We start from the raw sequence: 57671 nt of genomic DNA, 5'->3' as shown, positions 1-57671 counted from the left end.
AATTTCCCAACAAGTTTTGGTTGATGCGGGCATCGCTCCCGCACAGATCGCAACCATTCCGCTCAGTATCGATCTCGAAACCTTTTCACCGCCCACAGATGCCCAGCGTAAGAGCGTGCGCGATCGCCTAGGCATTCCGCCATCGGCAATCTGCATCGGTTCCTTTCAGAAGGACGGCAAGGGCTGGGGGGAGGGACGCGAACCCAAACTCGAAAAGGGACCGGACGTTTTCCTCGATGCGATCGCTCGGCTGCACGAGCGCTATTCCAACCTTCACGTTTTGCTGACTGGTCCCGCACGCGGTTATGTCAAGCAAGGTTTAGAGGCGATCGGCGTCCCTTATACGCACTCGTATCTGCAGAATTACCTTGACATCGTCGATTACTACCGCGCTTTGGATCTGTACATCATCGCCTCGCGCGACGAGGGCGGTCCCAAAGCGCTATTGGAATGTTGGGCAACGGGGGTGCCGCTTGTGTCGACGCAAGTGGGAATGGCAGCCGACTTAATACAGCACCGTTGCAACGGCACGATCGTGCAAATCGAGGATGCGGCCGGATTGAGCGACTGTGCCGCCATGCTGATCGAAGATGTCGAGCTGCGGTCGGCGTGTCGAGATCGCGCGCTCAACGACATCAGCGCCTACGACTGGTCGCGCGTGAGCGAGCTGTACTACAAGACGTTATACGCACCGTATCTGCGCGGGAGTGCCACATGAGTTCGACTCAACTCGGTTACGCGAAACTGAACTTTTACGTGCGACGTGCCTACGAACGCGCAACGAGCTTTCGACTCAAGGGACTGTTTGCAACTGAGAAGTTCGTATACCTGCACATCCCTAAAACAGCCGGTACCGCTATCAAAAAACACGTCGAACGCGCCGGTTACCGCAACTATTTCGCGCTCAAGGGTCACAAGTACACCGTGTGGAGGTTGCCTGCGAGGGAGCAACAGTTTTTTACCTTTGCATCGATTCGCAATCCGTTGACCTGGTACGTATCTTTGTACAACTTCAAGGTGAAGTCGCAGTCGGCCGATCCAGCAGTCGATTACCCGCGCATGACCGACAACAGCTTCGCAGATTTCTTTCGCGATCTCGTGCTTTGCGAAAACGGGGTTGACGGCGTCATGCGCTGGAACAAGCCGTACCGTCCGCACGTTCGCGAGATGGTTGAGTCCTTGAACTCCCTGGCGCGACCTAGTGTCGGTTTTTTAACCCATAATTTCTTGTATTACTGTTACAGCAATTGGCGCGACTGTCTCGCCAGCGCCGACCCTAGTGCCGAGGCGATCGCTCGCTACCGCGAAGGCCCGGAAATCGATTATATGCTGCGCCTCGAGCACCTGCAGTCCGACTTTAACGCAATGGTTGCCAAGCTCGCCCCCACGGCTGGCATCTCAGTCGATCTGCAAGGGCGGATCAACCAAACTGCCCGCCGAGACTATCTCGATTACTATACAGACGACATGATGGCGAGCGTCCGGCAGCGCGATCGCGCAATTTTCGAGTTATTCGGCTATAACTGAACGACTGCTACTATCGCGCCATTCGCTAGGTAATAGCATTGTAGCGATCTTCGATGGACAAACACCATACGGACCAATCATGTTATTGGAATTCAAAACCGTATTGAACTCTGGATAGGAAACGAATATTGGTTCGGGGAGCGAATATCCCGACGTAAAAGACAGCCACTACGTGGGAGTAGAACGCTCTCGATCTCTCTGAATCACTTGGATGGAGCAGGGAAGCTAAGAAGAGCAAACACAAATAGGTTTTGCAGATATTTAAAGAGTTGTCAAACCCGAATGCAAAGACCATAGACTTCGATTGTGGAAAAGAGGCAATTGTTGAGGCCGGATTCGCAAGGGGCGCCGATACAGTTTCTCATGGCAGTGATGGAAGCAAAAATATAGCAGCAAAACAGTCGCAAGGGTTTTTCGGGGATAGAGTAAAGGAAATCGACTTCAAAAACTAGTGTTATTCCCTATCCAGGTTTATTTATATAGTCGAATCTAACCTAAAATTTGAGGACGTTGAAGACATCGGTCGCTCCTTAGTGGACTAAATAGAGTCATCGAGTTCGATGGCTTACTACTTGCGCTTTCCCCCTCTCAGGAACTGATTCCAGAAGTCCATTATAAAGTCCCATTTTTCCATTGACTGCCGTCACCGGCCTAGCTCAGATACCGGTTGCTGTTTTTGACCAGAGCTTTAGGATTAGGGGGCAAGAGAAGCATGGCTAATGCTCAATACGCGGCCCACTTTAGTGAATCCCTCGACCGCTCGGTCACCTATCGCAGTCTGGGAGACACCTAATCATAGCTTAGAGAAATTTTTTTCGGCCATCGAGCACATTGAAGAGAATCACCTGCCTTTTTCACTCGGAAAAACAAGTGCAGCCGCGAACACCCCACTTTGTCGATCGACGCCGGCAAACCAGGTGTTTCGTCTGTTGAGCTGAAAACTATAGAGACTCGTTTTATCGCAAGAAATGCCGAGAGTCATTTCTGACAACAGTTGCTGTCGCGACTCGCAAAATGCAGGCTTGCCCCTCAAGCGGACTCGAGTTGCAGACCGGCCCGGATAGTCTAAAATCGGTGGGGGCCGAAAGTGGTATCGATCCGAGAGGCGACAACTTTGCAATCGTCATCTTTACAACCCTTGGTGCCGCCCAAGCGCCGAGATCGCTTGCAGTCCAGTGCACCTATCCTGGCAATGTTCTTCACGCTTGGGGTATCGCTTGCAGATTGGTTCGAACAGGGAATTTTCGACCGAGAAAAGACTGTCTATGAAGCGCATTTGAAGACCGGTCAGTTTAGCCGCATTTATTGGCTGACCTACGGGGGTCCCGAAGATCGGAAACTCGCCGCTCGCTTGCAGCGCGATGGACGGCTGCATCCAGCAATTGAAGTTCTGGCCGTCCCAACAATCCTCAACACCAAGCCGGGCAAACTCATCCACAGCCTATTGGCCCCACTGTTGTACCGACGCCCCCTGCGCGCGTGCGATTATTTCAAAACCAACCAGATGATGGGCGCTTGGACGGCGCAGCTAGCGCACCAAATCTGGCGCAAACCCTTGCTCTTGCGAACTGGGTTTACGCTGACACGCTTCAACACGACGGCTGCCTCGCCATTGACTCGGAAGCTTTATGGTGCAATCGAGCGTATCGGTTATAGTGCGTTCTCCCATGCAACGGTTTCCAGCCAACACGATCGCGACTACGTCCTACAACGATACGGCTTGGATGGCGATCGCGTCAGCGTTATTCCTACCTACATCGATACGGATGCATTTGCCCCGCAAGCCGTTCCCAAACAGGAACGCAAACTAGTCTACGTTGGACGGTTTGTCCCGCAAAAAAATCTAGCTGCTGCGATTGAGGCAGTTGCCGAAACGTCCTTCGAGCTAGACCTATATGGTAGCGGCGAACTTGAAGGCGAGCTGCGCGAACGGGCACAACGGTGTGGCGCGCGGGTCAACTTTTGCGGTCGTATTCCTAATGCCAAGCTTCCGGACGTGCTCAACCGCTATCGCTTCTTCATCCTATCTTCGCATTTTGAAGGCATGCCCAAAGCTTTGCTAGAAGCTATGTCCTGCGGGCTCGTCTGTTTGGGGACAAGCGTATGCGGTATTATCGAGGTTCTCGTCGATGGAGTAAATGGCATCTCAATTGCCGACACCCGTGTAGAAGCCATTCGAGACTGCCTGCAGGCGATCGAGTGCAGCTACGATACTGACACTTTGGACCGCATCAGCCGCCAAGCACGTCAAACCATCACCGATCGATTTTCCTTGCAAGCCTACATCAAGCACGAGTACTCGCTTTTTAAACAGAACGTTATCTCACAATCGTGATCAAGTTACTCCTAATCATTGCGATCGCTATTTCCCTTGGGCTTAACTATGCCTTGGTTGGGTATCGTTTCTTAGGGATTATCACCTACGATCGCCTATTCCAGCTCGCAGTTTTAGCGTTGTTGTGGCCGAGGTTTTCTCGCGATCTTAGAAACAACAGGGCTCTCAGGTTGTTCGTCGCCACTTTGACAACGCTCTATTTGTTCCAGCTCCTATTTTGGATGAGAGCTGTCATGATCGATGCTCCACTTTTAGAGGGAGGCAAAGTTTCTGTTAAAGATATCTTTTTACTTGGGGGTGACTACGTAGCAACAATCGCGTTTACTTACCTGGGCTTCTACGTTCTAAGCAAATATTGGAGATGGTTTTCTATAGTCCTAGTTGTACAAGTTCTACTCTTCTCACTAGCGTTCTTTCAGCACCCATTGACACCTCTAACGAGTACGGCTCAAGATATGCGTGCAAGAGTCGCTTATGCAAATATCGAGGTCGCCAAGGGAGAGGAAGCGGCGACTGAAGCCCTTGAGCGAGAGGTCAAGTTAAAGGAACAGATTTCTGACAGGTTTCGCGTAAGCGGCCCATATATAACAGTAATTCGTTTGAGTTATGCACTAACAGCTTCTTCGATTATAGCAATGTATTTCTATGCTCGATCCTCCAAATACTCTCAGCTTTATTTATATGCAATTGTGTTTAACTTTTTAGTTTCAATCCTGTCGCAGACGAGATCGGTTATCGCCGCTCATATTATTCTCCTATCTTATGCCTTGCTCAAATATATTGGCAGCCGAAAACGCATAACCAATCCATCGATCTATTTTTTGGCCCTCGCCGTGCTAGGAATCATCGCAGTCTATGCCCCCAACGATCTACTCTATCGCCTTGGAGGGTTCGATCGAATCCATTCTGTTAGCGATAGTGGACTTCGCATCTGGCTTTGGATACTCGGTCTGGTGTCGATCGCGATCAGTCCGCTCGGCGTTACAACTGATGCTCATCGGGAGGCTCAACAAATAGTTTTCAGCTGGTCTGGAATCGAAACCATATTTGAATACACGTCACACAATGGAATTATAAACATCGGCGTCCTCTTTACAGTCTTCGGACTCTTCGTTTTCTTCAGCTTCATTTATCTGGCAATGCGTTTAAATCGCAGGCTCGCTCCAGAGGTTCGAAACTTTTTTGTAGTTGCAGCCGCTGCTTATTTAATGCAAATCATGACACACAACGACTTTATTTTTATCAAAGACTATCACATCCTATCGTTGGTTTCAATTTGGTGCTACGAGTGTCGGAATATTGGAGTAGAGCAAGGAACTGACACGATGTTAATGAGTATGGAAGCAACGTCACTCGATCTAGAACGCGAGCGGATCGGTCGGTCATGACAGTGATTCGTTCTCCGCTCATTTCAGTGGTTATGAGCGTGTATCGGCAACCACACGAGTGGTTGAGTGCTGCGATTGCCAGTATCCTCAACCAAACGCTGGAGGATTTCGAGTTCATCGTTCTGCTCGACGCGCCAGACGATGCAGAAACAGCTGAATTAGTACAAAAGTTTTCCGACCGCGATCGTCGCATTCGGTTGTCGAGGAACCAGTGCAATCTTGGACTGGCACTTTCACTAAATCGCGGCTTCGCTATGGCTCGGGGCAAGTATTTTGCTCGCATGGACAGCGACGACATTTCCGAGCGCGAGCGCTTGCAGGTTCAGTACGAGTATCTCGAAGCCCATCCAAAAATCGACTTAGTTGGATCCCAGGCTCTTTACATCGACAGCGAAGCACAGCCGCTCGGTCTCTTTTCAATGCCGACCGATCCGAGGCTCGCACGGCAACTCGTCCGCTTCCGAAGCATTGCTATTCATCCAACGTGGTTTTTTCGTTCACATGTCTGGCACGAACTTAACGGATACCGCAAATTCCCAACATCGCAGGATTATGACTTTCTCTATCGAGCGATCGATGCTGGACTGACAGTCGCTAATCTCGATCGCCCGCTACTGCACTATCGCTTGAATCCATCAAGTATCACTTCGCGTAAAGCCTATATTCAGCTTGGTCTAAACATTTACATTCGTGAACTGCATCAGCGGCGGATGCGAAACCGCTGTCACGACGACAGTACTTGTTACGATGGGTTTTCTGAAGAGGAGTTGGCATGTAGGATTGAAAAGATCGAGCGCCAAGCCAATCGACTTGCGCTCGGCGAGAAGTACTTTCGGCTAGCAGCCCTGCATGCTAGCCGAAAACGTTTTCCATTGGTGCCTTACTATGTACTGCTGAGTATGCTCGTATCGCAACTTCATGCCCGGCGCATATTCGGTATTGTGGCAGTCAAAATTTACGTTTTTCTATGGAAGACGATCTCGCACTTTTATCCTCCCAATCAGTACAAAGAAGCTGAATCCAGATAAGTCACGTCTGCACGGTATCTAATGCTTTGCCTGCGAACCAACACGTCGTTCAGCGTTCGATCGCCAGTCATGTTAAGGGTCCAACCTCTCTTGCACGGATACTAGTATTCGGTGGTTGGCATATACTTTCACGGATAACGATCTGAAATTTCATCCTTTCGACTGGACCTGGCTTCAAAATTTTCATGCCAACTGCCACTATTCGTATCACTCACGTTACAACGGGTCTAGAAGTAGGCGGTGCTGAGATTATGCTCTATCGCCTGCTAGCCAACTCCGATTCCCGTTACTTTCGGCATAGCGTCATCTCATTGACCGCAGGAGGGACATTGCGACCGCAAATTGAATCTGTGGGCGTGCCGGTATTCGACCTCGGTATGCAGCGCGGTTTCCCGACGCCTGGATCCGCTCTTCGACTGCTTCGGTTGCTCGGTCGGCTCGCTCCGGACATATTGCAAGGTTGGATGTATCACGGCAACCTTGCCGCATGGTTTGGCAGCATCACGACGCGTCAGCAACCGCCCGTCATTTGGGGTATCCATCATTCGATCTATGACCTCGAGCGCGAAAAGCGCCTCACTGCTGCCGCCATAAAACTCGGCGCGAGGGTATCCGGGGCATGCTATCGCCTAATCTATGTCTCCCATGTCAGCCGAGAGCAGCACGAGCGCATTGGTTACCGAAGCGATCGCGGCTGCATTATCCCCAATGGCTTTGAGACCGAGCGCTTCCAACCCTCGCCGACCTCTCGCGCTGAAGTGCGCGACGAATTCGGGATTGCAACGGATGCACCGCTCATTGGCTTGGTCTGCCGTTACCACCCAATGAAGGATCATGCAAACTTCTTGCGGGCAGCAGCACAGTTATTGCCGAGTCACCCGAATGCTCGCTTTCTCCTAATTGGAACGGATGTCACACCCGAAAATCCCGACTTGCAAGCGCTCGTCACGCAGTTGGGACTGGGAGATCGTGCGCTGTTCTTGGGGCAGCGAGATGACATGCCGCGATTGATGGCTGCCCTCGATATCGGCGGACTGTCATCGGCAACGGGCGAGGCATTTCCTCTGGTTGTGGGGGAGGCAATGGCTTGTGGTGTTCCCTGTACCGTTACGGATGTGGGCGACGCAGGCGTTATGGTGGCAGATACCGGGCGCGTCGTTCCGCCGAAGAACCCAAACGCACTGGCAGCAGCGTGGTCCGAGCTCATTGAATTGGGTGCAGACGGTCGTGCGCTCCTGGGAGCAAGAGCGCGGGCGCGCGTTCAGGAACACTTCGCACTCCCTGCTGTGACGGCTCAGTACGAGCAGATTTACACCCAGGCAATGGCGTCTTCAACTTGCATCCGGGACAAATGATGCGATCGGGTAAGATATGGAAGCTTCTCAGCCAAACACTTCACGATTCGACGGATTGCTTGAAGGTGGACCAATGAGAATCTTGTTTGCCATCACCCGCTCCGATACGGTTGGAGGCGCTCAGCTTCACGTCCACAACGTAGCGAGTGCACTGTCTGAGAGCGGTCATGCAGTGTTGGTTGTCACAGGCACATACGGTCCCTACAACGACTTTCTTGAGAAATCCGGGATCCAGTCACGCGTCTGTCCCACTCTCAAAAACAATATCAATCCTCTGCAAGACCTGCAGACGCTGGCATTTTTGCGCGGAGCCATTCGCGATTTTCAGCCCAATCTCGTCTCGACCCACTCGAGTAAAACCGGTATCCTCGGCAGGCTGGCGGCCAAGCAAACCGGCACGCCGGTCATTTTTACCGCCCACGGTTGGTCGTTTGCTGATGGCGTTCCCGAACCCAAACGCACTATTTATAAGTGGCTGGAGCAATGGGCAATTGGTTTTACGGATCGCTTGATTTGCGTATCGGAATGGGATCGACAGCTCGGCATGCGCACGGCTGGGATGCCGCCAGGCAAGCTTATCAAAATCCACCGCAGCGTACAGGACGTTCCGAAGTCGTGGCGTGCCGAACCTGGCAGCGGCAACCCAGTGAAAGTTGTCATGGTCGCGCGCTTCGAGCTACAGAAGGACCACATCACGATACTCAAAGCTATTAAAGACCTCGAAGGCGTGCAGCTCGATTTCATCGGCGACGGCCCCACTAAGGATGGGGTGCGCTTACGGGCCCATGCGCTGGGCATCGCTCATAAGGTCAATTTTCTCGGTTTCTGCACCGACGTGTCGGAGCGTCTGAAGGACTACCACATCTTCGCGCTGATCACCAACTGGGAGGGCTTCCCAACGTCCACTCTTGAGGCCATGCGAGCGGGATTGCCGGTTGTCGTTTCAGACGTTTGCGGAGCATCAGAGGCGATCGTGGAGGGCGAGACTGGTTTCAGTATTCCGCACGGCGATGCCGATACCCTACGCAAACGCTTGCGCGAGCTAATCGAGAATCGCGATCGCCGTGTGGCGATGGGCAAGGCGGCGCGCTCGCGCTACGAGTGCGAATACACTTTCTCCATGATGATGGAGCGCACGCTTGCTGCTTATCGCGAAGCGTTGGTGCACGCCGGGAGCGTGGCTAAGGCATAGCCGCCATCGGTCACAGGGGCTGGCGCTTGCCTACTGGCGCTCGACTTCAACCTTCTTCGCAGTCCGTTCCTACGAGTTGAGGAGCATGAGAACGCTAATCACCGGAGCCACCGGTCTGACCGGTGGATGGTTTCTCCAACGTCTGGCTGTCGCTGCCCCGCAAGCTGAGGTGGTTTGCCTCGTGCGACCGACAGGCGATCGCGCGGCCTTAGAGGAGCTCGACCTCAAGCTGAAGTTCGCCGTCGGCGACAGCTCCGAAGCTACCAGCTGGAAGCAGGCGATCGCCCAATGGGAACCCGACACAATCGTGCATTTGGCCCAGTTGCGTCACGTCCCGCCGCTGCTGGCAAGTCTGCGCCAGCTAGACCGCCAACCGCGCGCGATCGTTATTGGGACCACCGGCGTGTTCTCGCGCTACAACGAATACTCCCGCGCCTACAAAGCTGCCGAAGCCGAGCTCGAACAATACCCCGGCAGTACTTGTTTGCTCCGCCCGACAATGATCTACGGCTCCCCGCGCGATAAGAACATCCACAAATTGGTTCGGTTCTGCGATCGATACGGACTCTTTCCAGTCTTCGGTCCCGGCAACAATCTATTGCAGCCCGTCCACGCCGACGATTTAGCCCAAGCTCTGCTTAGCGTGTGGCAGTGTCCGGATATTGAAGGTGCGTACGATCTGTCTGGTGGTACAGTGGTCAGCTTCCGCGAACTCCTGCAGCTGGTCGGTTCCTGCTTGGGCAAGCCTGTACGGCTGGTTTCGCTCCCCTATCAGATAGGGGTGTGGGCGGCAACAACAGCAGAGTTCTTACTGGGAGACCGTTCTCCCGTCCGCCGGGAGCAAATTTTGCGCCTCCAAGAAGACAAGGCGTTTTCCCACGCTGCCGCCCAACAAGACTTTGGGTTCGCGCCGCGATCTCTGCCTGAAGGGTTGGAGCAAGAAATAGAATTAATGCGGCAAGCGGGATTGACTGCCAAGATCTAAGAGGCTATTTGAAAAGGGTCTAGTCGGGTACCAAAGTACCCTGAGCGATCCGTAGAAAAGCCCCAAAATCCTATTCCCTCGTCGCGAGACATGTGCTCGATTTCGAGCAACCCGACTTTTCAAATGGGGGGTGTCAAGTTTTTTGGGTGAGCAAGGAGACCACAGTCGGTGAAGCACTCGGCATGCTCGATGGCCAATCGCGCTAGCGCCGCCTTCCCAGTTCGCCAGTGGCATCGTCCAATTCTCGGCAATCTTCTCCAGCGCTAGTTAGAGCAACTTGAAGACCGCGGCCTCTGACGGAACCGATCCCTTGGCCTTCAATACCTTCCGCAACGAGTCGTTCGGCGCTTCAATCGCGTTGGTCGTGTCAATCGCTCGCCGGATTCCCGGCGGGTAATAGAAGAACGGGATGACTGGCTCCCAGTGCCGCAACCACATCGCGCTGATGGTCGGGTCGGTGGCGTCCCACTTCTCGGCGAACTCCGCTAGCCTGGATTAGAGGGCGGGCGTGAATTCGCTGCGACGGTCCCGCGGAATCTGCAGCTCGAGGCTGCCTTGGTTGCATTGGACGGTTTGGCGCGAGTCGCCGTTGCGACTATTGGGCAGCGCTTCGGGGTCGGCAGCCTGCTCCTGGAGGGGGGTGGGTAGATTTGCCTGGGAGGGCGTGTTCGACCAAACGGGGGGTGAGCTGTTCGAGCAGCCCATTCTCGCCGAGGATTTGCTCGGGACCGGAGTAATGCTGCCGGAGTTGGTTGAGGAGCTGGTCGGTTTCGGAGGGTTATGACTTGCGTCTGGGCATAGGTTGCGGTCTCCTATTGGGTTATCTCTTGGACCGCTTACACAAAAAACTTTACAGGCTCTATGCCGAGGAAATCAGTCAGATAGCGCGGCAGCTATGTGGAGCAAGCGCAACCGCGCAATGAGAGGTGAGTCCGCCAAGGGAGACGTATACTTCCCAGAGAAAATGATCTGCAATCGCCGCCCGAATGAGGCAGTCGAAAGCAGATTAAGGCAGAAATAGACCGACGAGAAGGCTTGCCAGCCCAGGTTACCTCTGATATTCCCGAAGCTCTGCCCATTTCAGCCTGCTCATGAATAATCCAGGCAAGATCGAGGGAAGGTCACAAGCTGTCCAGGATTATTCACGAAGATTTTGCCGAAGCCTCAAACCCTTGCTCTGAGTAGGCTCCAATCTACTTGTATAGAAACGCACCGTCATTGAGCGAAAAAGTCTGCAAGCCTTGCTCGGCAATAGATTAAAGGTCTCCGCATAAGAGTTCATCAATAATCCTGACTAACGGCGATAAAGTTGGCGGGATTCGACAGTAATGAACCCGGCTGCGTTGAAAACCGTCGGAGGGATCCATCTTGAATTTGGATTGATTTTTTGGCATGCCGTTGATTTGACAAGGAGTGCATGGTTAATGGGCGAGCAAAACAGGAAAACAAGCTCGATTGACGGACTGAGCCTGGACCTGGCAGGAAACGCTAACTATCCCACACTTAACTGAGTCAGAACCCGGAACCCGCAACCTCAAGAACTTTAACTTAACTTCAGGATCGCCCCCAAGTTTTATAGACCAAGACTTATTGCTCGATCTATCGAACCACATTGTTAGATGATTACGTAAAGCTTTGTTGCGGATATTCTGAGACCAATCTGAAGAATGTCTAAAGCAACCGAGGCGCTCGATAGTCCTGGTTACAGTGGGTTGTAAGGGCGAGCTGATAGCTGCGGTACGGCAAACCAACCCAGTTTTCAGCTTAGTCCCAAGGTTAGCGATCGCTCGCTTAACAGCGAATTTGTACGAAGAAGTTGCAACAGTTATGACCGAATCTTTCCTGCAACCCCCACGCTTTCTCGATGCGCCGTCCACGCCCGTGCCTGCCCAAGTGCGCGGTCTGGTGTGGAAAATTGCCGTCGCCACACTCATTTTGATGGCAATTGGGAGTGCAACGCGGGTAGCGAATGCCGGACTGGCCTGCCCGGACTGGCCGCTCTGCTATGGGCAACTCGTCCCCAGCCAGCAGATGAACCTGCAGGTTTTTCTAGAGTGGTTCCACCGTCTCGACGCCGGTTTTATCGGTCTCAGTACCCTGGGATTGTTGGCTTGGACTGTGTGGGAGCGCCATCGCTTGCCTGGCTGGCTGCCTTGGGCATCAGCAGGCGCGGTGCTGCTCGTAATGATGCAAGCGTTGTTGGGTGCGCTAACGGTGACCGAGATGCTCCGCTTCGACATCGTGACGATGCACCTGGGTACGGCACTGTTATTTTTTGCCGCGTTGCTCTCAATTGCGGTCGCACTGACTCCGTTCCAGGGGTCGGGGGCGACGGGGCGCTGGTTAGCGATCGCGGCCCCAACTGCAACCGGGTTGGTGTATGTACAAAGTCTGCTCGGCGGGCTGGTAGCGTCGCGCTGGGCAGTGCACCAATGTTTGGGCGGCGCCGCGATGTGCGCGATCGTCCACAGTCACCTGCTCGGCGTTATTCCTGCCACGGTGGCCACGGGGGTAGCAGTTGGACTGGCATGGAATACCCCCGGACTTCATCCTTGGTTGCGACGATTGGCAACGGCAGCCGCCGGGCTAGTCGTATTGCAAATCCTGCTCGGCCTCGCGACGATGCATTTACACCTCCAAGTGGAGTCGCTGACAGTAGCCCACCAGACGATTGGGGCGCTATTGTTGGGCGTCTTGCTCGTTCTGAGCTTGCTGGTGCGCCAAGATCGCGCGCTTGCTGCTGGCTGATGCCAACGGCTGGTTTGCAAGAGCGGTCGTACCGTCTCGACTGCCATCGGTTGCTGCCCGGACTCTCTGCCTGCCTATCTATGCAACGAGGTTTTCAATCATGACCACGACCGGAACGTGCATCCCACGTCGGAACGAGAATATCCGACAGGTGCTTCAGAGCTACGTGCAGCTCACCAAGCCCCGGATTATTCCATTGCTGTTGATTACTACAGCAGCAGCAATGTGGATTGCATCCGAGGGAAGTGTCGAACCACTGCTGTTAGCGGTGACGCTGCTGGGCGGAACGCTGGCTGCCGCCAGCGCGCAAACGCTCAACTGCATCTACGATCGCGACATCGACTACGACATGCAGCGCACGCGCAAGCGCCCGATTCCATCTGGGCGGGTACAGCCACAACACGCGCTGATCTTCGCGATCGCCTTGGGGGTGGTGTCGTTCGTTTTGTTGGCAGTTTGGGCGAATCTGCTGAGCGCGTTGCTAGCAATGGCGGGGATTGCGATCTACATGTTGGTGTATACCCACTGGCTGAAGCGCAACAGCCCGCAGAACATCGTCATTGGCGGTGCGGCTGGGGCGATTCCGCCGTTGGTCGGTTGGGCAGCAGTGACGGGCGACTTGGGTTGGATGCCTTGGTTGCTGTTCGCGATTATTTTCGTGTGGACGCCGCCGCATTTTTGGTCGTTGGCGTTGATGATCCGCGATGACTACGCGGCAGTGAACGTGCCGATGTTGCCGGTCGTTGCCGGTGAGAAAGAAACAGCACGGCAGATTTGGCTCTACACGCTAATCGTCGTGCCGATGACGGCGCTGCCGATCGTTCCGTGGGGTCCTTTGGGTGCGACATACGCGGCGATCGCGGGCGTGCTGGGCGCGCTGTTTCTTCAAAAAGCCTCTCAGCTCAAGCAAGCACCCTCGGACAAGCAACTAGCGCGATCGTTGTTCAAGTTTTCGATCTTGTACATGATGCTGCTGTGTACCGGCATGGTGGTGGACAGCTTGCCCGTGACGCATCAGGTGACAGTTGCGATCGTGCAAGGACTACAGCAACTCGCACAGTCCCTAGCGCTGTCGTTTGGATAAGTTAGTCAGCTAACAGAAAGCAATAGCTTTGCACTGCTTGGCTAGACGCCGGGCAGTGCTTTTTTAAGGAGTGCGATTGACTGGACGAGGCGATCGCTATCGGAAAATTTCTTGCAAAAGTGCTCGGTTCATTGAGAGCTGAAGCTAGGGACCGAGGCTTGCATTTAGTATCGGCGGTTGAATGTGGACTACGAGTATCTGCCGGACTCATCGGAGGCGATAATTCAGATTGCGACGTTCCGCCTGATAGTCACACGGCTGGCGTAATTTGAAACCGCCCCGAACTTTTCAAACGGCCTCTGATGAAGTTGGGTTTAGCCGAGCGAACGTTACTATCCCTGAGATGCTGATGAAACTTGGCTTGGCTTTCATCTCCCCTTAGGCGATCGGTGCCGATTTGGCTAAAGCCCGATGGATTTCCCACAATTCCTACTAATGTTCGCGCTAATGTTCGCGCCACTCTTATCAGCATCTGTCTGGCGCTTGGCGCTCCTGCTCGCTAAGGCGCTGTCCTTGCCCTGGCAACCGCAGCGGCACCTCCGATCTGCGCGTGCTCGGCCACTCGCACACCAAGCAATTTTTGCGATATAACTGAGTGCGGATTGACTAAGAGTTTTATTGGTGGGGAAGTTTTCTGTATGAGACAGTCATCTGTTTTGATATTGGCAACCGCTGTAGCCCTGTCTGGCTCTCTCTGCCTTCCGGCAAATGCTGTTGAATGGCGTTCAGAGTCGGGGAAAACAATCATTCCCGAACTTGGTAGGATCTGCTCCAGCGATCGCCGTAACCTCAGTGGCGTGCAAACTGTTTTCGGCGGCAGTCCTTATGTTGGCTCTATCTTCATCAGCGAGGTAGGCGCGTGCGACCCTGGGGGTACTTGGCGTGGGAGATTTTCTTTGTCGACGGGATCGAGTGAATGCAATGGCTTTGTGACTATCGTTTGGCAGAACATGGCAGCTGCTCGGATTCAATGGGATATCACCAATATCGGAGCCGTTCCGAACTGCCCTGTTAGCAGCTCTCGCTGGGAAATTGACACATTTCCTGTTTCTCTTCCCACTGCAAGTTCAGCACTAGTTTACGATCCTCCCTCTAATGTGCGGCTTTCACCGAATGGCGAACTACTTTGCACTATTCAGCGAGTTTCAAGTGTGAATATATACGGTTCCTCCGGTGATTGGTTTCAAACAGATGCATGCAATTTGCCAGGCTACATTCATAGGAGTCAATTACAGTTCTAATATCTCGATCGAATACCAAGATCTGAGTTCAAGAGACTCCTAAACCAGACCTTGGGAAACCTTGAAAATTTCTCGAATTCTGGCGTATTGGCGGCTGAAACGCCCCGTGCTGCCGCGCCAACTTTCGGTCTTAAGCGAAATAATCGAGGTCTCCCTTGGTCCAAACGTGTTGCTGCTATTGCCGATCGCTTCGACGTTGAGTGGCTGCGCGATCGCGCGCGGTATTCGGAGCTTGTTAGGATCGTTCGCTAGAGCTTGGATGGTAGGGTACTCCACGCTCGGTTCGCCTGAAGCTTACCGGGGATTGCACAACAGATTCCTTGGTAATTGTCCGGTTGCTGGTGTAACGCTTAACTTTTTTGTCTCCGGTGCATAGAAGAGTAAAAGAGAGAAAAGGTTACGTTCTCGGGGCGGTGCACGCCACCCGGAAACCGACGTCGTCGAGGCGATCGCCGGCAAAGCTGTTGTAGCGGTAAGCAGAGCGGCATTGCTTGGAATACGAGCTCCAGGCGCCGCCGCGTATCATGCGATCTGCGTCCTGAATTTCTTGGTCCCCCCAAGCATCTCCATCGCTCGGAACGACCACCGCTTCGTACCTCTCGCGATATTTGTCATGGCACCACTCAAAGACATTTCCGTGCATATCGCTTAATCCGAAGCCGTTGGCATTTCCGAAGTGTCCTACCGGCGACGTCCCCTCGCGTTCTTCCCCTTTCGGTCCACCGCCGTCTATGTATGCGCTGTTGTAGTTTGCTAGCTCAGGTGAAATGGTCTTGCCAAAGTAGAACGGTGTCTTCGTTCCTGCACGGCAGGCATACTCCCACTCCGCTTCACAGGGCAGACGGTACCGGCGTCCCGTGTGGGCAGCCAGGCGATCGCAAAACTCCACTGCCTCGTACCAGTTGACTTGTTCGACCGGGCGATCGCTTCCCTTGAACTTCGCAGGATCGGGGTCGAGTTCGCGATTTACCTCGGGCAGTTCCGTTGCCACGAATTGCCATTGGGCTTGCGTTACGGGATAGCGCCCTATAAAGAATTGCGGTACATTTACCTCGTGCTGAGGACCTTCGTGAGGATCTCGCTCGGGCTCGGTCTCAGGCGACCCTATTAAGAAGCTCCCGCCTGGCACCTCAATCATGTCCAGGTTCAACCCGGCACGGAGCCGCTCGGGAAAGTAGTGTGTCTTCCGGTGCGTTCCGGGAATGTTTAGCTCGGCCATGACGACTCTGTATGCAGGTGGACCGCAAGACCCTTCGGTTTCCCTTCCAAGCTGTCCGGTCCGGTTTTATTTTTAGATGCTTTCGCATCGCCGGAACATATCTGGACTCTCCCTGACACTCCCGACAGATTTCCATCTGCCAGCTCTGGAACAGGAGAGTGCTCGGCGGCGCACCTAACACGGAAACCGATATTGTTATTGCGGTACGTGGAGCGGCACTTCCTCGAATTGTCGTTCCAGGAGCCGCCGCGATCGCGACTTGTCTCGCTCGCAGCATAACGCGAACCGACCTGCTGAGCGATCGCCGGCTGGATACCTTCAAATCTGGCAGGACAAGGCTTCCGGTCCGTCGTCGATGCAGCCTACCCAAGACTGGGGCAGGTCGAGGGCATATTGATGTCGGGCGATCGCACCGACTGCTGCGCGATCGCTGTCCTGCCGCAGCTTTACTACCAGCAGGTCGCGTTCCGCCTCGGACTGCTTGCGGACGAGCTGAGCGATCGCGTTGACCAGCTTGGCATTCATGCGGCGATCCACTCCCGGTTGTATTGGGTAGGTTCTAGGCGATCGCGTGTGCTGAGTAATCGATGCCATTGCCCTTTGACGCGCGCGCTATGCTTTGAGTACTCGTGCGACGGCAGTCAGTAACCTGATGGTAAACGAGATGACCACCAAAGAAGAACTGCTGCAAGCACTAGAGCAGATTCCGGAGTCCGACCCGGAGAAAGTGCTGTCATTCGTGCGATCGCTCCAGCCATCCTCCGATCGCTCCGATGCCGATTTGTTCTGGCAAGCCTACCTACACTCCAGGCAGGAGCGCGCTGAGGTGTATCGTCGCCTTGCCAATTCCTAAGTTCCTCACTCGCGAGGTTGTCTTGCAGATTCATGCGGACCAAATCGCGACCCTAGGCGGTACACCCGGACTGCGGGATGCAGGGTTGCTCGACTCCGCGCTCGCTCAACCCCGAGCCACATTTGCTGGTGCGTTGTTGCATCCTACGATTCCCGAGCAGGCAGCAGCCTATCTGCTTTAATATCTCTACTATCACGCTTCGAACCATCCCTTTGTTGATGGCAATAAGCGCACCGCGTTTGCTGCTATTCGCGAGTGATGAGTGGGGGGGGAGAGGAGCGACCCGCGCGCGACGGTCCAACGGCGACCTCCTCCGACGAATGAGCAATAGGTGTGACGCGATCGCTCGGGGTTCGTCCCAACCGCAAGGCGATCGCACGCGCTCCTGGTTTCCCCAAAGAAAACTCGGGGGGGGGGGGGCGATCGCGGGTGGAACACTGCCTAATATCGCCCTAAGGCAACGAGCACTGCGTCCTGGATCTGCGACAGATAGTCGGCACCAATCGTCCCGCCGTAGGGTCCGCGGTCAAACAGGGTCTTTTCCAGCGTCGTGATGCGATCGCACATGGCAACCGAATCCACGTCCAACCCGCCTTCTCCCTTCGGTATCCGGACCCGCGTTGGCGGGATGTTGGTGTTATTGGAGGTGAATGGAACCGCCAACACCATGCTGCTGTAATGGTTGCGGACGTTCTCAGAGACGATGACCCACGGACGTTTCTTGCTGTCGCCCCTACTGGAGACAGCCTTGAAGAGATACACCTCTCCCTGCCGAACTGACTCAGTCATCGGCGAGCGCGGCAGCGGCGTTCATTTCGGCCACGTCTGCAGCGTATTGCTCGTCTGCGGTCTCGGGGTGTTGCGAGTAAAATTGCTCGAGCTGTTGCTGGGTCAAAAAGCGCTGGTAGTGCCGCAGGGCTTTCTCCAGGAGTTGCGATCGCCCTTCTCCCGTTTGCTTCTCCAAACTGGACAACAGCTCGGCGTCCACGGTTGCCGATATTTTGGTCTTCATCGCTATCACCTCCTGCTTGTAGTAGGATAACTTATCCTGCCGAAAGCAAGAAAGTGGCGATCGCCACGACCAACTGCCCCCGCCACGCTACTTCCTGCTGGTACACCGGGACGAGGTCGCTGTCGCTGGGATCGAATTACGATGCCTTATTGTGCGTGCGCGATCGCCCCTACTTCCCCAACCGTATCCCTACGAGTCGCGTGCCTCGATGCCCAGGGGTTGATCGGTTTCGGGGGCATCGATGCCGCAGTAGCGACTCTTCAGTTCTTTGGAGCCGATGACTACCCGCATGGTGTCGCCGTCGAAGATACTGCCGGGCTTGACCTAACAGGTCTGCGTTTGTTTGACGGGCGCGATCGCCAGGGGTTTGGTGCTGCCGAGCGGGGTGGGGTGACGGGTTGAGGGTTCTGCCACCAGAAGGCTGCGGCAATCGCGAGCGGGCTGGCGATCGCGATGAGGGCAGTGGCGCTCATAGCTTGGGGTTGCTCCTTGGCTGGATCGAACCGATCGTGGTTGAGGGCTGCGGTTGATATTTTAGGCTTGCTGCTTTGGTTGATGGCCTGTGCTGGCGTTGTTCATTGCCGGATCGCTCTGTAGTGGAGTGGCTCCGCGATCGCCCGCGGTATTGAATTTGTTGGGGTCGGTTGTTTGAGTTTGGATGGAGTGGCGCACTGCATTCCTTGTCCGCCTGCTGCCCATCCGGATTTGCAATACATACTTGCTGACAGTCATCCAGTCCATGTTACAAAACTTAACTGGCTTGGTTTTGGCGCGCGGAAAAGGGAAAGAGTGAAAAAGAGGAAAGGGCTACGTCCTCGGCGCGGCGCACGCTACACGGAGACCGAGGTCGCTGTCACGGACGCCGGGATTGAAGTAGAAGCGGTACGCGGAGCGGCACCCCCTCGGATCATCGAGCCAGGAGCCGCCGCGTATTATGCGTTCTGCGCCCTCTCCCCGGTCCTCCCAGGCGCTTCCATCGAGCGGAACAACCCCCTCTTCATATCTGTCGTGCCAGTGGTCCTGGCACCACTCATAGACGTTTCCGTGCATGTCGCTTAACCCGAATCCATTGGCGATTCCGAAGTGTCCTACCGGCGTCGTCTCCTGGCGATATTCCCCTTCCGGTCCGTTGTGATAGGTGTAGTTGCCGTCGTAGTTCGCCAGCTCAGTTGATATCGTCTTGCCGAAGTAGAACGGTGTCTTCGTTCTAGCACGACAGGCATACTCCCACTCCGCTTCGCTCGGTAGTCGGTACGGGCGTCCCGTGCGGGCGGCTAGGCGGTCGCAGAACTCCACTGCCTCGTACCAAGTGACTTGCTCGACGGGGCGATCGCTTCCCTTAAACTCAGACGGGTCGGGGTCGAGCTCGATCTTCACTTGTGGCAATTCCGTCGCCACGAACTGCCACTGGGCTTGCGTTACCGGATAGCGCCCCAGAAAGAATGGCGGTACCTTTACCTCGTGCTGCGGTCCTTCGTCAGACTCCCGCTCTGGCTCGTTCTCGGGCGACCCCATCACGAACGTACCGCCTGGCACCTCGATCATGTCCAGGTTTAGCCCGTCACGGAGCTGCTCGGGGAAGTAGTATGCCGTCCGGCTCTCTTTGCGAATGACTAGCTCGGCCATTACCACTCTGAATGCAGGTGGACCGGACGACTCTTCGGTTTCCCTACCAAGCTGTCCGGTCCGGTTTTATTTTTGGATGCTTTCGCATCGCCGGAACCGGTCTGGACTCTCCCTGACACTCCCGACAGATTCCCATCTGCCAGCTCTGGTACAGGAGAGTGCTCGGCGCGGCGCACGCTACACGGAGACCGATGTTGTTGTTACGGTCGCCGGGGTTGTAGTTGTTGCGGTACGCGGAGCGGCAGTTCCTCGGATTGTCGTTCCAGGAGCCGCCGCGTTCGCGGCCTGTCCCGCTCGCAGCATAACGCGAACCGACCTGCCGCGCGATCGCCGGCTGGATACCGTCAAATCTGGCAGGACAAGTCTTCCGGTCCGTCGTCGAGGCAGCCTACCCACGGCCGCGCTAGGTCGAGGGCAGATTGAGGTCGCGCGATCGCACCGACTGCCGCGAGATCGCGTTCCTGCTGCAGTTTGGCTTCCAGAAGGTCGCGTTCCTCATCGGACAGCGTCCGCACAAGTTGGGCGATCGCCTCGACAAGCTTGGCCTTCATGCGTTGACCCTCTCCCGGATGCACTCGGTTGGTTCTAGACGATCGCGATCGCCGAGCAGCTCGAATCTTAGGTTGGCGAAGATGCACTGCCGCAACCGGTAGGTGTCTCCGTGTCGCAGGTGCGCGTCCCAACTTTGCAGCCGCTGCGCTATCTTTTCTGGCGCGATCGCCCCGACACCATACTCCCGCTGCAGTTTCCGCAGTCGCCGCCGCGATCGCTGCAGGTTGTCGTTGCGGACCCGTACGCGATCGCCCAGCACCCTGAAGCCCACGAAGTTAGCGCCGTGCCGCGTCTCGAACAGTTGCGTTTTGATGGGGTGGAGCTGCAGGCGCAAGGTTTCCAGATACACTGCGATCGCCTCCCGTGCCGCCACGAGTTGGGCGCGATCGTTGCTGAAGAGGGCGAAGTCGTCCGCGTAGCGCAGGTAGTGGGGGACGCGCAGTTGCTCGTTGACGAAGTGGTCCAGCCCGTTAAGGTAGAGGTTGGCAAAGAACTGGCTGGTGAGGTTGCCGATGGGCAGTCCGCGACGGCGTTCGAGTGGGGTCAGCAGCTCGTCCCCGGGGAAGTGGCGTGCGTCTGCGGCAGACAAGTCGCCGTGCCGAACGCTAGCGTCGATAATCGTGTCGGCCAGCCAGAGCGTTTGCGGACACTTGAGTTTGCGGCGCAGTAGGGTTTTGAGGATTTCGCGATCGATGCTGGGGAAATACTTGCGGATGTCGCACTGCAGCACGTAGCGGTGGCTGCGAGCGAAGGTGGTGAAGCGCTTCAGGGCGCGGTGGGTGCCGTAGCCGAGGCGGTTGGCGTAGCTGTCGTGGATGAAGCTGCGCTCGATGCGCCACTGGATGACGTTGCAGAGGGCGTGATGCACCACGCGATCGCGGTAAGGTGCAGCGGAAATTAGACGCGGTTTGGGGTCGCGGATTTCGAAGGTGTGGTAGCCACCGGGGACGTACCGCTGCTCGTTAAGTTCGGTTTGCAGGCGAGTGAGTTCGCTGGCGAGGTTGGCATTGAATGCCAGGACGTTATCGCGATAACGTTTGCCCCGTTGGGCGTTACGGGCAGCGAGCAATAGGTTGTCGAAGTCGATGATTTCGGGCCAGAGGTTACCGTAACGTTTCATGCAGCTTCGACCGGGCGGAACGTTTGTTGCCGCTTAATCCAACCGCCGAGCTCGCTACCAATTGCGTCGAGGTGCTGGTTGGCGAATTGGAAGCGTTTGCTGGAAATCAGCTCGAAGTCCAACAGCAAACGGGTTTGGTGGCGCAACACCGAAAGCTGGGCATTGAGGGACTGGAGAAGATCGAGCTTGTCGCGACTGTAGCGAGCGCGGACCAACCCTTCCAGTAAGTCGTACAGCGCGGAAACGATCCGGTCGCCTAGCATGAATTTATGGTCGCGGGGCAGTTTGTTGAGAATCGGCACGTACCACTTGATGAGGTCGTGGGTGCGCTGGATTATCGGTAGCTCGCTCAAGGTCGTTTCGGTAAGGAATTTGCAGGACTTTGAATCTACCAGCTCGGCTGCCCGAAGAGGAGGGATAAAGGATTGTTTAATTTGTTCGCAAAGAGAAAAATCTTGCGCGGAAAAGGGAAAGAGTGAAAAAGTGAAAAGGGTTACGTCCTCGGCGCGGCGCACGCTACACGGAAACCGAAATAGTTGCCGCGGACGCCGGGATCGAAGCGGAAGCGGTACGCAGAGCAGCACCCCCTCGGATTGACGTACCAGGAGCCGCCGCGTAATATGCGTGTTTCGCCCTCTTCCCGGTTCTCCCAGGCACTTCCATCACATGGAACGACACCCTCGTCGTACCTCTCGTGATATTGGTCCTGACACCATTCATAGACGTTTCCGTGTATGTCGCACAGACCAAATTCGTTGGCGATCGCAAACTGACCCACCGGTGTTGTCCCTTCGCGATACTCACCATGTGGACCCTCCCCGTAGGCACCGCTGTAGGTTTGACCATCAAATTCCAAATCCGTGCCGCGATAGTTCGCCAGCTCGGTTGTTATCGTTTCGCCAAAGTGAAACGGAGTTGTCGTTCCCGCGCGGCAAGCATATTCCCACTCCGCTTCGCTCGGCAGTCGGTAGGGTCGTTCTGTGTAGGCAGCTAGGCGATCGCAGAATTCCACCGCCTCGTACCAGTTGACTTGCTCGACGGGGCGATCGCTTCCCTTGAAGTGCGATGGGTCGGGGTTGAGTTTGCGATTCACCTGAGGAAAAGTCGCTGCCACGATCCGCCACTGCGTCTGGGTAACGGGATATTTGCCCATAAAGAATGGTGGCACGCTGACCTCGTGTTGGGGTCCTTCACGATCGAGTCTCTCCAGCTCGGACTCCGGCGATCCCATCAAGAACGTGCCGCCGGGAATCGACATCATCTTGATGTGGACGTTCTCATCGAGCTGTTCCCGGAAGAACTGCACCTCAACTTGTTGGCGATCGTAAGTGATGCGCGGCTGGCGATCGGCTTTGACCATACTTCAACCTAAATGCAATATTCCCGCAACAAAACCTTACTTTGTGCGCTGGTGACGCGGAGAAGGGAAAGAGTGAAAAAGAGAAAAGCGATTATCTTGGTTGTCAAGTAGCAGCCTGTCATTGTGTTGCCGCTCTGCTCTCACGCCGCGCTCGGTGCCCGCCACCGTTCTCCCTTTTTGACCATCACATTCAACACGGTCAACAGTTTGTGCATGCAGGCTGTTAAAGCCACCTTCGTTGCTTTCCCGCCCTGTTTTAAACGCTCGTAGAAGTCCTTGAGTGCTGGGTTAAACCGCTTCCCGACTAAGGCTCCCATGTACAGTGCCGCCCGCACTGCCGCTCGCCCTCCCCAGATTGTCCGTTTGCCCCGCACTTTGCCGCTGTCTCGGTTGTGCGGCGCCACTCCCACCAAGCTCGCAATTTGCTTGTGGTTGAGACGCCCTAGCTCCGGTAACTCCACGATCGGCGTCATCGCGATGACGGGTCCGACACCCGGCACGCTCTCCAGCAGGTCTGCTTTCTCCGACCACTCCACATGCTGACGCTTGACTGCTTCGATTTCCCGGTCGAGCCGACCCAGGCGCTCTTGCATCCAGTCAATGTGGGCTTGAATATCGGCTTTCGCAGCTCCCGTTGTCCCGGACAAACGGCTCTTTTCCGCGCCAATCATCTCCACGATTTGGCGGCGTCGCGTCACCAGTTCCTTCAAGTGCCGCGCTTCCGTGCTGGGCAAGGGTCGGACCGGCGGTCGGAGGGCTTCTCCCAGATGCGCCAGCACGGTGGCATCGATGCGGTCTGTTTTGGCGAGCCGACCGATGGCGCGGGCGAAATCTCGCCCTTGTCGGGGGTTGATGACCGCAACAGCCAAACCGGCTGACTGGAGTGCGACGGCGGCTGCCCGTTCCATCCCACCCGTTGCCTCAAGTACAGTGCGCTCTGGCTGCAGGGGACGCAGCTGGGCGACTAGGGCGGCGATGCCGCCGTCGGTGTTCGGGAACTGGAGCATCTGGTCGTGAGGGCGAATGGCAACATCAAGGTGTTGCTTGCATACGTCAATCCCGACCCAACAGATAGTGTTATCCATGGCGGCTAACCTTAATAACGGTGCGGTTACCCCTGCAGCGACTCGACCTTGCACGATGCGGGCTTGGTGTCCCAGGCGATTTTCCGAGTTCTAACGAGGGGATGTGGCGACCCAAGCTTTTCTACGGTCTACTTTGGACCAAGGGATAGACGGTCTGCCACACTTCCCAAGATACAAGGGCTACGTCCTCGGCGCGGCGCACGCAACCCGGAAACCGATAGCGTAGTTGCGGGCGCCGGGATTGAAGTGGTAGCGGTACGCAGAGCGGCACCACCTCGGAAAGCCGAACCAGGCGCCGCCGCGTAATATGCGTTCTGCGCTCTTTCCCCGGTCCTCCCAGGCACTACCGTCGCACGGAAAGACCCCCTCCGCGTACTTCTCGTGGTACTGGTCCTGGCACCATTCAAGGACGTTTCCGTGCATGTCGTACAAACCAAAATCGTTGGCGGGGAAACTTCCAACCGGTGTTGACTTCTGGCGATATTTGCCCTTCGGACCATTGCTGTAAGTACTAGTACTGTTGTAGTTTGCCAACGCTGGGGAGATGGTTTCACCGAAGTGGAATGGCGTCGTCGTTCCCGCACGACAGGCATACTCCCACTCCGCTTCCGAGGGCAGTCGGCACGGGCGTCCCGTGCAGGCGGCTAGGCGATCGCAGAACTCCACCGCCTCGTACCAGCTGATTTGCTCAACGGGGCGATCGCTCCCCTTGAAGTTCGAAGGGAGGGGAGGGAGTTCGCACTTGACTTGCGGCAATTCCGCCACCACAAATTTCCACTGTGCCTGTGTCACCGGGTATTTGCTTATGAACAATGGTGGGATCGTCACTTCGTGCTGCGGCCCTTCGTCGTTTTCCCGCTCCGATTCGTCCTTCGGAGACCCCATCAGGAACGTCCCACCTGGTATTGCCACCATTTCCAGTTGAACGCCCTCAATTAATTGCTCTATAAACTGGTGACCATGTCTGCGCGTTTTGCGGATTGCCCACCGTTTCCGCGTGCGTGCAATCCGCGCGCTTTCAAATTCAAAGGCCTCCAACTCCGCTTCTGGGCTCTCTTCAGTGGCAGGTTCCAGCGCGATCGTTACCACCGTGACAGACTCTGTCTCTAAGGGAGGAACCCAATCTGTAGCAGAAAGCGCCTCCTCATCCGGATCGACTAATTGCGCCGTTTCGAACTCCAACACTTGCCGCTTGGGACCCCCCTCTAAAATCGGCTTTGATAAAATCTCTGACGCATCCGGCTTGAGAGCTAACGTGGGTAACAGTGACTCGGGAATTTCTAGCTCCACGTCTGCTGTAATGCGGTACGAGGAGCGCAACGAATGCGGCAAGACCTCTCTCGGAGCTCTCAGCAATTGCGCGATTGTTGCGGCGTACTCCACTAACGCCGGATATTCCCGAAGCTGGGGCGCCAACTCACGAGTGATCCTCGCCAACCGAGCCATCTCCTGTTGACTTACAAGCAATGACTCTCCTGCTAATGGCTCAGCAGCCAACGTTGCGTGTAAAAACTTACCAGCGATCTCGCGCACCACCGTCTCTCGCCGTGCCTCCAAATACACCATTGCCGCCCACTGCTGCGCTTCCAGCTCGCGCTCGTCTAGCTGCGGACTGTTCTGCATTAAATACCGCAAGTAGCTAATGAGCAGCCGCGCCACCGCCTCCATCTGCGATTGTCCCAGCACGCATTCCATATCCTCCAATAGATACGCTCTCACTGCTGTATCCACCACATACAGCTCGTAGCCTACTGGACGACACAAATCCGATAGCAACAGGTCGGCCTCTGCCACCCACGGCACCCCACGATCGCGCAGAAACTCGTTCCGCAGATAGTGCAGCAAGTCCGGTGTCAGCACCAGCGGCAGCGCCGCATAGTAAGCCAGCACGCGATACGGCTCGCCAAACCGCCCCACGAAGCGATCGACCGCTGCTCGTGCTCGCTCTCTCTGCATCTGCGGCGTCAAAGTTGTCATGCCGGCACTTGACCTCGTGCCACATCAATTGCCTGACTGAACCCGTCCTCATTCATTGGAAACATAGGTACTAAACCCGCGACGAGTTCTGCCGAACTGCCTTTCCAGCGCAATCTCGGCATCGGATTCAGCCACGCGATCGCGCTCGCTCGCTGCTGCAGCGCCAGCACAAACGCTGTCGTCGCCCGCAACCGCGCGAGCTTGCGGTAGCCCCGCGCTGCCCCCGCATCGCTAACAATCAGCATGCTCGTATCGCGATCGCATTGCTCCAGTACTCGCTCCAGTGCGACTGGCTGCATCAGATTGCGATCCGCGTACACGTAATCGCCTGGGACATTCTGAAAATAGAACGCCGCCACCTGCTCCGAGTGCAGTACACCTCCATTTTTCGCTGTATCGACCAGATCGCGCGTATATCGATGAAACGGCATCATCGAGCCATTTTGATCGACGAACAATATTAGACCTGCTTCATTGCGATCGCGCTGATGGTATACGGGAGCCAGAAAGAAACCCTCTCGTGCTGTCCGCTCTACCGTTGCGGACACATCTAGCACATCAACCGGCCCGCCTGGAACCATCCGACGCAGGTAGCGCCACGCATACAGCATGTCCCGATGGGAAATCGGCCAATAGGTCTGCAACTCAACCAACTCTTCGACTTCCGCTGGCACAAATGGCGGGCGCACGGGCAGCGGCGCAGCACTAATGCCATCTGGCTCTGGCTCCTCTGAGACTTCGGTAACCGGTGGTGGTGTGGCCTGGGATAATGAAGGCGCCACCTCTGCCTGCGTCGAGTTGAACTCGTGCCCCTCAATCTCCTGTACGGGTGGTGGTAGTTCGGACTCCAGTTGCCGAATGACCATTTCCCAGAGCAGATCGAACTGACTCTGCTGAGAGCGCGACGTACACCACATCAGCTTTAGTGTCCGCTGCAGTACGGGCCGCGATCGTCCGTAGCCACCCTCCACAGCTTCCAGCGCCGCAAAATACTCACCGACCCCCAGATCGAAGCCACTCTTTCGCAGCCGTAGAAAGAGAAGAGCTACCAGCTTTTGTGCGTCAAGAAAGTCGCTCATAACGCGATGGCGAAATTACGCCAATCTGCGCGCAGCTTGAATAGTAGCTCGGGATAGGGAACAGACCCTCCATCCTGCAAACCCTCTGTAGGGAAGGGTTCACCTCGGAAACTAGCTAAAGCCCGTAACCAATCGAGAAACTCACTTGTCCCAGGTTTCTTGTACAGCCCTTCACGCTCCCGGAGCTGTAGAAACCTTGAAATCGCAGATTTGGCCAAGTCGGGCGATGGTGGCTTTTCTTCTCGAATGAGGTAGTGAACTTCAACAATCTCCTGTAACGCTTCCTCCGTATCTGGGAACTTAATAAAGTGATAGAGACAGCGCCGCAAGAACGGGGCGGGGAGGTTCCCTTTCTCTTTATTGCTGGTTATTATGACGATGGGAACGTGGTGGGCTCGAATGGGATCGCCGCCCGTTTCGCGAATCCGAAATTCCCACGGCTCGTCCAGAACAGCAAGCAGATCGTTAGGAAAATCTAGCTCTGCCTTGTCAATCTCGTCAATAAGGACTACAGCCGGACGATCAGTTACAGTAAATGCTTTACCAAGAGGACCGTACTCGATGTAATTATCTGCATAGGCTGGATCTCTCGGCAACTCTCCTGCTTGGCGCGCATGAACGTCATGCAATCGCAGCACGGCATCATACTCGTAGAGCCCTTCTTGATACTTAGTTGTTGATCGAATATTCCAGCGATATAGTGGGAGCCCCAGTTCATAGGCTAACGCGATTGCCAATCGAGTTTTACCACAACCCGCTTCTCCTTCCAGCAATAAAGGTCGCTGTAGGAAAATAGCAAGATTAACCGCATCAACTAACAGCTTCGATGCAATATAAGGCTCGGGGTGCTGGGGTGAATCTGAATGAGGAGTGTTAGTTTGTCGCTTCTGGATACCCTTAAAATCTAACGTGTTTTTCATCTTATTTTCGTTTGTTTCAGTTGTGGTTCTTTCCTCAGCGCCTCGCAAATGAGGCATGGCATTCCACCCAGGCTTGCGCGGTATATGCGTCTTGCAATGGCGTCGATAGTATCAGCAGGTAGATCGGAAAAGCTACCCAACCAATCTGCTATATCGCTTTCGAGCCACTGCTCTAAGGGCAACTCGAATAAATTCTTCATATCAAATTTATCGACATCATTACAAAAAGCAACCGATTGAGTACAACCTTCAGCAATCATCCCGTCAACAACAATCGTGCCAACGATTCTGATCTTTCGCCACTTGTTAGCAGTATCCCTCAATCGCCTTTCCAGATAGTGCCAAAAATCCTGGATCAACCAAGCCAGCAACTCTGGTTGAGCCGTCGATGGAACGTTATCCCATTGGCTAAATTCAAAAAAAATCGTGCTACCAGTCCGCAAAGATCCGCAGATCTTCTCGACTATTGATTCAACGTATTTCTTCTTACATTCCACACGTTCTGAGACCCCCACGCCAAGCTGATCGGCTATTCGATGGAGAAAAGTTAGTTGATCGAGTCCACTGCCAGGCGAAAAGCTGACAGGGTATACTCTGAAGTCACGAGTAGATTTGGATAAGCAATCCTTGATCTCCTTGACTAGCAGATCTCCCATAAAGGGTAAACTATTCTGTACTAGAAATAGGGCGGCACCCCCTTCAGGAGGGAATCCCTTGAAAATTCCTTGCACTCTTTGAATCGCAGCTTTAAAATCTATTTTGGGCAGGTTTTCGTCTAGAATTAATTGACATCGATTGCTGTCTTGGCTGGCACTATCTAATTCCTCTAGCTCGGACTCTACCGCCATCATTTGTTGTTCGATATTCTGTAACTGACAGTTCAGGCGGGAACGAGCAACATTATTATCTGAACATTGAAGCTGACGATTACAATTGACATATTCGCGTGCCAGCGTGTTAAGACGCTCGGTCTTTGCTATGCGCACAGTCTCCCTAACCGTGTTGCTACCACCCGAAACTATCACATGCACCGCCTCTGAATAAAACAGATGTACCTTCCTCGCGGATAAATATCAACTTAAACTATCTTCAATATCTCTTATCTCTTGAAGAATTTGGCTTGCCTGATACTCTAGTCGCATTTTCTCTACGTCATTGAAACATCTTCCAATTTGCTGGTTGCAAGCCGTATATTCCTTCTCTAGCCGAACCAGACGCTCTTGCATTGCACGCCTTTTGACTCTACTAGTCAAGCTTTCTTTCTCTGCAGATGCTTTTGTCTCGTTATTTCTTGACATCGGATTCATGGCAGAGTGCCATTTCTTATCCTGGGCGTGGAATACATCATTGTCTTCTCGTACACGCGGAAATTGATAGAGAATTCTGTGAATGGGAATTGCATATCCTCCAAATCCTCTGAAGATATTATTCACAACCTGAATGGAGCGATTGCTCTTGATGGCACCACAAACCTTCAATGTTCTCTCGTTGAGTAAGGGAGCCCCACTAAACCCAGGACGTATATTCTCATCTTTAAGAACTAGAAACTTCTCTTCTTCGGTTAGACCTACACATTCCGGTCCTAGTGGTTGACCCCCATGCTTGTTTTCGGGGTAGCCAAAACTGTGTAGGCGATCGCGTGGAAGTACATCAACATCCAACTCAACACAGGGATGCTCGGTAATCGCAACATGCAAAACTGCGATATCGAGATTGCCTTCGTTACCGGACTCCTGCCATTGAGAGTCAACTCTCGTAGGAATCAATTCCTTTTGACGCCAATATGTTTGAACTTGGTCGGGATTTGCACAGCCAATGACATGAGCGCAAGTCATTATCCGACCTGGGGAAACGAAGAAGCCCGTTCCCTGTCCACTGCCTGATCTAACACGAACCACACAGTCATAAAATAAAGTATATATTTCCTTGCCTAGAGTCGCAGCCAACTTACTTCTTCCCCTTCTCCCACTCCAATGCAATCTTCAGGTTCGCCTTCTGGCTTCCCTGCACGATTAGGGCAGTTAATTGCCCGGACTCAAAGCCAAATTCCAAACTGAATTCTACTCTTGCTTTCGTAGGACTGACTTTATCCAAACCCACTTTAACCGTTTGAGCAACTCCCTCAATTGCCTCGGCAATGCCCTCGACCGTGGGAAATTTGAGAGCTACATCACTCTCGACTTCATCGCCAACTTGCATACTCTCTTCGTCTGCATCATCCGCAGTCGCCTGGATGTATACCTTTATACCGTTGGTGAGTTGAACGGGGATTGACTTCGTTGAGGATTTCACAATGTTTAGCAAAACTAAAAGATTCTATTCTTACAGGAATTATGAGCTGGCTTGCAACCCAAGTCGTATGACACTCGATATTATGCGCCCTACCAGACGGAGCTGTAAATGATCCGCTCGCCCCCTAGCTTAAGTCGAATTTCTGCAAAAAGGGATGGGTTACCTGTTGCCTTCTAGGCTCCTTCAGCCTAGCCCTGTCCTCGGTCGATTCGTACTCTCCAAGTTCGGTCGCGCCATCGCGGTGACAAAACACCGAGACACTTGTGCACTGTCCCGTAATCTGCCGGATATTAGCATTTACCTGACAAGTCCACCGAGTCGAACGATAGCGATCTTGCTGTCTCGTTGCCGACCAGTTAAAGAAGTTCGACGACTTCCTGCCGTTGCTGCCCTTATAGTTCGGCGATCGCCGCCTCCAACTCCTCAGCCAGCTGCCAGCAAACAGTTTCTGCATCGAGCTGCCGTCGCCGTGCGGCAGTCCAACTCGACCAGACGCGTTTCCCGTTGATGAGTCCCCACGCGATCGCACACCAACTCCGATCGCCACACCGCCAGTTCGTAGCTCAGCACCAGCGCGTTAACCTTTTACGGCAGGCGATCGCGCACCGCTTCCTCGTGCCTGGCTAAATTTGCACTATTTAGTTCCAGCTCCCCAATCTGCAGGCGCAACGCTCACAACATCCGGTCACGAGCTGAAATCAAGGGATAGCTGGGACATTAGTCGATTTTGCGGAATTAAGGGGTCTTGTAGAGTGCAATCTCGAACAGATCGCGGGCTCCAGTCATTCCCTGAGCCAGGAACAGCAGAAATGCCACCGAGTTCAAAAAGGCGTGAGCGCGCCGCCAGGCTAGCGAGCGATCGCGATAAATATCTTCCACCGTCGCTAGCGACAGCACCATTAGCAGCGCAACGACGATCCCGAAATAGTAGTGGGAGACGTACCACTCATAAGTGCGCCGGAAGATTGCCTCATTGCAGCCCAACACGACCAATCCCATGCCCGTCAGCGTCGCGAACACGCCGCGCCACAGCGGCTGCCGCGCGAGATAGAGCAATGCCAGCGACGCGGCCGTTGCCGGAAACATTAGCAACAGAAACGTTGCTTCAAAAGGCGCTTCGGCAAACAGATTGCCCTCGATGATGCCCTTGAGCAGGATCGGCTGCAGCAGACCTAGTAAAGACACGCTTACGACTGCTGCCGCCAGCCACTTACCCAAACGCAAGTGTTCGCGTCCGACTGTAGCCGGCACCTTACTCTTCTCACCGGCCGCAGCCTCTAAGCGACGCTGACGCGTCTGCAGGGCAAAGTGTGTCACGGCACCGATCAGCGGAAACACGAATATGACCGCGATCGCGGGGTGGATGATGTAGGAAAAGTCTTCGGGAGTCATGATTCAACGGGGAACAACCCTGGGATGTTAGGTCGGTCGTCGGGCAAGCAACTCGGTCCGGATTGAGGCACCCGACTTACCCCCATATCCTGAAGCGAACGTTATGCGTGTTGCAAGGTCAAAATACTTAGTGCGTCGTCACGCTTAAATCGTCTGATCCCGACCGCCGCAGAATCCTTGAAGGGTTTCGGCCTGAAAGTTACTACCCGCAAGCGTTTGGCATACCAGAGCACTCATGCTTTGTGCCCGCTTCGGTGCGAAGGGCAGCAGCTTGCCGCTTTCGGCAATCGACCCTGCGGGTTCGATCGCTGTGCAAGGCGGCGCGATCGCCGACCATAGCAGCGGGCATACCGTCCAACCCCGCCGGTCTCGCGCGCCCGGGCGGGTGCATGCAGCTACAATCCTGACAACCTAATCTCGAGGAAGCATGAGGACATGCCGATCGGTGCAACAGCGAATTCTCAGGGCGATCTCAGAATGTCATGGTGGGCTAAAGACTGCTAGCTCAAGATGGACAATAGGTCCAGAGATTTTAAGGTAAATTCAAAACTTTAGTTTCCGCTTGGAAGGCGTCGAGTGACGGATCGTCGAGTTGTTAGCTGAACCCCAGCAGTTGGACAAAGGGAGTCGCGTCGGTCATGACAGTTTCCGAATTCTTTAGCCAGCGCATGCGCCATCGCCTGCAGTCCCGCGTTCTGCGACTGCGTAGCGCGACCTTCATCGCGATCGCGATCGTGGTTTTGGGAGCCGGCGTTGCGATCGCCTGGTTTGCCGGAGAAGGCATTGTCAGCGAACTCTTCGCCCACCTAGCAGAGTTTCAAGCGAATCCCCCGCAGTGGTTGCAACCGCCGATGTCGTTACGGGAACGGCATTTCCTGCTGCTGGCATTGATGCTCTGGGGCGTTGTTATCTCGGTCACCAAGATCTCGCCGCAACCCAAGGGCTGGGCACGTTACGTCGTCGTCGGCGTGTTGATGGTGCTGACAATGCGCTACATCATGTGGCGGGCCCTATCGACACTCAACCTCCGCGACCCGCTCAACGGCACGTTTAGTTTGCTGCTGTTTTTCCTGGAGATGTTGATGCTCTCCAGCGGCACGATCCAGCTTTTCTTGATGCTGAACGTTCGCGATCGCTCCCCCCAGGCCAACCGCCTGCAACCGGCCGTGATCGCCGGGAGCTATCGACCGTCGGTAGATATCTTAGTCCCGTCCTATAACGAGCCGGAATTTATCTTGCGGCGCACGCTGATCGGCTGTCAGGCGATCGCCTACGAGCCAAAAACCATTTATTTGCTGGACGACACGCGGCGACAGCACATTCGCAAACTAGCCGAAGAACTGGGTTGCCAGTACATTACGCGTTCGGACAACGAGCACGCGAAGGCTGGCAACCTCAACCACGCGCTCCCTCTCACCCACGGCGAACTCATCGCCGTATTCGACGCCGACTTCATTCCGACGCGCAACTTCCTGCAACGCACGGTCGGCTTCTTTCAACGCGACAGCGTCGCCCTCGTGCAGACACCCCAGAGCTTTTACAATCCCGACCCAATTGCTCACAACCTCGGTCTCGAAGACGTTCTGACGCCAGAAGAGGAAGTATTTTACCGACAAATTCAGCCGATCAAAGACGGTGCAGGGAGTGTCGTCTGCTCCGGAACGGCATTTGTAGTGCGGCGAGCAGCATTGGAAGCCGCTGGCGGCTTCGTCACCGATTCGCTGAGCGAAGATTACTTCACCGGAATTCGCCTATCAGCACGAGGCTATCACTTGGTGTATCTCGATGAGAAACTCAGTGCCGGTTTGGCTGCCGAGAACATTGCTACCCATATCACACAGCGCATTCGGTGGGCACGCGGGACGCTGCAGGCGTTTTTCATTACCTCGAACCCCTTGACGATTCCGGGATTGAATCCGATCCAACGCCTAGCCCATTTTGAAGGATTGCTGCACTGGTTTACGAGCTTCACGCGCATTTACTTCTTGCTCATGCCCCTAGCCTATTCGTTCTTAGGAGTCATACCGCTCGAGACAACAATACCCGAGTTTTTATACTTCTTCGTACCGTACTACCTCGTTCAGCTGGCAGTATTTTCCTGGTTGAATTGCCAAAGCCGCTCCGCATTGCTCTCGGACATTTACGCGATCGTGTCGGCATTCCCACTGGCACTAACCGTGATCGAGGTGATGTTGCGGCCGTTTTCAAAAGGGTTCAAGGTGACGCCAAAAGGAACCTCAAGCAAGCGCGTTCGCTTCAATTGGGTGTTGGGTGCGCCGCTACTCGTGCTGTTCGCCGCCACGGCAGTGAGCTTGTGGCGCAATCTGGGCGTATCGATGATGTATGAAGTCGAGGGCTTGAGTATCGGCTGGGTGTGGAGTGCTTACAACTTGATGATGCTCTGGGTATCGCTGCTGGTGTTGCTGGACTTCCCGCAGCCGGATTCGTATCAGTGGTATCGACTGCGACGAGTCGTGCGCCTGGATATCGAAGGGATCGAAGGTTGGGGCTATACGACACGCATTTCCGAACTGGGCATCGAGATCGCGCTGACCCAGTCCCATCCGGTGTTGGACCGGCCGCACGGGCAATCGGTTGCTCTAGAACTTGCCGAAGAAAAGCTGGAGCTGCAAGGTCGGTTCGTTCGCAGCGATCTGACCCAAGAACTGCCGCGCGTGCAAATTGAGTTCGAGGGACTAACTCTCGACCAACAGCGCCGCGCGATCGCGCTGATTTACTGCCGTCCCGGGCAGTGGCTCAGCCGCAAGTCACCAGGCGAGCTGCAGTCATTGCTATTGCTATTTCGCATTCTGGTCAGGCCGCGCGTGTTGGTCGACCGCAAGCGCGAGCCGCGGGCGATCGCCGTCGGGCAGCTTTGAGGCTCGATGCCTCTTCAGTTTCTTTTAGGGGAGCATAAGATGTGTTCCTAAAGAGATCCGAGCCGACTCGAACCTAGATCTCTTGTTTCGGCTATTTGTTGCTTAAGGAATTCAAGAGCGATGAAATTGCCCGAACCCCGAGCATTGATTAGATTAACCGCAGCCACTTGCAGGAAGCTGTGACGATGCGGCGGGAGACACAAACCGCGAGCAAGACTATCGTGCGCTCATCAACTGGCGCGATCGCTGAAGCCGCTTGGTAAGGTCAAGACTGCGATTCAGCACTCCTAAAAAAAGCTTGCGACACGATTTTGACAGAGGAAGATATGGAGCCAGCCGAGATCGACCACAACCTGGCGGGCAACGCGCAGTAAGTGCCAGTGGAGCAAGCCCTCAACCTCTATCACCACTCCCTCGACCATAAAGAACACATCGGGGACGTCCGAGGCTGGGTTGCGACCGCGACGTATTAGGCAGACCGAGCTTCCCCATCAGTTAAGGAGCAGACCGAGGCTGCCAGCGTTACTCATAACCATAGCAAGTCCAACCCCAAACAGAAATGGGGTGTCGTCATCGCCCCCCGCTAAATTGATGAATCCCTACCAGGGACTGCCGATCGCCGTGAAGCTCGCCCAATAGAACGGGTGCGACAAATCTTCTTCGATAGCCGCCGCGGCTTCGGGGAGTGCATAGGTGCCGGAGGGTCCGACGACATCCCCATCGACTTTGCTGACACCCCCTTCAATGAGGGCAACTTGAGCCAGCTGCAGGGCTTCTGCTTTTATCGGTGCCGTGTTGAGCTGGTTGTAAAACTCCGTCATCAAGCCGAGCGTCCCCGTGTCGCCCACGTACCAAAGACTTGCGACTACCGTCTTGACCCCCGCTTGCACCGCTAGCCCTGCGAAGCCCAACTCGTAGCTCTCGTTGCCGACTGCGGTCCGGCAAGCACTCAGTACCATCAGTTCCACGGGTGGATCGTTGAGATTGAGTTCGCGAATTCGATCCAGACGCAGGCGGTCGTCGTAGAACTGGATATAAATATCGTTAGGACTGTCGAAACGGAAGTCGGCATGGGTTGCGAGGTGGATGATACCGGTGGGGTTGCTGCGCCGTTCGGCTTGGAAGTTTTCAATCGTGAAGTCTTCGTTCAAGACCGAGTCGCCGCGCCAGAGACGAGAGGCGATCGCGGGGACTTCGACGCTAACGGCGGGCAATGGCACCTGCTCTTGTTCGCCGGGAAACTCGGAGGCTCCTACTGCATAGACGCGCAAGTCTTTGACATCGCGGTAGAGGTTGTCGTTGAGGCTCAAGCTCGGCGCGAGACCGGCACTATAACGCTGGGCGACGAACTGCTCGCCGTCGTGGAGGGCGGCAACGGGGAGCAGGCGCAAACCTCTGGGCATCACGAAGACGAGGTTGTCGATCTCGTTGGCAACGAGGTCGGATACAAGCGGTGCCAACAACCAGTTATAAAGCTGCTGTGAGGGTTCGAGGTAATCGTCCGTACCGATAAAGCGCGGATCGGAGACGAATCCGTACATAGTCTGAGCGAGCTCGAGCACCTCTGCACGGGTAGCCTCGGGAACGACGAGACGCTTGGGCGGGCTATCCGCCGTGACCAACAGGATTTCTAGGCGATCGCCGTCGCGGTAGGGGGTGGTGAGGGTCGGGCTGGCTTTCTCTTCGGGCAGCGACAGAAAGTCCTCGAACTCGTTGGTAAACTGTGCTTCGATGCGCTGGAAGTCGCCGGCAAGCGCGCTTGCAGCACCATCGGCGGCTTGGACGCTTAGCTCGGGTGAGGTAGTGAGATCGTCAGGGGGAGCACCAATGCTTCCGTAAGCTTTATCGGTTGGAAGTGCGGGCGCAGCCGCGACGGATCCGTTCGTTGGGATTGCAGGCGCGCGCGACGCCGTCTCGCCCGCGATCGCGGCAGGGGCGAAGTTGACGTAGAGCAGTGCGGACTTGATGCCGGTAGCCCGCTCAATTTCCTGCAAGATCTCGCGCGCGTTCTGGATAGTCAGGATGTCGTCGTCGAGGTCCGGACGGAAGGCAAGATTTTGTGTAACGGGTCGTTGTTCTTGCCTTACGGGGTTGGCTTCAGTGTTCGCCGGTAACAGTGGAGTTTCAGGATCCTCGATATCAGGATCCTCGATATCAGGATCCTCGGGTTCGGGGATATCGGGTTCGGGGATATCCGGATCAGGGATATCCGGGTCGGGGATATCGGGGGCAGGGCTGATTGCAACTGCGCCCGGTCCTTCTTGGTTGCCTTGGACCTCCGTGAATAGGTAGGAGCCGGGCGCGATCGTGAAGTCACCGCTGGTGGGGACGCCCTCAGAGCCGTTGAGCTCGGAGTCACCCACGATGAAAGGAATCTCGCCGTTGCCGCCGTGAAAGATAGTAATCGCGCCGCTGTTGCCATTACTAGAGCTAGTGGAAATGCTGACGGGATCGCCATTCGGATCGGAGTTGGGCAGCGTGTCGGTGACGCGCACGAATCCGCCAAGGGTATAGATAACGACCGTGCCGCCGCCACTGCCCCCGCTAGCGTCAATGGAGCCAGTGAGAATGTTGCCACCGCCGCCGAGCGAAAGCAGAAATACGTTCCCGCCGCTACCTTCTCCCCCACTCGCATTGAGACTCAGGGTGTCAATGTTACCGGTGCCGCTCCCGACTGTGATAGCTCCACCAGTGCCGCCAGAGCTGCTCGTCGCGATTGAGCCTGTTGCGATCGCTCCGCCAGCCAGCAGGTCAACTGCCCCGCTATCTCCCGGCAATAACGACGTCGTTTCGATATTCTGCGTCGTGATATTACTAGAAGCTGCGACAATTTGGACATCTCCTCCCCCTGTAGAGATATTCTGCGTCGTGATATTGTTCGTTGCCGTCAGCACCACATCTCCACCCTGTGTAGAGATATCGGTGTTAAGGATGATGTCGTTCCCCGCACTAAAGCTAATGCTTTCCCCGGTGATCTGACCTAGATCCAGGACGGCTGCTGCCTCAGCCGAGATGTTGTTCTGTGCTTCGAGCACGACATTGCCCATTAGCGAGGTGAGGGCAACGTCAGAGATCGTGAAATCGGTGGTCGGACCGCCATCTGCAAAGAGAATTTGATTGTCCGACAGTTCGCCGTTATCGGGTGCGTCCGCTTCCGCAACGATGAAGATGTTGCGCGGGTCGAGCAAGATCGTCCCGTCACTGCCCGCTGGCGCACTGGCATCGATGCGACCATCTACGAACAGTGCCTCGCGACCGGATACCTCTACAAATCCTCCTGCGTTGCCGGCCCCGGCACCGCGAGCGCTAATCTCGCCGGAGAAGCCCGCGACTCCATCCGCCCAGATGACGACCTTGCCCCCTTCCCCATTGACCAGGGCATCGGCTGCGATCGTACTCCCGGCGTCTACAAATACCCGCTCGGCAGTGGGCAGGGGACCGACCCCGCGCGTGTCGCCGCCAATGAGGACTACCCCGCCACCCCAGTTGCCCGACGCGTCAATGTCTGCCCCGACGACGGCAACGGTATCGCCGAATACCTGCACCTCTGCCGCCTCAATCGTGCCCGAGGCGATCGCGCTGCCCGGTCCCCCCGGCACCAGCTGCCCGGTAGCATCCACTGCTACGGTCTGCCCAACTGCGCTCAAGCCGGTGGCAACGTCACTTCCGCTCCCGGTCAACAGCTCGGGCAAATGGTTGGCGGTGACTATCTGGTCCGGCTGGACCTCGATTTCTAAGCTCAGCAGGTGCCCCGGCAAGGAAACTCGCACGCGATTGGTTCCCTCCACCGCCGCGAGCGTGACGCGTCCGTCGTCCGCACTCAAGGTGCCCGTGTTTGCCACCGAACTGCCTAGCAGTAACAGCCCGTGTCCGTCTGCAACGCTCAACTCGCCGGCATTAACAATCGCTCCGGACTCCGCATCGAAGGCAAACACGTTCGGGTCGCCAACTAAGTTGGTGTAATCGTTTGCACCGCTCGCGGTAAACCACCCCCCGTCCTCAAAGCCGATACCAGTGGCAGTTGCGGCCGTGAAGTCGCCCGGGACGTTGAGCCGTGCTTCGGGACCGAAAATGATGCCCGCCGGGTTGATCAAGAACAGATTCGAGGTGCCGCCACTGACTTCGATCAGTCCGCGAATCACCGAAGCGTTCCCGCCCGTGACCCGCGACAAAATATTGCGAATGTTGGGATTGGATAGGAAGGTAGCAATTTCGTGAGGTTTGAGCCCGAACTCGCGAAAGCTGTGGAAGAGGTTGGAGCCGTCCCCAGAGAGCGTACCGCCCGAAATCGTGTAGCGATTGCCATCGGGCATCACCACCGTCGCCGTGCCATCAGCTGCCTCGACGATGCTAGGCGTGCCATTCTGTGCGCCGGCCGGGGCGGCGATCGCCAACGCGGGGACGAGCGCAAGCAGCCAAGCGAGGGATTTCTTCGCGATCGAGTTCACGCCACCTCCTGACGAACAGCCGCTTCAATGCCCGGGCTGTTCGGCTTACGAGGATTACATTAACATCAACATCTAACATCAACATCTCTTTTTCAGTCCCGACCCTATCGCGGACTGCCAATTTGCTGTTTGACTACTTGCCCAACCAATCGGGATGGTGCGCGGCTCCATCGAGATTCTGGCTGCGCGCGTTCGGTTGACGGAGCTTTAATATTAAGCTTTGTTGCCCCGTTACCAATCAAGTTTGTTGTCTGAAGCACACCGTTAAGTTGACAATGCCCTACCAGGGACTGCCAATTGCCGTGAAACTCGCCCAATAGAACGGGTGCGACAAATCTTCTTCGATAGCCGCCGCAGCTTCGGGGAGTGCATAGGTGCCGGAGGGTCCGACGACATCCCCATCGACTTTGCTGACAGCCCCTTCGATGAGGGCAACTTGAGCCAGCTGCAGGGCTTCTGCTTTAATCGGCGCCGTGTTGAGCTGGTTGTAAAACTCTGTCATCAAGCCGAGCGTCCCCGTGTCGCCCACGTACCAAAGACTTGCTACCACCGTCTTGACACCCGCTTGCACTGCTAACCCGGCGAAGCCCAACTCGTAGCTCTCGTTGCCGACCGCCGTCCGGCAGGCACTCAGTACCATCAATTCCACGGGTGGTTCGTTGAGACTGAGATCCCGAATTCGGTCCAAGCGCAGGCGCTCGTCGTAGAACTGGATGTAAATATCGTTGGGGTCGTCGAAACGGAAGTCGGCGTGGGTTGCGAGGTGGATGATGCCGGTGGGGTTGCTGCGCCGTTCGGCTTGGAAGTTTTCAATCGTGAAGTCTTCGTTCAAGACCGAGTCGCCGCGCCAGAGACGAGTGGCGATCGCGGGGACTTCGACGCTAACGGCGGGCAATGGCACCTGCTCTTGTTCGCCGGGAAACTCGGAGGCTCCTACTGCATAGACGCGCAAGTCTTTGACATCGCGGTAGAGGTTGTCGTTGAGGCTCAAGCTCGGCGCGAGACCGGCACTATAACGCTGGGCGACAAACTGCTCGCCATCGTGGAGGGCGGCAACGGGGAGCAGGCGCAAACCTCTGGGCATTATGAAGAGGAGGTTGTCGATCTCGTTGGCAACCAGGTCGGCTGCAAGCGGTGCCAGCATCCAGTTATAGAGCTGCTGTGAGGGTTCGAGGTAATCGTCCGTACCGATAAAGCGCGGGTCGGAGACGAACCCGTACATAGTCTGAGCGAGCTCGAGCACCTCTGCACGGGTCGCGTCGGGAACGACAAGGCGCTTGGGCGGGCTGTCGGGCGTGACCAACAAGATTTCTAAGCGATCGTCGTCGCGGTAGGGAGGGGTGAGGGTCGGGCTGGCTTTCTCTTCGGGAAGCGACAGAAAGTTCTCGAAGTCGTTGGTAAACTGTGCTTCGATGCGCTGGAAGTCGCCAGCAAGTTTGCGGTCAGCAATATCGGTGACTTGAGCGTGCAGCTCGGGAGAGGGTGTGGGATCGTCTGGGGTGGTGCCAGTGCTTTCGGAAGTTGGATCGGTCGGGAGTGCGGCCGTTAAGGTTCTTTGTGTTGAGATTGCAGGCGCGCGCGATGCCGTTTCGCCCGCGATCGCGGCAGGGGCGAAGTTGACGTAGAGCAGTGCGGACTTGATGCCGGTCGCTCGCTCGATTACTTGCAAGATCTCGCGCGCGTCCTCGATCGTAAGGATCTCGTCTTGGAGGTCCGAACGGAAGGCAAGATTTTGCGTAACGGGGCGCTGCTCTTGCCGCAAAGGGTTGGCTTCGGTATTCGCCGGTAGGAGTGGAGTCTCGGGATCCCCGCTGTCGGTAATATCGGGGTCGACGTCATCGACGGAGATGATAGCAACGTTGCCCTGGACTTCCGTGAATAGGTAGGAACCGGGCTCGATCGTGAAGTCACCGCTGGTGGGGACGCCCTCAGAGCCGTTGAGTTCGGAGTCACCCACGATGAAAGGAATCTCGCCGTTGCCGCCGTGACGGATAGTAATCGCACCGCCATCGCCATCGCTAGAGCTAGTGGAAATGCTGACGGGGTCGGCGTTCGGGTCGGCGTTCGGGAGTGTGTCGGTGATGCGCACGAATCCGGGCGTCTCGATATCGACCGTGCCGCCACCACTGCCCCCGCTAGCGTCAATGGAGCCGACGACAATGTTGCCATCGCTGCTGCTCGAGAACAGGGACACGTTGCCGCCACTACCTTCACCCCCACTGGCGTTAAGTCTGAGAGTGTTAATATCCCCCTCGGCTGTAGAAATCGAGATCGTGCCCCCAGAGAGACCGACATCGCTAGAGGTGTCAATTTCCCCGCTCGCACTGAAACCGGTGGCACTGGTGCTGACAATCGTGCCGCCGGCGTTGAAGCGGCTCCTCGACACGATCGCGCCCGTGTCGGTCCGACCGCCAGCGCTGAGCGCGATCGTGCCACCGCTTCCCTCATCCGCACTAGCATCAAGGGTTCCGGAACTGGTGTCGATGTTGCCGCTGCTGCTGGCGATCGTGATGTTGCCGGGTAGGCTGTCGGCAATGGTGCCGCGCGCGTCGAGGTTGCCCGTAACGATCTCGGTCTCGGCAGTGAGGGCGATGTCCCCAGCATCGGGAAAACCGATTTCGCTGACAGGAGTAGGAGTCGTATCGATCGTCCCACCCGTCGTATCGATACTACCGTTGCTGGCGATGCTAACGTCACCGCCGCCGGTTGCGATCGCGCCAGATCGAACCTCAAGACCGCCCTCGAGAGCAACGTCACCGCCGGGCAAGGAAGGGCTGGTGGTGTCGATGGCGGCGCCAGAAAAGTCGATAGTGCTGTTCTCGGCAACCGCGCTGATGTCCCCACCTTGGGATTGGAGCGACCCGCTGGCGGTCGTCGTCCCTGAGGAGTCGCTGGCGGTGTTGGTCAGGTCGATGCTACCGCCCTGGGTCGTGACGGTGCTGACGGCGAGGTCTTGGTTCGCGGCGATCGCAAAGCTAGCATCGCCCGTGCCCGCGATCGTGCCATCGGCCGCAATCGAGCTGCCTTCGAGGCTCGTTGGGTCGGTAAAATTTGCAGTGTCGCCGAGCGCAACTGAAATCGAACCAGTCGTGCCACCGCCGATGGAGATGCTGGTGAAGCCGTCGGTCAGAGCGGCAAGATCGTCGGCGGTGAGATCGAGGGTTTCCGGATTGGGGTCTCCACCGTTGTTCCCGCCAACCATCCCAAGGGTAATACCACGACCGACCGTTCGGTTGTTGAGCGCGATCGTGTCGCCAGCAACCGGACCCAATAAGTCGATCTCATCCCCAATTAGGGCGATCGCGTTATTCACGGTCGCGCGGGAGAGCACGATCTCGCTGCCGGAGGCAAAGAAACTGGTTAGCGCCGCGCTGGAGCCGATCGCAGCTTGGACGTCCACCGACCCGTCACCGGCCGCGATCGTTAAACTCTGACCGCCGGGTGTCGCCGCATCAACCGTGCCGGTAATCGTCACGTTGCCACCGCCACCGCTACCCGTTGAGAGTGTCGCATCGGTGCCGACAATGACGTTGTCGTCGAGGAAGATATCGGTGTTGTTCGTGATGATATCGGCGTTGAGGTCGATCGTCGAAAACGATCCGATGAGAGTAATGCTGGCGTTATCGGTCCCGATGAGACTTGCCGCGATCGTAAAGTCGGCTGCTCGTAACGTCGTTGGATCGGTGAAGGTTGTCGGCGTTGCTACTGTCAAGTTGCCGGTACTGTCGCTGCGACCGATTTCAAGGCTGGCAAAGCCATCGGCCAGTGCGTCAAATGTGGGGAATGAAAGTGCATTGGGATCGCTACCGCCGATTAATACATCGCGACTGGGGTCGGCTGTCTGCAATGTAAGCGTCCCCGTCCCCGTTACGCTATCCACACTGCCGAAGGCGATCGCGCCATCGCTCGTTAGGATGAGGCCGTTGTCTCCGACATCGAGGGAGTCGGGGAAGCCAATGACGTTGCCGGCAGTCAGCTCGATGGTACTGGCGATTACGACGCGATCGCCGTAGGTCTGACTGCCGCTGACGGTAACGTCGCCATCGAGCTGCGTAATGCCACCGGGGTCGGTGACTAACTCTGCAGCAGTGACGTCGCCGAAGCTCGTCGTTCCGCTACTGGATACGGTAATGAGTCCGACATCGGCGATCGCGCCGCCGAACGTTGCGTTCCCAGTTCCGGTCGTTGCGGCAAGATTTTCGCTGCCACTGCCAGTAATCGTGCCGGTTACGATGACGTCAGCACCGGAAGCACCGCTGCCCAGGGTGTTAAGAAGCGCATCGCCGGTCAAGGTTAGGTCGCTTAGGAGGATAGGCGTTCCCGACGTGGTCAGCGCCGCACCCAAGCGAGTGTCTCCCTCCAACGCGATCGCGGCACCGTCGCCCAGGGTTAGGTCGTTCAAAATGTCGATCGTACCGCCCGGTGACTGCAGCAGTACCGAATCGTTCAGCACCACCGAACTACCCGTCGCGATCGTACCCGTCCCGTCAGCACGCCCGATTTCGAGCATTTCGAAGCCGTCGACACCTGACAAACCCGTCACCGAGAGAGCTGGTGGTGCCAACGCTTCCAGGACGATGTCGCTCTCCGGCGTCTGCGGGGCGATGCCGAGCGTGCCGCCCGTGCCCGTTACGGTCCCACCCAGAGGGAAGGCAACCGCTGTAGTTGCATTGAGGGTCAGCGAGCCGCCCGCGACGACGTCAGCATTGAAAGCGATCGCGTTGCCGGTCAGTATCGTATCGGGAGCTGTGGTCACCGGGTCGCCGAAAGTTTGGTTGCCGGTGGTGGTAACGCTACCGCCGTCGAGCTGCGTGGTTCCAGCTGGGTCGGTGGTGAGTCCGTCAGCCGCAATTGTGCCGGTTGCGCGCGTAATACCCGGGCTGACAAGGGCGAGTTCGCCCAGCGGCTCGAGACGGCCGACGTTGTCGCCTAAGGTGATGTCGCCGAGGCTGGAGGCGATCGCGAGGTCGTTCGTTTCGCCGGTCTGGCTGTCGATCGAGCTGGCGAAGCTGATGTCCCCTCCCGCTGCAAGGGCGATGTTGCTGTCGATCTGCACCGGGTCGCCGAAGGTTAGGGTGCCGGTGACGGTGATGTTGCCGTTGAGTTGGGTAGTTCCAGGCGTATCGGTGACGACGAAGTCGAGCGGAACCAGCGCGCCGACTGCACCGAACTGAGTGACGCCGCTGCTATTGGCGCTAAGGTGTTGTGCGCCGGGAACCGTGCCGTCGATGCTGCTGTTGAAGCGCAAGTCGCCGCCGCTCTCGACCGCAAGGCTTGCCGTCAGTAAGATGGCATCGTCGTAAATCTGGTCGCCGCTGGTAACGATACTCCCGCCACCGAGCAAGGTCGTGCCGCCGCCCGACATGTTTAGGCTCTGGCTCGCGATCGCGCCGAACAAGGTCGTAGTGCCACTACTATTAAAGTCAATAGCTCCGAGATTGGCGATCGCGCCGTTGACCGTGATATCGCCAATCCCGGCAATGACGTCGAACGCTTCGGTCCCTGTTAACCCGGAAACATCACCAGCTATCAGGATCGCCGCACCGGGTTGGTCGTTGAGGGTGGTGTCGAGAGTGACGTCGGCCGCGACGATCGTATTGTCGTCGATCGCGATCGCATTGCCTTCTGTACGTATATCAGCGTTGAGAGTCGTAGTGCTACCAGAACCGATCAGGGTCACCGAAGCATCGTCAAAGCCAGTAATCTGACCGCCGATCGCTAGACTACCATTCGGCGACTGTAGCGTCAGTGGCGCGCTGAAGTCGATGGGCGCGAGAACGCTCAGCGTACCACTGCCGACCGGGTTGCCAATTACAATCGCGGCAAAGTCACTGCCGAGGACGTCGAGCTCGTCAGCAGTGAGATCGAGGGCGGGCGTCGTGTTATCGGTCCCGCCGAGCGCGATCGGTTGCTCTGGCAATGCTGGAGAGAGCAACAGTACGCCCGAGCTGTTGATGGTTGTACCGAGCAAGTCAATTTCGTTGCCGGCCAGAGCGATGTCGTTGTTTGCGATAACATCCCCGCCTAGCGTGACAGTATTCCCTGCTGCGCCAAAGGAGGCTACCGGCGTCGTGCTGCCTACCGAGCTTTGCAGAGTTGTTGTCCCCAAGCCGGATACGATCGAAAATTCTTCATCGCCGTCGACGGCATCGACCGTACCGGTTACGAGCACGTCGCCGCCGTCCAGCTCGTTCGTGTCGAGGATAGAGCTGCTATCAACCAATATATTGCTCTCGATAACTATACTATCCCCTTCGGTGACAATGTCTCCAGCTAGGGTTGTTTGCAGCCCCTGGAGTGTGATGCTAGCATCATCGACTCCAGCGATATCGGTGTCGATCGCGATGCTACCGGCTGGCATTTGCAGCAGCACCGGATCGTCGAAAGTCAGGGGATCGATCGCGGTGAGGGTACCGCTGCCGTCCACGCGCCCGATCGTAATTTGCGCGGCTCCTTCGGCGATTGCAGCTAAGTCGGTAAAGGTCAGAGCCAGCGATGAATCCACGTTTCTGCCGCGCAGGTCGATGTCTTGAGTCGCATTAGCCGGCGAAATCGCCACGACATTGCCCGTTGCAATGATGGAATCGGTGCCGCCTACGAAGTCGATCTCGCTACCGGTGAAGGTCACGCCACCGCCCGTACCGCTGGTGACGATGCCACCTGCGAACAGTTCGCCCCCAGCACTTAGGACAATTGGCGCGCTGTTACTGCCTGCTGTCGTGTTGAGGGTGCCGAAGCTGGTATCGACGTTGCCATTGGTACTCGTCAGAACAATCGTGCCGCTGCCGATATCACCACCGGTAACGATCCCGAGCGTATTAATGTTGCCATTCGTGGTGAGGAACACACCGCCGCCCGTCCCGCCAGTGCTGCCGGTGTCGATATTGCCGCCGCGCGTGTCGATCGCGCCGGAGCCAGCGAGAACGTCTAGAGAGACATTACCGCTGAGACCGCCGCTCGATCGCGTCACGATCGCGCCCGTGCGGATTTCCCCCCCTGCATTGGTTAAGAGCGAGACCTCACCAGCGGCTGCACTGCTCCCCGTCGACGTGTCTAGGGTGCCGGCAGTTGTGTCGATGCTGCCGGCTGCACCGCCAGCGGTCAGATCGATATTGCCGCCGATGCCGTTGCTGGAACCGGTGGCGATGTTACTCGCCAGAATGCTCCCGTCAACGGCGAAAATCGTCACGTCGCCACCGTTGCCGCCCGCACCGGTCGTTTGAATATCGGTCGTCAGGATATCGCCATCGTCAGCGAGCAGAAACACGTTGCCAGCCGCTGCTGTTGACGCACTCGCATCGATGCCGCCAACAACTGTTATGCCCGTCCCGGCATCCAAGTCGACAATACCAGCATTGCCACCAGAGCTGCTCGTCGAGATTGTGCCCGTAGCGATCGCTCCGCCAGCCGTCAGGTCAACAACCCCGCTATCTCCCGGCGCGATCGACGTCGTTGCGATATTCTGCGTCGCGATATTACTGTTCGTTGCCGTCAGCACCACATCTCCACCCTCTGTAGAGATATTCTGCGTTGTGATATTGTTCGTTGCCGTCAGCACCACATCTCCACCCTGTGTAGAGATATCGGTGTTAAGGATGATGTCGTTCCCCGCACTAAAGCTAATGCTTTCCCCGGTGATCTGACCTAGATCCAGGACGGCTGCTGCCTCAGCCGAGATGTTGTTCTGTGCTTCGAGCACGACATTGCCCATTAGCGAGGTGAGGGCAACGTCAGAGATCGTGAAATCGGTGGTCGGACCGCCATCTGCAAAGAGAATTTGATTGTCCGACAGTTCGCCGTTATCGGGTGCGTCCGCTTCCGCAACGATGAAGATGTTGCGCGGGTCGAGCAAGATCGTCCCGTCACTGCCCGCTGGCGCACTGGCATCGATGCGACCATTCACGAACAGTTCCTCGCGACCGGATACCTCTACAAATCCTCCTGCGTTGCCGGCCCCGGCACCGCGAGCGCTAATCTCGCCGGAGAAGCCCGCGACTCCATCCGCCCAGATGACGACCTTGCCCCCTTCCCCATTGACCAGGGCATCGGCCGCGATCGTACTCTCGGCGTCTACAAATACCCGCTCGGCAGTGGGCAGGGGACCGACCCCGCGCGCGTCGCCGCCAATGAGGACTACCCCGCCACCCCAGTTGCCCGACGCGTCGATGTCTGCCCCGACGACGGCAACGGTGTCGCCGAACACCTGCACGCCTGCCGCCTCGATCGTGCCCGAGGCGATCGCGCTGCCCGGTCCCCCCGGCACCAGCTGCCCGGTAGCATCCACTGCTACGGTCTGTCCTGCCGCGGTCAAGCCGGTGGCAACGTCACTTCCGCTCCCGGTCAACAACTCGGGCAAATGGTTGGCAGTGACTATCTGGTCCGGCTGGACCTCGATTTCTAAGCTCAGCAGGTGCCCCGGCAGGGAAACTCGCACGCGATTGGTCCCCTCCACCGCCGCGAGCGTGACGCGTCCGTCGTCCGCACTCAAGGTGCCCGTGTTTGCCACCGAACTGCCTAGCAGTAACAGTCCGTGTCCGTCCGCAACGCTCAACTCGCCGGCATTAACAATCGCTCCGGACTGCGCATTGAAGGCAAACACGTTCGGGTCGCCACCTAAGTTGGTGTAATCGTTTGCACCGCTCGCGTTAAACCACCCCCCGTCCTCAAAGCCGATACCAGTGGCAGTTGCGGCCGTGAAGTCGCCCGGGACGTTGAGCCGTGCTTCGGGACCGAAGATGATGCCCGCCGGGTTGATCAAGAACAGATTTGAGTTGCCGCCACTGACTTCGAGCAGTCCGCGAATCACCGAAGCGTTCCCGCCCGTGACCCGCGACAAGATATTGCGAATGTTGGGATTGGATAGGAAGGTAGCAATTTCGTGAGGTTTGAGCCCGAACTCGCGAAAGCTGTGGAAGAGGTTGGAGCCATCCCCAGAGAGCGTACCGCCCGAAATCGTGTAGCGATTGCCATCGGGCATCACCACCGTCGCCGTGCCATCAGCTGCCTCGACGATGCTAGGCGTGCCATTCTGTGCGCCGGCCGGGGCGGCGATCGCCAACGCGGGGACGAGCGCAAGCAGCCAAGCGAGGGATTTCTTCGCGATCGAGTTCACGCCACCTCCTGACGAACAGCCGCCCCAATGCCCGGGCTGTCCGGCTTACGAGGATTACATTAACACCTCCCTCTGAGTCCCGACACGATCGCGGTAAGCCACTTTACAATTGGACTGATGGCCGAAACAATCGGGATGGTGCCTGGCTCTGCCTAGATTCTGACTGGGCGCGATCGTCCGGCTTAATTTTCTTTAAGTATTAAATTTTGTTGTCCCGTCATAAATCGAGAGGTCTAACTTCTCCTAATTAGTTTCGCTTGCGGGCTCGATTTATGACGAAGCCCGCAAGCGAACGACAATTCGCATCCAGATTTAGCAGTCGCCAGTTCAGTTGGAACAACTTGCTTCATCCAGCCAGTGCCTCTGGGACGGAGGGTGTCTCAACCGGGATGACAATTGCTATCCCTCAGCATCCTCCGACTCATTGTTGGTATTTACAACACTGGCATCGTTGGGGTCGAACTGCTTCACCGGCAAATTGCCTGACGCTCGATGAGGATGGCACGCGATCGCCCGCACCCCATTGCACGGAGTCCACTTTAAGCTTTGCCAAAATACCAAGTCTTGGGTCTTGGGTCAGCAGCCGGTCGCTGGCTCATTGGCACACATTGTAAGCAGTGGTTCCCCAGGGTTGTAACAATGGGTTAAAATCCCCTCATCACGCAGCAGTTGCGATGCGTCTGCTGCGCGGGGTGATTCCTGCGAACGAGACGGGCGAGTGAAGGCGATTACAACGATTCCTCCTGTGGACTTAACGCGGCAGCACGCGCTCCTCAACGCGCAGTTGCAAGCAGCGGCTATTGAAGTACTGCATTCTGGCCGCTACATCGGCGGCGAGAAGGTGGCGGAGTTCGAGCGCCAGTTCGCGGCTGCAATCGGTACGCGCATTTGTGCCGCCTGTAACTCGGGGACTGACGCCTTGCTGTTGGGGTTGCGAGCCCTGGAAATTGCTCCAGGCGATGAAGTCATCACAACCCCGTTCACCTTCGCAGCCTCGGTAGAACCCCTCGCCTTTGTTGGCGCGCGTCCGATCTTCGTCGATATCGATCCCGCAACTTACAATCTCGAGGTTACCCAAGTCGAGGCGGCGATCTCTGCGCGCACGCGCGCTCTATTACCCGTCCATCTCTTCGGACAGCCGACTGACATGACGCAACTCGGCGACATCGCCCGCCGCCATGATTTATTGACGATCGAGGACTGCGCTCAAGCAACGGGGGCCTGCTGGGGCGATCGCGCGCTCGGTAGTTTTGGCGAAATCGGCTGTTTTAGCTTTTTCCCGACCAAGAACCTCGGGGCTTTGGGCGACGGCGGTGCCGTTACGACCGACGATCCCGAACTTGCCGCGCGCGTGCGGATGTTTGCCAACCACGGACAAGTCGGACGCTACGATTACCTCGAGATCGGCACCAACAGCCGCCTCGATGCCCTACAAGCTGCATTGCTGTTGGTCAAGCTGCCACACTTGGACGCATGGAACCTCCAACGCTGCCAGATCGCCACCCGCTATTTAGAGCTTCTTGCTTCGCTGCCGGGTATTGCCTTACCCATCACTCTCCCCGGCGGCACCAGTGTCTGGAACCAGTTCACCTTGCGAATTCTGGACGATCGCTCTGATGGGGAACCCCGCCGAGATCGCATCCGCGAGCATCTGCGCGCCGCTGGGATCGATACGATGGTCTACTATCCATACCCACTCCACTTGCAACCGGCTTACGCCTATTTAGGTTATCGCGCCGGTCAGTTTCCTTACGCCGAACGCGTTGCACGTGAAGTCCTGTCCTTACCGATGTTCCCCGGTTTGACCGCCGACGAACAAGAACGCGTTGCCCTTGCTCTCAAGGACGCGATCGCTGCAGTTGCCTAGTAGGGCTTTAAGGATGTTTTAGTAGTCCTTACAGTAAAAAGAAGGGTCAGCGTCGGAAAGCTGGGACCCCTTTAAATGATATTGCTCGGCAATAGGCCTTAACTCTCTCGAGGCCGGACTATCTACATGTCGTGGTTGGCCGCAGGCAAATCAGGGCATAGTTTACAGACAACTTTAGCAAACACGATCGATCGAAAATGTAGCACCCCACCTCGGTTTTTAATGATAGCTTTTACCTTGCCCTTTCTCCTTAAATGTCACTGCCTACCTCACTACCGATGCCAAGCAACCGGTTCTCTGTAAAAAGGAATGATTAGGGTAGGGAAACTGCTTAACCATCCCTGCAGCAATAACTGCCGTGACTTAAAAAGATATTGCCCGTCTCAGTGTTGCCGAGTGCGAGACTTTCTACTAGCTCATCCAGCAACAAGGTGGGTCTGCTAGTCTAGCATTGCCTTTGATTTTTTTACAGGTTCCTTTTATTCTTCAACTCCAGCTGCGCGTATGCACAGTGCCTCCGGTCGAAATGCATCAGTGGCTTCATCTAATCGCCAGCAGCGGACCTCTGCTACTCGACCTTGCTGCACGGAAGCAATGAGGTAAGCATATGCAGCCCAAGCGATCTCGCGATCGAACGCCGACGGCACGGCTTCACTGTCCGGATGCGAGTGATAGACACCAACGATGTCAAGTCCGCGATCGCGTCCGGACTTCTGGGCCTGCAGGAGCTCGCGCGGGTCGATTGCAAAGCGATCGCGCGCGCTCCCTAATGTAGCCGCCTCTGGGAATAGCTCGGCAGCTGTCGCGTCCCAGGCATTTTTCGCGATCCATACCTCGGCGACCGTCGTGTCTGTTTCTGCGGCTGTGCCGAGTAGCAAACCACAGCCTTCGTAAGGGTAGGCCCTAGCCAAGTGCTCGCGAAGCTTTTGCCAGAGAGCGGGACAGACTATGACGGTCAAGTCAGATAGCAGTCGCGACGCGACTGAGCGAATGCGGACGTGGCGGCCCGATATAGCGGCAGGGCTCGAACTCGGCACTGCCGCTCTCGAACAAACGCAACTCTAACCTTAGATATTGAAGATGTGGAAGTAGATTGCAGCTACAACCACATTCACGACTAATAGAAAAATTCCCATCGCAGTACGGAACGGGTAGGGAGGCTGTCCCGACCGGGCAACGGGCATGGTTGGCTTTTCGGCATTAGTTGTCATGTCAGTTCTCCTAAAACGCTGACTGGAGCGACGACCAGCACGAGGTCGCCAATTTACTAATCTTAAATCGAACTGGACTTTGGACAATCGGAAACCTCCCTGCAGTTGGGGCAGGGAGTACACGAGCACTGTTTTTTTTGCCTCAGGTCACGGTTGATGAAGCTCGCTTCGCGCAACGACATCGCGGTGGGTGACGTTTGACGATTGGAAGAGGCACTCGCGGGATCGAACTGACCCCGATGCGGCGACCCGATGGATTTCCGCGCTGTTTGACCGATTGGGCTGGACTCCCTGCCACCTGAATGATTCGCTTGAAGTCCTGTTGCACCTGAGCTGGACCCACCCGTCCCGCTTTGCACTCGGGTAGAGCGTTGCCAGGGCAACGGCAGCTGATGCACCTGGTGCCGCGCTGCCCACACCTGACCGCAGGCCAGACAGCTCAAGCTCACCCAGTTCGCCACTCGGTCCACCTCGGGGGTCTGGGACGTCGTCAGCAGCAAGCAGCGTTTGAGGAACCGGAAGCCATGCTCTTGCCCGAACCGCCGACCGTAGAGCTGGTGCGCCCGATCTGCCGACATCTTCTGGCGCTGATGCCCGGAAATCATCAACCACATCGGGGTGTAAAGCGGGTTGCCCGTCTCATCGGTGACGCACCAGGTCGAAGGGGCGCTGGTGCACGGGTTGGGTCCGAGAGCCGCGCATCAGCAGATTGCACCAGCGCTGGGAGATGACTTGTATCAGTGCTGGCGATGAGTTCGCTGCTGATGGGCACGGTCCAGGCAGCGGCTTGCTGAGGACCGAGTCGCTGTGACCGAGGCTGACGGCGCTTGGGCGGGCACAGCGTTGGCGGCGTCCAGGTACTCGCGGTCCATTAGGGTGTGGGCGTAGAGTCGGGGGTAGCTGGTGCTGTCAATGCCCCAAAGCCAGGGGTCGCCAGCGCGCGGCGGCGGCAGGGTCGCCGCCAGCACCCGCAGCACCCGCTGGCCGGTCAGGTCGCAGGTCGGAACCCTCGCACTGAACCGGGAAAGCGCGGTCGATGGCTGGGTAGAGGGCGCTCAACTGGGGCGTGAAGGTCGGAGAGAGGGTGAGCTGAACGACCAACTGGGCAGGGCGGTTGCTGCAGTGGGCATCGAGGAGATTGGGGATGGTGTCTCGGCGAGTGGGCGACGCTGGCTTAAAGGGCTGGGCGAAAACGCTTGGATTGGTCAAGATGAGATTGATCTTTTAGGGGAGAGGTTGAGGGTGGGAGTTCAGCCATCTCGGCAGTCGGTGTTTCGAGAAGTACCTGGAGCAGTTTGTAGCGCTGTATCCGCGGAACCTGCTCGTGATGGAGGTCGATGGAGCGGGAGCGCACCGAGCGGGAGCGCTGCAAGTGCCGGGCAACGTAAAATTGCTGTTTCAGCCGGCTTACAGTCCCCAGGTGAATCCAATCGAGCGGTGCTGGGAATGGGTAAAGAGCGGACTGAAGTGGCTGACCTGCGGCGATTTGGAGGAACTAAGAGAGCAGGTCAGGAAGCGACTGCAGCTGGCGGGACGGGACCTCATCGCCTCGCTGAACGGGTGGCGGTGGCTCATCGACCAGCTATCCGTGTCAGGACTTTAAGGAATTGGTATAACAGTCCTCGGGTTGAAAGCACTGAAAAAGCGTTCGTCTTGCTCAAGGGCGGCTTCAACAGGGTCGAGCCGGGGTCAGAGTCCCTTCCGTAGAGCCCCCCAAGACCTATTCCCCTGGCTGAATGGCCAATCTCTTGAAACCCCTGAAGTCTCCCCACGAGGTTGCTTAGTTTGAGGCAATTGTGTCAGTCAGTCCGCCTATTCCCTCTCGCGGGGCATGTAGCCGATTTCGCGCAACCCGACTACGCAAACACCTTCTAACCCCAGATCGATACGAAAACGCTTTTGAAGAGCACCAAGGATTCTGATGCTCCTATCTCACGAAGCCATTATGCAGCCACAGTTTGCGAGGACTCACAGGTACCATTACTTTCACTAGCAGCTCGCATCGTAGCGCGATCGTGCAGCTGTGCCTCGATTTGGTTGCGCACTAACTGGCGGTAACTGAGGAAGTGTTCGCCCAAGGCACATACTGAGAGATAGTGCTGCCAGTGTTTGGGCTTGGCTTGCATGATGTGAAACAAATAAGGCCAAAACTTCCAGCGGGTCTTGCGGACGATACCCTGTCGCCAAGCAATCGTCAATAATGCGCGGATGACCGCGAGCTGGGGACGGCGCAACTTGGTCTTATGTCGAGGCTCGCCCATCAGTAAAAACTGGCGATAAGTCCTCTCCAGGTACTTCACTGGGTCGTAAAGTTCCCAAAAGGTGCGAATGTACTCCTGTGCGATCGCCTCAATAGGACGCGTGGGCACGAAGTTCATCAGCGTGGTTTGGTTGATGTTGGCACCTTCGCCCAATAAACGACCTTCTCGATCGAGTCGCTGCCACAAGGCTGTTCCCGGCAAGGCTTGCAACATGCTGAACATGGCCAGTGCAATTGACGTATTCTCGACAAACTGTACGACGCGATCGCCGGCACCCGGCTTTTCGCCATCGAACCCGACGATGAAGCCTGCCGTGACGCGCAGCCCGTGATGTGCAATCGCCTGCACCGACTGATTCAAAGAGTCGCGAGTGTTTTGAACTTTCTTAGCAATGGTCAGACTTTCCACATCTGGAGTCTCAATCCCTAGGAAAACTGAATTGAAATTGCACTCCACCATCAGCTCCATTAGCTCCGAGTCCTGAGCTAAGTCAACCGAAGCCTCGGTATTTAAGAAGAAGGGGTAATTGTGCTCTTCCATCCACTCTTTAAGGGCATGTAGCAATCGCTTGACATTGCGCTTATTGCCGATAAAGTTGTCGTCTACCAGAAAAATACTGCGACGCCAGCCGAGTTCGTACAGGCGTTCCAGCTCGGCAATGAACTGCTCTGGTGTTTTCGTGCGAGGTTTGCGTCCGTAGAGCACAATGATGTCGCAAAACTCGCACTGAAATGGACAACCGCGAGAAAACTGCACCGACATGTTGTCGTAGGCATCCATTTCGAGAAGATCGTAGCGAGGGATTGGCGTCTGCGTCACGTCCGGCTTCACTTCAGAACGATAGGTGCCGCTCGTTGCACCTTGCCCCAACGCTTCGACAAACATCGGCAATGTGATTTCGCCTTCATCTAAAACCAGAAAGTCGGCTCCGCTGGCCGCAGCTTCGCGGGGCATAGACGTTGCATACGGCCCTCCTACCGCAACGGGAACACCTCTGCGTTTGGATTCTCGAATTTGCTGCGCGAAGTCGTCTTTCTGGACGATCATGGCAGACACAATGACTAACTCCGCCCAATTCCATTCAGCTTCTGTCACGTCGCGGACGTTACGATCGACGAGTTTGAAGTCCCACTCCTGTGGCAGGATGGCAGCGACAGTAACTAGCCCTAACGGCGGCAGCAGGGCTTGGCGGTTGACTAACTTCAGCGTCCGCTCGAACGACCAGAAGCTGGGCGGAAACTGAGGGTAGATAAGTAAAGCGCGCACGGTACAGCTAGCCTCGCTGAATTTGAGTTCACTCTATCCTGATTTTGCTTGCCTGTGGCAGCAGATCGCCTGCGGGATGAAGGAGTTGCAAGCTATCCTGCCCCAAACGGCAGCTACTTTCAGAATCGCTTTCTCAATCTCTACGAGTCGATTAAACACGCGGCCGCTCCCTCAAAGCTTCTGTTGCACCCCTGCCAGAGACGCTATACAACGACAGCTGCGACTAATTCGTCTCGCGTCGCCAATGACAACTCAGCCATAGTTGCCAGGCTTCAGGACATACTAAGACAGGTCTGAGAACGTATAGCAAACACTGTTCTGTATAGGACGGTGGATGAGAACGTCCAGCACCGTCTCATCCCATGCCCAAATCGCAGCCATGACCTTCGCGGCAAAGTCCTCAACGCGATCGAGTGGGGTGATATGACCATCGCGGAGGCAAGGACTGACTTCTATATCAGTCGCAACCCCATCTACCACTGGATGCAGCGCGATCGGGAAACGCGCGACCTACACCCGCCGCGCAATCCCTACGGCGATCGCAGCCATACGGTCGCTGGCTGGGAGCAGTTCCTATGCTTTATCGAATTATCGAAGCTTATCCCGACCAGACGCCGCTGAGTCTTCGCCAAGTTGTGGATGGTGGGCATCAGTCGCCGCACCATCTTCCGTTCGCTACGCAATTCGGGAAGCAATGGAGCTCGCTCTCGGCAAGCTGTCCTAGTCTGCGTATATTTTTATTTTTTAAGACCCGAGCATCAGAAAACACTGATGTTGCAGAACCCATTTCACCTTATAGAGTTTGCATGCTTATCTATTTCTGCACCAAGTTAAGTTCGTCTTCAGTGCACCCGATCCCCCCTCCGTTGGTCGGGCAGCGACAAGCGGCGGGTGGGAACCCAACGGAATAATAGGAGTACAACCAAGGCAATCGCCAGGCCGCCTGCGGTCCAAGCAATGCTCGGCACAGAGTGATTGCGGACGGCGATCGCGACACTCGCCCAGACGAACACGAGGGGAAAGGCGACATCGTGGCGGCGCAGGGTAACGATCGCGGCGATCGCCCCGGAGAGCAACACAACGACGACCGTCCAGACAGCAGGGGAGATGCCCCAACCAGTCCAGTTACGTTCGTAGAGGACGGTGGCGACGTTGGCAACGGTGGCGACGCTAATCCATCCGAGGTATGTACTCATCGGGATGCAGACCAGCCAACGTTGAAGGCGCGCAGGGCGATTGCTGCCAATGCCAGCACGTAAGTAACCCCATATCAGCGCGAGCAGGATTGCGAGCATCGCCAAGAGGGATAGGTCGAAGCGTCCGGTGAGGAAAAATTGCACCCAGGCGATTTGAGCGGCGCTGGCGATCGCGGGGGCGTAGCCAAGCTGCCGCAGTCGTAAGTTGGTACGTTGCGCGGGCAGCAATTGGTAGATGGCGAAGCACATGAGACCGAGATAGATGACACCCCAGATAATGAAGGCGTAGTTGGCGGGGGTAATCAAAACGTCGCCGAAGCGCGTGTTGGCAATTTCGCCGATGCTCTCACCGTTAGCCGGAGCGACGTTCGACCAAACGTTAGTACCGAAGGCCGCCAGGATAGCAAAGAGGGTAATGAGTTGCTGAAGCACGAGCGCCCCGTAAACTTTACTTCTGGCAACATACCCTACGCCTCACTGGATCGCGATCGCGCAGGCGGCAGATCTACGCCTCAAAGGCCCGGGGAAGCATGGCGATGCCGCAGCTCGAGTATCGCCTGAGCCTGAAACATCCCGATCGGCAGGGCTTATACGCACTACTCCACGAAGGTTGCTTTTCGAGTGGCTCAGAACAAACCCTAGCCTCCTGAAACAACCTCTTTGCAAGAGCTATCACCAAGCACATACATAAAGTCTCTGCCATCAATGTCTCGGGCATCAATGTCAGGATCCCTGGCAAGGAACAATCGCTGTAAAAATCAACAGTAATAGCGATCGCAGCGGACTCCCAAGCGATCGCCTCCCGATCCCATGTCAGCTAAAAACCCGACTAAAAACTATGGCTGATGCGAACGGCGGATTTCGGTAATTTGGTCCGCTAGGTCCAGAATAGGCTGGGGCATCTCGGGTCCGGTCAAAATCAGATCCACCGGCGCGGGGCGATCGCGCATCAACGACAACACCTCATCCAGCGGCACCAGACCAAAGTGAACCGCCAAACTCAGCTCGTCGAGCACCACCAGTGCGTAGCGCCCTTCCTCGATAACCCGAGAGGTATGCTCCCATAACCGCCTCAGCGCCGAAATCTCACCTTCCTCGATCTCTGCCGTATCGATAATGCGCGTTAGATCGCAGCGCAACCAATCCAGATGCTGGCCCAACCGGACCGCGTGCTCCGTGCCCTGACGAATGCCGCCCTTAAGGAACTGAACCACGAGCACTGGAGTACCCTGTGTTGCCAGCCGCAGCGCTTGTGCCATCACACCCGTAAAAAAGGCGCGCTGAGCTCCGGTGAATACCTGAACCAAACCCTCGACCCCGCCGGGGAAAGGCGCGTCGGAGCCGAGCTTGGACGTTTCGATTTGTCCGACCATGGAAGCCTACTGATGTAGAATCAATGGGGAGTCTTTAGGGTTCTTCAGCCCTACGCTCTAACATCAAACACTAGATATGGAGCTTCGTCAAGTTCGCAGACGCCAGATCGATCCCTGTGAACGCCGCCCATGGGATCGTCGCGCGACTGCCTCCCAAGCGCGCGGACCTGAAATCGACTGCAGCACGCACACTCTTGATGATACTAATGTACTGCACATCATGCAAGCAATCGCAACAATTGCTGTGGTTTATTGGTGTAGGTCAAACGTTGCCGGTCGGTGGATGGTGGCGGGCTGCTATCAAGCCTTGACGCCCCCTCTTCCTTGTTCGTTTCACAGTCGACCCTCAAACACATCGACTGCGACCTCGCGTACTTCACCGCCACGCAGCAATTTGCCCGGACGCACTCGTACCCGCTGCTGCACGTCCACCTCATCCCTTCGGTAGCTTGTCTGCCATTATACGGACGACACGGATCCGGCAGTAAACGCCCCGGATGCTCGCTAAGATCGCTGCCCAATGTCACAACGAGAACGCTAACTCCAAGGTCGACGCCCTAACCTGGATTATTCACGAAAAGTAGAGCCTGTAAAGTTTTTTGTGTAAGCGGTCAGAGAGATAACCCAATAGGAGACCGCAACCCATACCCAGACGCAAGTCAGAACCCTCCGAAACCGATCGGCTCCT

Annotated in this window: 48 protein-coding genes and 3 pseudogenes (1 of these 51 running past the window's edge); 21 read left to right on the top strand and 30 right to left on the bottom strand. The window is 56.3% G+C overall.

The window, feature by feature from the left end; translation table 11 throughout:
• The 9 genes from KR51_RS17400 to KR51_RS07120 all read left to right on the top strand — a co-directional run.
• Positions 1-718, top strand: the 3' portion of a protein-coding gene (locus KR51_RS17400; protein ID WP_022606320.1) for a glycosyltransferase family 4 protein. The gene continues 434 nt to the left of window position 1, outside the view; only the last 718 of its 1152 coding nucleotides appear in the window; its start codon lies off the left edge, out of view; its stop codon occupies positions 716-718.
• Positions 715-1527 (top strand): sulfotransferase family 2 domain-containing protein, encoded by an 813-nt coding sequence (locus tag KR51_RS07155; protein WP_022606318.1) that lies wholly within the window; start codon positions 715-717, stop codon positions 1525-1527. Before KR51_RS17400 ends, KR51_RS07155 begins: the two co-directional genes overlap by 4 nt.
• Positions 1528-1778: 251 nt before the next feature.
• Complete coding sequence (locus tag KR51_RS20160) at positions 1779-1979, top strand: hypothetical protein (protein WP_040655489.1); 201 nt, start codon at positions 1779-1781, stop codon at positions 1977-1979.
• A 662-nt stretch (positions 1980-2641) separates the two neighbouring features.
• A complete protein-coding gene (locus tag KR51_RS17395) occupies positions 2642-3862 on the top strand; it encodes a glycosyltransferase family 4 protein (protein ID WP_156915012.1) in 1221 nt (406 codons plus the stop codon).
• A 233-nt stretch (positions 3863-4095) separates the two neighbouring features.
• Positions 4096-5250, top strand: a complete 1155-nt coding sequence (locus tag KR51_RS07140) for an O-antigen ligase family protein (protein WP_156915011.1) — start codon at positions 4096-4098, stop codon at positions 5248-5250.
• A complete protein-coding gene (locus KR51_RS07135; RefSeq protein WP_022606308.1) occupies positions 5247-6278 on the top strand; it encodes a glycosyltransferase in 1032 nt (343 codons plus the stop codon). The genes KR51_RS07140 and KR51_RS07135 overlap by 4 nt, the downstream gene beginning before the upstream one ends.
• Positions 6279-6463: 185 nt before the next feature.
• Entirely contained in the window at positions 6464-7633 is a 1170-nt protein-coding gene (locus KR51_RS07130) for a glycosyltransferase family 4 protein (protein ID WP_022606307.1), read from the top strand.
• A gap of 73 nt (positions 7634-7706) precedes the next feature.
• Positions 7707-8825, top strand: coding sequence for a glycosyltransferase family 4 protein (locus KR51_RS07125; RefSeq protein ID WP_022606305.1), 1119 nt, complete (start codon positions 7707-7709; stop codon positions 8823-8825).
• 85 nt (positions 8826-8910) lie between these two features.
• The gene (locus tag KR51_RS07120; protein ID WP_040655487.1) at positions 8911-9810 is read left to right on the top strand and encodes an NAD-dependent epimerase/dehydratase family protein; all 900 of its coding nucleotides are present in this window, start codon (positions 8911-8913) and stop codon (positions 9808-9810) included.
• 267 nt (positions 9811-10077) lie between these two features.
• On the opposite strand, the pseudogene KR51_RS21210 reads toward KR51_RS07120, so the two are convergent.
• Both KR51_RS21210 and KR51_RS21205 read right to left on the bottom strand, forming a co-directional pair.
• Positions 10078-10290: pseudogene (locus KR51_RS21210) on the bottom strand (transposase); the annotation flags it as partial.
• Between the two features lie 15 nt (positions 10291-10305).
• On the bottom strand, positions 10306-10515 hold the full coding sequence (locus KR51_RS21205; protein ID WP_040655485.1) for a transposase: 210 nt from the start codon (positions 10513-10515) through the stop codon (positions 10306-10308).
• On the opposite strand from KR51_RS21205, the gene KR51_RS21200 reads away from it, so the two are divergent.
• From KR51_RS21200 to KR51_RS07100, 3 genes are all read left to right on the top strand, one after another.
• The gene (locus tag KR51_RS21200) at positions 10451-10594 is read left to right on the top strand and encodes a hypothetical protein (RefSeq protein ID WP_408638096.1); all 144 of its coding nucleotides are present in this window, start codon (positions 10451-10453) and stop codon (positions 10592-10594) included. The two genes, KR51_RS21205 and KR51_RS21200, sit on opposite strands and share 65 nt — an antisense overlap.
• Positions 10595-11637: 1043 nt before the next feature.
• Positions 11638-12558: a COX15/CtaA family protein gene (locus tag KR51_RS07105; RefSeq protein ID WP_022606298.1), complete on the top strand. Its 921-nt coding sequence runs from the start codon at positions 11638-11640 to the stop codon at positions 12556-12558.
• Positions 12559-12658: 100 nt separating this feature from the next.
• Entirely contained in the window at positions 12659-13642 is a 984-nt protein-coding gene (locus tag KR51_RS07100; protein WP_022606297.1) for a heme o synthase, read from the top strand.
• Between the two features lie 1280 nt (positions 13643-14922).
• Here KR51_RS07100 and KR51_RS07090 read toward each other — a convergent pair.
• The 3 genes from KR51_RS07090 to KR51_RS07080 all read right to left on the bottom strand — a co-directional run bounded on the left by KR51_RS07090 (position 14923) and on the right by KR51_RS07080 (position 16696).
• Positions 14923-15159, bottom strand: coding sequence for a hypothetical protein (locus KR51_RS07090; RefSeq protein WP_022606295.1), 237 nt, complete (start codon positions 15157-15159; stop codon positions 14923-14925).
• 121 nt (positions 15160-15280) lie between these two features.
• Positions 15281-16102 carry a formylglycine-generating enzyme family protein gene (locus tag KR51_RS07085; protein WP_022606294.1) on the bottom strand — a complete coding sequence of 274 codons (822 nt, stop codon included), beginning with the start codon at positions 16100-16102 and terminating at the stop codon, positions 15281-15283.
• 318 nt (positions 16103-16420) lie between these two features.
• The gene (locus tag KR51_RS07080; RefSeq protein WP_156915009.1) at positions 16421-16696 is read right to left on the bottom strand and encodes a hypothetical protein; all 276 of its coding nucleotides are present in this window, start codon (positions 16694-16696) and stop codon (positions 16421-16423) included.
• 25 nt (positions 16697-16721) lie between these two features.
• Here KR51_RS07080 and KR51_RS07075 point away from each other — a divergent pair, with 25 nt between their 5' ends.
• Together KR51_RS07075 and KR51_RS21195 are read left to right on the top strand one after the other, a co-directional pair.
• A complete protein-coding gene (locus KR51_RS07075; RefSeq protein WP_022606292.1) occupies positions 16722-16955 on the top strand; it encodes a hypothetical protein in 234 nt (77 codons plus the stop codon).
• Positions 16876-17214, top strand: a pseudogene (locus KR51_RS21195) (type II toxin-antitoxin system death-on-curing family toxin). The gene KR51_RS07075 and the pseudogene KR51_RS21195 overlap by 80 nt, the downstream one beginning before the upstream one ends.
• On the opposite strand, the gene KR51_RS20580 reads toward KR51_RS21195, so the two are convergent.
• From KR51_RS20580 to KR51_RS07060, 3 genes are read right to left on the bottom strand one after another with little or no spacing between them, the layout of a single operon-like run.
• The gene (locus KR51_RS20580; RefSeq protein WP_232214552.1) at positions 17201-17353 is read right to left on the bottom strand and encodes a hypothetical protein; all 153 of its coding nucleotides are present in this window, start codon (positions 17351-17353) and stop codon (positions 17201-17203) included. The pseudogene KR51_RS21195 and the gene KR51_RS20580 overlap by 14 nt on opposite strands.
• Positions 17354-17396: 43 nt before the next feature.
• Complete coding sequence (locus tag KR51_RS07065; protein ID WP_022606291.1) at positions 17397-17744, bottom strand: type II toxin-antitoxin system PemK/MazF family toxin; 348 nt, start codon at positions 17742-17744, stop codon at positions 17397-17399.
• Positions 17737-17967, bottom strand: a complete 231-nt coding sequence (locus KR51_RS07060; protein WP_022606290.1) for a hypothetical protein — start codon at positions 17965-17967, stop codon at positions 17737-17739. The genes KR51_RS07065 and KR51_RS07060 overlap by 8 nt, the downstream gene beginning before the upstream one ends.
• A gap of 141 nt (positions 17968-18108) precedes the next feature.
• Between KR51_RS07060 and KR51_RS19385 the strand changes: the two genes are divergently transcribed.
• Together KR51_RS19385 and KR51_RS20925 are read left to right on the top strand one after the other, a co-directional pair.
• On the top strand, positions 18109-18369 hold the full coding sequence (locus KR51_RS19385) for a hypothetical protein (protein WP_022606289.1): 261 nt from the start codon (positions 18109-18111) through the stop codon (positions 18367-18369).
• Positions 18366-18497, top strand: coding sequence for a hypothetical protein (locus KR51_RS20925; RefSeq protein ID WP_269634893.1), 132 nt, complete (start codon positions 18366-18368; stop codon positions 18495-18497). Before KR51_RS19385 ends, KR51_RS20925 begins: the two co-directional genes overlap by 4 nt.
• Before the next feature lie 277 nt (positions 18498-18774).
• Here KR51_RS20925 and KR51_RS07050 read toward each other — a convergent pair whose 3' ends face one another.
• From KR51_RS07050 to KR51_RS06990, 14 genes are all read right to left on the bottom strand, one after another.
• Positions 18775-19593 carry a formylglycine-generating enzyme family protein gene (locus KR51_RS07050; protein WP_022606287.1) on the bottom strand — a complete coding sequence of 273 codons (819 nt, stop codon included), beginning with the start codon at positions 19591-19593 and terminating at the stop codon, positions 18775-18777.
• A gap of 344 nt (positions 19594-19937) precedes the next feature.
• Positions 19938-20144: a hypothetical protein gene (locus KR51_RS07045; RefSeq protein WP_022606286.1), complete on the bottom strand. Its 207-nt coding sequence runs from the start codon at positions 20142-20144 to the stop codon at positions 19938-19940.
• Entirely contained in the window at positions 20141-21265 is a 1125-nt protein-coding gene (locus tag KR51_RS07040) for an RNA-directed DNA polymerase (RefSeq protein ID WP_022606285.1), read from the bottom strand. Before KR51_RS07040 ends, KR51_RS07045 begins: the two co-directional genes overlap by 4 nt.
• Positions 21262-21618 (bottom strand): diversity-generating retroelement protein Avd, encoded by a 357-nt coding sequence (avd, locus tag KR51_RS07035; RefSeq protein WP_022606284.1) that lies wholly within the window; start codon positions 21616-21618, stop codon positions 21262-21264. The genes KR51_RS07040 and avd overlap by 4 nt, the downstream gene beginning before the upstream one ends.
• A 140-nt stretch (positions 21619-21758) precedes the next feature.
• On the bottom strand, positions 21759-22625 hold the full coding sequence (locus KR51_RS07030) for a formylglycine-generating enzyme family protein (RefSeq protein ID WP_022606283.1): 867 nt from the start codon (positions 22623-22625) through the stop codon (positions 21759-21761).
• 140 nt (positions 22626-22765) lie between these two features.
• Positions 22766-23710, bottom strand: a complete 945-nt coding sequence (locus KR51_RS07025; RefSeq protein ID WP_022606281.1) for an IS110 family RNA-guided transposase — start codon at positions 23708-23710, stop codon at positions 22766-22768.
• Between the two features lie 180 nt (positions 23711-23890).
• Positions 23891-25687, bottom strand: coding sequence for a formylglycine-generating enzyme family protein (locus tag KR51_RS18150; protein ID WP_022606279.1), 1797 nt, complete (start codon positions 25685-25687; stop codon positions 23891-23893).
• Complete coding sequence (locus tag KR51_RS07015; protein WP_022606277.1) at positions 25684-26766, bottom strand: hypothetical protein; 1083 nt, start codon at positions 26764-26766, stop codon at positions 25684-25686. The genes KR51_RS18150 and KR51_RS07015 overlap by 4 nt, the downstream gene beginning before the upstream one ends.
• Complete coding sequence (locus tag KR51_RS07010; RefSeq protein WP_022606275.1) at positions 26763-27686, bottom strand: AAA family ATPase; 924 nt, start codon at positions 27684-27686, stop codon at positions 26763-26765. The genes KR51_RS07015 and KR51_RS07010 overlap by 4 nt, the downstream gene beginning before the upstream one ends.
• Positions 27683-28711 carry a hypothetical protein gene (locus KR51_RS07005; protein ID WP_022606274.1) on the bottom strand — a complete coding sequence of 343 codons (1029 nt, stop codon included), beginning with the start codon at positions 28709-28711 and terminating at the stop codon, positions 27683-27685. Before KR51_RS07005 ends, KR51_RS07010 begins: the two co-directional genes overlap by 4 nt.
• A gap of 48 nt (positions 28712-28759) precedes the next feature.
• A complete protein-coding gene (locus KR51_RS07000) occupies positions 28760-29632 on the bottom strand; it encodes a trypsin-like peptidase domain-containing protein (protein ID WP_071783234.1) in 873 nt (290 codons plus the stop codon).
• A gap of 1 nt (position 29633) precedes the next feature.
• Positions 29634-29978, bottom strand: a complete 345-nt coding sequence (locus KR51_RS06995) for a CU044_2847 family protein (RefSeq protein WP_022606272.1) — start codon at positions 29976-29978, stop codon at positions 29634-29636.
• A 423-nt stretch (positions 29979-30401) separates the two neighbouring features.
• Entirely contained in the window at positions 30402-30548 is a 147-nt protein-coding gene (locus tag KR51_RS19375) for a hypothetical protein (protein WP_156915007.1), read from the bottom strand.
• Between the two features lie 165 nt (positions 30549-30713).
• Positions 30714-31370, bottom strand: a complete 657-nt coding sequence (locus KR51_RS06990; RefSeq protein ID WP_022606270.1) for a DUF4079 domain-containing protein — start codon at positions 31368-31370, stop codon at positions 30714-30716.
• A gap of 235 nt (positions 31371-31605) precedes the next feature.
• Between KR51_RS06990 and KR51_RS06985 the strand changes: the two genes are divergently transcribed.
• Together KR51_RS06985 and KR51_RS06980 are read left to right on the top strand one after the other, a co-directional pair.
• Positions 31606-31785, top strand: a complete 180-nt coding sequence (locus KR51_RS06985; RefSeq protein ID WP_022606268.1) for a hypothetical protein — start codon at positions 31606-31608, stop codon at positions 31783-31785.
• A gap of 223 nt (positions 31786-32008) precedes the next feature.
• Positions 32009-34249, top strand: a complete 2241-nt coding sequence (locus KR51_RS06980; RefSeq protein WP_022606266.1) for a glycosyltransferase family 2 protein — start codon at positions 32009-32011, stop codon at positions 34247-34249.
• 599 nt (positions 34250-34848) lie between these two features.
• Here the strand turns inward: KR51_RS06980 and KR51_RS06975 are convergent.
• A complete protein-coding gene (locus KR51_RS06975; RefSeq protein ID WP_022606262.1) occupies positions 34849-38697 on the bottom strand; it encodes a CHAT domain-containing protein in 3849 nt (1282 codons plus the stop codon).
• A gap of 280 nt (positions 38698-38977) precedes the next feature.
• Positions 38978-47809 (bottom strand): CHAT domain-containing protein, encoded by an 8832-nt coding sequence (locus KR51_RS06970; RefSeq protein ID WP_022606260.1) that lies wholly within the window; start codon positions 47807-47809, stop codon positions 38978-38980.
• Between the two features lie 727 nt (positions 47810-48536).
• Between KR51_RS06970 and KR51_RS06960 the strand changes: the two genes are divergently transcribed.
• Complete coding sequence (locus tag KR51_RS06960; RefSeq protein ID WP_084202419.1) at positions 48537-49676, top strand: DegT/DnrJ/EryC1/StrS family aminotransferase; 1140 nt, start codon at positions 48537-48539, stop codon at positions 49674-49676.
• Between the two features lie 479 nt (positions 49677-50155).
• On the opposite strand, the gene KR51_RS06955 is transcribed toward KR51_RS06960, so the two are convergent.
• From KR51_RS06955 to KR51_RS06950, 3 genes are all read right to left on the bottom strand, one after another.
• Entirely contained in the window at positions 50156-50635 is a 480-nt protein-coding gene (locus KR51_RS06955) for a M67 family metallopeptidase (RefSeq protein WP_269634892.1), read from the bottom strand.
• Positions 50636-50743: 108 nt separating this feature from the next.
• Positions 50744-50887, bottom strand: a complete 144-nt coding sequence (psaX, locus tag KR51_RS18145) for a photosystem I protein PsaX (RefSeq protein ID WP_022606255.1) — start codon at positions 50885-50887, stop codon at positions 50744-50746.
• Between the two features lie 909 nt (positions 50888-51796).
• The gene (locus tag KR51_RS06950) at positions 51797-52096 is read right to left on the bottom strand and encodes a hypothetical protein (RefSeq protein WP_040655475.1); all 300 of its coding nucleotides are present in this window, start codon (positions 52094-52096) and stop codon (positions 51797-51799) included.
• A 73-nt stretch (positions 52097-52169) separates the two neighbouring features.
• Between KR51_RS06950 and KR51_RS06945 the strand changes: the two are divergent.
• Positions 52170-52490 (top strand): annotated as a pseudogene (locus tag KR51_RS06945) (transposase); the annotation flags it as partial.
• Between the two features lie 340 nt (positions 52491-52830).
• Here the strand turns inward: KR51_RS06945 and KR51_RS06940 are convergent.
• A complete protein-coding gene (locus tag KR51_RS06940; RefSeq protein ID WP_022606253.1) occupies positions 52831-54414 on the bottom strand; it encodes a B12-binding domain-containing radical SAM protein in 1584 nt (527 codons plus the stop codon).
• A gap of 330 nt (positions 54415-54744) precedes the next feature.
• Between KR51_RS06940 and KR51_RS06935 the strand changes: the two genes are divergently transcribed.
• On the top strand, positions 54745-55035 hold the full coding sequence (locus tag KR51_RS06935; RefSeq protein WP_022606251.1) for an IS630 transposase-related protein: 291 nt from the start codon (positions 54745-54747) through the stop codon (positions 55033-55035).
• A 221-nt stretch (positions 55036-55256) separates the two neighbouring features.
• On the opposite strand, the gene KR51_RS06930 is transcribed toward KR51_RS06935, so the two are convergent.
• Both KR51_RS06930 and KR51_RS06925 read right to left on the bottom strand, forming a co-directional pair.
• Positions 55257-56042 carry a hypothetical protein gene (locus KR51_RS06930; protein ID WP_022606249.1) on the bottom strand — a complete coding sequence of 262 codons (786 nt, stop codon included), beginning with the start codon at positions 56040-56042 and terminating at the stop codon, positions 55257-55259.
• 404 nt (positions 56043-56446) lie between these two features.
• Positions 56447-56983 (bottom strand): P-loop NTPase family protein, encoded by a 537-nt coding sequence (locus tag KR51_RS06925; RefSeq protein WP_022606246.1) that lies wholly within the window; start codon positions 56981-56983, stop codon positions 56447-56449.
• Positions 56984-57671 lie beyond the last annotated feature (688 nt).

It is taken from the genome of Rubidibacter lacunae KORDI 51-2, assembly GCF_000473895.1.
GTDB lineage: Bacteria > Cyanobacteriota > Cyanobacteriia > Cyanobacteriales > Rubidibacteraceae > Rubidibacter > Rubidibacter lacunae.
Note: the sequence above shows the minus strand (reverse complement) of the source record. Positions and strands in the feature narration are given on the sequence as shown.

Bases quoted from the DNA above. Each gene is read 5' to 3' on its own strand.
- KR51_RS19385 (WP_022606289.1), top strand. From the start codon at position 18,109: ATGCCTTATTGTGCGTGCGCGATCGCCCCTACTTCCCCAACCGTATCC.
- KR51_RS07100 (WP_022606297.1), top strand. From the start codon at position 12,659: ATGACCACGACCGGAACGTGCATCCCACGTCGGAACGAGAATATCCGA.
- KR51_RS07125 (WP_022606305.1), top strand. From the start codon at position 7,707: ATGAGAATCTTGTTTGCCATCACCCGCTCCGATACGGTTGGAGGCGCT.
- KR51_RS07120 (WP_040655487.1), top strand. From the start codon at position 8,911: ATGAGAACGCTAATCACCGGAGCCACCGGTCTGACCGGTGGATGGTTT.
- KR51_RS07135 (WP_022606308.1), top strand. From the start codon at position 5,247: ATGACAGTGATTCGTTCTCCGCTCATTTCAGTGGTTATGAGCGTGTAT.
- KR51_RS07040 (WP_022606285.1), bottom strand. From the start codon at position 21,265: ATGAAACGTTACGGTAACCTCTGGCCCGAAATCATCGACTTCGACAAC.
- KR51_RS07140 (WP_156915011.1), top strand. From the start codon at position 4,096: ATGATCGATGCTCCACTTTTAGAGGGAGGCAAAGTTTCTGTTAAAGAT.
- KR51_RS18150 (WP_022606279.1), bottom strand. From the start codon at position 25,687: ATGACAACTTTGACGCCGCAGATGCAGAGAGAGCGAGCACGAGCAGCG.
- KR51_RS07065 (WP_022606291.1), bottom strand. From the start codon at position 17,744: ATGACTGAGTCAGTTCGGCAGGGAGAGGTGTATCTCTTCAAGGCTGTC.
- KR51_RS07130 (WP_022606307.1), top strand. From the start codon at position 6,464: ATGCCAACTGCCACTATTCGTATCACTCACGTTACAACGGGTCTAGAA.
- KR51_RS06985 (WP_022606268.1), top strand. From the start codon at position 31,606: ATGCTTTGTGCCCGCTTCGGTGCGAAGGGCAGCAGCTTGCCGCTTTCG.
- KR51_RS07105 (WP_022606298.1), top strand. From the start codon at position 11,638: ATGACCGAATCTTTCCTGCAACCCCCACGCTTTCTCGATGCGCCGTCC.
- KR51_RS21205 (WP_040655485.1), bottom strand. From the start codon at position 10,515: ATGGGCTGCTCGAACAGCTCACCCCCCGTTTGGTCGAACACGCCCTCC.
- KR51_RS07025 (WP_022606281.1), bottom strand. From the start codon at position 23,710: ATGGATAACACTATCTGTTGGGTCGGGATTGACGTATGCAAGCAACAC.
- psaX (WP_022606255.1), bottom strand. From the start codon at position 50,887: ATGACAACTAATGCCGAAAAGCCAACCATGCCCGTTGCCCGGTCGGGA.
- KR51_RS06980 (WP_022606266.1), top strand. From the start codon at position 32,009: ATGACAGTTTCCGAATTCTTTAGCCAGCGCATGCGCCATCGCCTGCAG.
- KR51_RS07010 (WP_022606275.1), bottom strand. From the start codon at position 27,686: ATGAAAAACACGTTAGATTTTAAGGGTATCCAGAAGCGACAAACTAAC.
- KR51_RS07050 (WP_022606287.1), bottom strand. From the start codon at position 19,593: ATGGCCGAGCTAGTCATTCGCAAAGAGAGCCGGACGGCATACTACTTC.
- KR51_RS07045 (WP_022606286.1), bottom strand. From the start codon at position 20,144: ATGAAGGCCAAGCTTGTCGAGGCGATCGCCCAACTTGTGCGGACGCTG.
- KR51_RS07155 (WP_022606318.1), top strand. From the start codon at position 715: ATGAGTTCGACTCAACTCGGTTACGCGAAACTGAACTTTTACGTGCGA.
- KR51_RS07060 (WP_022606290.1), bottom strand. From the start codon at position 17,967: ATGAAGACCAAAATATCGGCAACCGTGGACGCCGAGCTGTTGTCCAGT.
- KR51_RS06925 (WP_022606246.1), bottom strand. From the start codon at position 56,983: ATGGTCGGACAAATCGAAACGTCCAAGCTCGGCTCCGACGCGCCTTTC.
- KR51_RS06990 (WP_022606270.1), bottom strand. From the start codon at position 31,370: ATGACTCCCGAAGACTTTTCCTACATCATCCACCCCGCGATCGCGGTC.
- KR51_RS07085 (WP_022606294.1), bottom strand. From the start codon at position 16,102: ATGGCCGAGCTAAACATTCCCGGAACGCACCGGAAGACACACTACTTT.
- KR51_RS07080 (WP_156915009.1), bottom strand. From the start codon at position 16,696: ATGGCATCGATTACTCAGCACACGCGATCGCCTAGAACCTACCCAATA.
- KR51_RS07030 (WP_022606283.1), bottom strand. From the start codon at position 22,625: ATGGTCAAAGCCGATCGCCAGCCGCGCATCACTTACGATCGCCAACAA.
- KR51_RS07015 (WP_022606277.1), bottom strand. From the start codon at position 26,766: ATGAGCGACTTTCTTGACGCACAAAAGCTGGTAGCTCTTCTCTTTCTA.